The 56,082-nt window shown below is 60.5% G+C and carries 52 protein-coding genes and 1 pseudogene; 23 read left to right on the top strand and 30 right to left on the bottom strand.

Annotated features, from left to right (window positions below; all coding sequences use genetic code 11):
- Nucleotides 1-46: 46 nt before the first annotated feature.
- The 4 genes from ACWHXD_RS00265 to ACWHXD_RS00250 form a co-directional block, all read right to left on the bottom strand.
- Complete coding sequence (locus ACWHXD_RS00265) at nt 47-1,105, bottom strand: PA0069 family radical SAM protein (protein ID WP_032894331.1); 1,059 nt, start codon at nt 1,103-1,105, stop codon at nt 47-49.
- A gap of 82 nt (nt 1,106-1,187) precedes the next feature.
- Nucleotides 1,188-2,486, bottom strand: a complete 1,299-nt coding sequence (locus ACWHXD_RS00260) for a cytochrome c (protein WP_138762511.1) — start codon at nt 2,484-2,486, stop codon at nt 1,188-1,190.
- 12 nt (nt 2,487-2,498) lie between these two features.
- Nucleotides 2,499-4,283: a GMC family oxidoreductase gene (locus ACWHXD_RS00255; RefSeq protein ID WP_032894333.1), complete on the bottom strand. Its 1,785-nt coding sequence runs from the start codon at nt 4,281-4,283 to the stop codon at nt 2,499-2,501.
- 2 nt (nt 4,284-4,285) lie between these two features.
- A complete protein-coding gene (locus ACWHXD_RS00250) occupies nt 4,286-5,038 on the bottom strand; it encodes a gluconate 2-dehydrogenase subunit 3 family protein (protein WP_003187325.1) in 753 nt (250 codons plus the stop codon).
- Nucleotides 5,039-5,313: 275 nt separating this feature from the next.
- Between ACWHXD_RS00250 and ACWHXD_RS00245 the strand changes: the two genes are divergently transcribed.
- Nucleotides 5,314-5,964 carry a dual specificity protein phosphatase family protein gene (locus ACWHXD_RS00245; protein ID WP_138762512.1) on the top strand — a complete coding sequence of 217 codons (651 nt, stop codon included), beginning with the start codon at nt 5,314-5,316 and terminating at the stop codon, nt 5,962-5,964.
- A 110-nt stretch (nt 5,965-6,074) separates the two neighbouring features.
- On the opposite strand, the gene ACWHXD_RS00240 is transcribed toward ACWHXD_RS00245, so the two are convergent.
- Both ACWHXD_RS00240 and prlC read right to left on the bottom strand, forming a co-directional pair.
- Complete coding sequence (locus tag ACWHXD_RS00240) at nt 6,075-6,350, bottom strand: YheV family putative zinc ribbon protein (RefSeq protein WP_010207776.1); 276 nt, start codon at nt 6,348-6,350, stop codon at nt 6,075-6,077.
- A complete protein-coding gene (gene prlC / locus ACWHXD_RS00235) occupies nt 6,347-8,398 on the bottom strand; it encodes an oligopeptidase A (RefSeq protein ID WP_032894337.1) in 2,052 nt (683 codons plus the stop codon). Before prlC ends, ACWHXD_RS00240 begins: the two co-directional genes overlap by 4 nt.
- Nucleotides 8,399-8,498: 100 nt before the next feature.
- Here prlC and ACWHXD_RS00230 point away from each other — a divergent pair, with 100 nt between their 5' ends.
- Together ACWHXD_RS00230 and ACWHXD_RS00225 are read left to right on the top strand one after the other, a co-directional pair.
- Nucleotides 8,499-9,041 carry a gamma carbonic anhydrase family protein gene (locus ACWHXD_RS00230; RefSeq protein WP_138762513.1) on the top strand — a complete coding sequence of 181 codons (543 nt, stop codon included), beginning with the start codon at nt 8,499-8,501 and terminating at the stop codon, nt 9,039-9,041.
- Nucleotides 9,038-9,697, top strand: coding sequence for an HAD family hydrolase (locus ACWHXD_RS00225; protein ID WP_098949931.1), 660 nt, complete (start codon nt 9,038-9,040; stop codon nt 9,695-9,697). The genes ACWHXD_RS00230 and ACWHXD_RS00225 overlap by 4 nt, the downstream gene beginning before the upstream one ends.
- 95 nt (nt 9,698-9,792) lie before the next feature.
- On the opposite strand, the gene ACWHXD_RS00220 is transcribed toward ACWHXD_RS00225, so the two are convergent.
- Nucleotides 9,793-10,836 carry an aminopeptidase gene (locus tag ACWHXD_RS00220; RefSeq protein WP_098949932.1) on the bottom strand — a complete coding sequence of 348 codons (1,044 nt, stop codon included), beginning with the start codon at nt 10,834-10,836 and terminating at the stop codon, nt 9,793-9,795.
- 110 nt (nt 10,837-10,946) lie between these two features.
- Here ACWHXD_RS00220 and ACWHXD_RS00215 point away from each other — a divergent pair, with 110 nt between their 5' ends.
- The gene (locus ACWHXD_RS00215) at nt 10,947-11,369 is read left to right on the top strand and encodes a PA0061/PA0062 family lipoprotein (RefSeq protein ID WP_098949933.1); all 423 of its coding nucleotides are present in this window, start codon (nt 10,947-10,949) and stop codon (nt 11,367-11,369) included.
- A 1-nt stretch (nt 11,370) separates the two neighbouring features.
- Here ACWHXD_RS00215 and ACWHXD_RS00210 read toward each other — a convergent pair whose 3' ends face one another.
- Nucleotides 11,371-11,610 carry a DUF1161 domain-containing protein gene (locus ACWHXD_RS00210; protein WP_003187312.1) on the bottom strand — a complete coding sequence of 80 codons (240 nt, stop codon included), beginning with the start codon at nt 11,608-11,610 and terminating at the stop codon, nt 11,371-11,373.
- 211 nt (nt 11,611-11,821) lie between these two features.
- Complete coding sequence (locus ACWHXD_RS00205) at nt 11,822-12,253, bottom strand: OsmC family protein (protein WP_078822709.1); 432 nt, start codon at nt 12,251-12,253, stop codon at nt 11,822-11,824.
- Between the two features lie 220 nt (nt 12,254-12,473).
- On the opposite strand from ACWHXD_RS00205, the gene ACWHXD_RS00200 reads away from it, so the two are divergent.
- A complete protein-coding gene (locus ACWHXD_RS00200) occupies nt 12,474-13,475 on the top strand; it encodes an LLM class flavin-dependent oxidoreductase (RefSeq protein WP_138762514.1) in 1,002 nt (333 codons plus the stop codon).
- A 58-nt stretch (nt 13,476-13,533) separates the two neighbouring features.
- Here ACWHXD_RS00200 and ACWHXD_RS00195 read toward each other — a convergent pair whose 3' ends face one another.
- Entirely contained in the window at nt 13,534-13,761 is a 228-nt protein-coding gene (locus ACWHXD_RS00195) for a DUF1161 domain-containing protein (protein ID WP_032894345.1), read from the bottom strand.
- A gap of 116 nt (nt 13,762-13,877) precedes the next feature.
- The gene (locus ACWHXD_RS00190) at nt 13,878-14,093 is read right to left on the bottom strand and encodes a dodecin (protein WP_005783406.1); all 216 of its coding nucleotides are present in this window, start codon (nt 14,091-14,093) and stop codon (nt 13,878-13,880) included.
- 157 nt (nt 14,094-14,250) lie between these two features.
- Here ACWHXD_RS00190 and ACWHXD_RS00185 point away from each other — a divergent pair, with 157 nt between their 5' ends.
- Entirely contained in the window at nt 14,251-14,577 is a 327-nt protein-coding gene (locus tag ACWHXD_RS00185) for an ElaB/YgaM/YqjD family protein (RefSeq protein ID WP_003187304.1), read from the top strand.
- 8 nt (nt 14,578-14,585) lie between these two features.
- Here the strand turns inward: ACWHXD_RS00185 and ACWHXD_RS00180 are convergent, their stop codons facing one another.
- A complete protein-coding gene (locus tag ACWHXD_RS00180; RefSeq protein WP_138762515.1) occupies nt 14,586-15,482 on the bottom strand; it encodes a LysR family transcriptional regulator in 897 nt (298 codons plus the stop codon).
- 109 nt (nt 15,483-15,591) lie between these two features.
- Between ACWHXD_RS00180 and trpB the strand changes: the two genes are divergently transcribed.
- From trpB to ACWHXD_RS00165, 3 genes are all read left to right on the top strand, one after another.
- On the top strand, nt 15,592-16,818 hold the full coding sequence (gene trpB / locus ACWHXD_RS00175) for a tryptophan synthase subunit beta (protein ID WP_014716306.1): 1,227 nt from the start codon (nt 15,592-15,594) through the stop codon (nt 16,816-16,818).
- Nucleotides 16,818-17,627, top strand: a complete 810-nt coding sequence (gene trpA, locus ACWHXD_RS00170; protein WP_044270232.1) for a tryptophan synthase subunit alpha — start codon at nt 16,818-16,820, stop codon at nt 17,625-17,627. Before trpB ends, trpA begins: the two co-directional genes overlap by 1 nt.
- A 328-nt stretch (nt 17,628-17,955) precedes the next feature.
- Nucleotides 17,956-19,614, top strand: coding sequence for an FAD-binding oxidoreductase (locus ACWHXD_RS00165; RefSeq protein WP_138762516.1), 1,659 nt, complete (start codon nt 17,956-17,958; stop codon nt 19,612-19,614).
- Nucleotides 19,615-19,647: 33 nt separating this feature from the next.
- Here the strand turns inward: ACWHXD_RS00165 and ACWHXD_RS00160 are convergent, their stop codons facing one another.
- From ACWHXD_RS00160 to ACWHXD_RS00135, 6 genes are all read right to left on the bottom strand, one after another.
- Nucleotides 19,648-20,952 carry an MFS transporter gene (locus ACWHXD_RS00160; protein WP_032894350.1) on the bottom strand — a complete coding sequence of 435 codons (1,305 nt, stop codon included), beginning with the start codon at nt 20,950-20,952 and terminating at the stop codon, nt 19,648-19,650.
- Nucleotides 20,953-21,139: 187 nt separating this feature from the next.
- Nucleotides 21,140-22,288 (bottom strand): galactonate dehydratase, encoded by a 1,149-nt coding sequence (dgoD, locus tag ACWHXD_RS00155; RefSeq protein ID WP_003187297.1) that lies wholly within the window; start codon nt 22,286-22,288, stop codon nt 21,140-21,142.
- Between the two features lie 48 nt (nt 22,289-22,336).
- Complete coding sequence (locus ACWHXD_RS00150; RefSeq protein ID WP_003187296.1) at nt 22,337-22,957, bottom strand: 2-dehydro-3-deoxy-6-phosphogalactonate aldolase; 621 nt, start codon at nt 22,955-22,957, stop codon at nt 22,337-22,339.
- Nucleotide 22,958: 1 nt separating this feature from the next.
- The gene (locus tag ACWHXD_RS00145; protein WP_138762517.1) at nt 22,959-23,918 is read right to left on the bottom strand and encodes a 2-dehydro-3-deoxygalactonokinase; all 960 of its coding nucleotides are present in this window, start codon (nt 23,916-23,918) and stop codon (nt 22,959-22,961) included.
- A 176-nt stretch (nt 23,919-24,094) separates the two neighbouring features.
- Nucleotides 24,095-24,421: a DOPA 4,5-dioxygenase family protein gene (locus ACWHXD_RS00140; protein WP_032894353.1), complete on the bottom strand. Its 327-nt coding sequence runs from the start codon at nt 24,419-24,421 to the stop codon at nt 24,095-24,097.
- A 30-nt stretch (nt 24,422-24,451) separates the two neighbouring features.
- On the bottom strand, nt 24,452-25,402 hold the full coding sequence (locus ACWHXD_RS00135) for a choline sulfate utilization transcriptional regulator (protein WP_032894354.1): 951 nt from the start codon (nt 25,400-25,402) through the stop codon (nt 24,452-24,454).
- Nucleotides 25,403-25,505: 103 nt separating this feature from the next.
- On the opposite strand from ACWHXD_RS00135, the gene betC reads away from it, so the two are divergent.
- From betC to ACWHXD_RS00120, 3 genes are all read left to right on the top strand, one after another.
- Entirely contained in the window at nt 25,506-27,020 is a 1,515-nt protein-coding gene (gene betC / locus ACWHXD_RS00130) for a choline-sulfatase (protein WP_138762518.1), read from the top strand.
- Nucleotides 27,021-27,038: 18 nt separating this feature from the next.
- Nucleotides 27,039-27,953, top strand: a complete 915-nt coding sequence (gene choX / locus ACWHXD_RS00125; RefSeq protein ID WP_138762519.1) for a choline ABC transporter substrate-binding protein — start codon at nt 27,039-27,041, stop codon at nt 27,951-27,953.
- Between the two features lie 155 nt (nt 27,954-28,108).
- A complete protein-coding gene (locus ACWHXD_RS00120) occupies nt 28,109-29,677 on the top strand; it encodes a SulP family inorganic anion transporter (protein ID WP_138762521.1) in 1,569 nt (522 codons plus the stop codon).
- Between the two features lie 130 nt (nt 29,678-29,807).
- Here ACWHXD_RS00120 and aroE read toward each other — a convergent pair whose 3' ends face one another.
- Entirely contained in the window at nt 29,808-30,626 is an 819-nt protein-coding gene (gene aroE / locus ACWHXD_RS00115) for a shikimate dehydrogenase (RefSeq protein WP_032894361.1), read from the bottom strand.
- Nucleotides 30,626-31,558, bottom strand: coding sequence for an oxygen-dependent coproporphyrinogen oxidase (gene hemF / locus ACWHXD_RS00110; protein WP_003187281.1), 933 nt, complete (start codon nt 31,556-31,558; stop codon nt 30,626-30,628). Before hemF ends, aroE begins: the two co-directional genes overlap by 1 nt.
- Before the next feature lie 178 nt (nt 31,559-31,736).
- On the opposite strand from hemF, the gene ACWHXD_RS00105 reads away from it, so the two are divergent.
- The gene (locus tag ACWHXD_RS00105; protein ID WP_098949940.1) at nt 31,737-32,714 is read left to right on the top strand and encodes a quinone oxidoreductase family protein; all 978 of its coding nucleotides are present in this window, start codon (nt 31,737-31,739) and stop codon (nt 32,712-32,714) included.
- A 93-nt stretch (nt 32,715-32,807) separates the two neighbouring features.
- On the opposite strand, the gene tsaC is transcribed toward ACWHXD_RS00105, so the two are convergent.
- The 3 genes from tsaC to ACWHXD_RS00090 all read right to left on the bottom strand — a co-directional run bounded on the left by tsaC (nt 32,808) and on the right by ACWHXD_RS00090 (nt 35,383).
- Nucleotides 32,808-33,365: an L-threonylcarbamoyladenylate synthase type 1 TsaC gene (gene tsaC / locus ACWHXD_RS00100; RefSeq protein ID WP_003187278.1), complete on the bottom strand. Its 558-nt coding sequence runs from the start codon at nt 33,363-33,365 to the stop codon at nt 32,808-32,810.
- A gap of 74 nt (nt 33,366-33,439) precedes the next feature.
- Nucleotides 33,440-34,543 carry a DNA-processing protein DprA gene (gene dprA / locus ACWHXD_RS00095; protein WP_032894363.1) on the bottom strand — a complete coding sequence of 368 codons (1,104 nt, stop codon included), beginning with the start codon at nt 34,541-34,543 and terminating at the stop codon, nt 33,440-33,442.
- Between the two features lie 63 nt (nt 34,544-34,606).
- Entirely contained in the window at nt 34,607-35,383 is a 777-nt protein-coding gene (locus ACWHXD_RS00090; protein ID WP_138762522.1) for a peptidoglycan-binding protein, read from the bottom strand.
- 135 nt (nt 35,384-35,518) lie between these two features.
- On the opposite strand from ACWHXD_RS00090, the gene def reads away from it, so the two are divergent.
- From def to ACWHXD_RS00065, 5 genes are all read left to right on the top strand, one after another.
- Nucleotides 35,519-36,025: a peptide deformylase gene (gene def / locus ACWHXD_RS00085; protein ID WP_003187273.1), complete on the top strand. Its 507-nt coding sequence runs from the start codon at nt 35,519-35,521 to the stop codon at nt 36,023-36,025.
- 69 nt (nt 36,026-36,094) lie between these two features.
- On the top strand, nt 36,095-37,048 hold the full coding sequence (gene fmt, locus ACWHXD_RS00080) for a methionyl-tRNA formyltransferase (RefSeq protein WP_138762523.1): 954 nt from the start codon (nt 36,095-36,097) through the stop codon (nt 37,046-37,048).
- Nucleotides 37,045-38,355 (top strand): 16S rRNA (cytosine(967)-C(5))-methyltransferase RsmB, encoded by a 1,311-nt coding sequence (gene rsmB / locus ACWHXD_RS00075; protein WP_138762524.1) that lies wholly within the window; start codon nt 37,045-37,047, stop codon nt 38,353-38,355. The genes fmt and rsmB overlap by 4 nt, the downstream gene beginning before the upstream one ends.
- Nucleotides 38,356-38,377: 22 nt before the next feature.
- Entirely contained in the window at nt 38,378-39,751 is a 1,374-nt protein-coding gene (trkA, locus tag ACWHXD_RS00070; protein ID WP_003187270.1) for a Trk system potassium transporter TrkA, read from the top strand.
- Between the two features lie 15 nt (nt 39,752-39,766).
- A complete protein-coding gene (locus tag ACWHXD_RS00065) occupies nt 39,767-40,078 on the top strand; it encodes a tetratricopeptide repeat protein (protein ID WP_032894369.1) in 312 nt (103 codons plus the stop codon).
- A gap of 135 nt (nt 40,079-40,213) precedes the next feature.
- On the opposite strand, the gene ACWHXD_RS00060 is transcribed toward ACWHXD_RS00065, so the two are convergent.
- Complete coding sequence (locus ACWHXD_RS00060) at nt 40,214-41,101, bottom strand: lysophospholipid acyltransferase (protein WP_014716285.1); 888 nt, start codon at nt 41,099-41,101, stop codon at nt 40,214-40,216.
- Nucleotides 41,102-41,141: 40 nt separating this feature from the next.
- Nucleotides 41,142-41,699, bottom strand: a complete 558-nt coding sequence (locus tag ACWHXD_RS00055; protein WP_032894371.1) for a DNA-3-methyladenine glycosylase I — start codon at nt 41,697-41,699, stop codon at nt 41,142-41,144.
- Between the two features lie 81 nt (nt 41,700-41,780).
- Between ACWHXD_RS00055 and glyQ the strand changes: the two genes are divergently transcribed.
- From glyQ to ACWHXD_RS00035, 4 genes and pseudogenes are all read left to right on the top strand, one after another.
- Nucleotides 41,781-42,734 carry a glycine--tRNA ligase subunit alpha gene (gene glyQ / locus ACWHXD_RS00050; protein WP_003187265.1) on the top strand — a complete coding sequence of 318 codons (954 nt, stop codon included), beginning with the start codon at nt 41,781-41,783 and terminating at the stop codon, nt 42,732-42,734.
- Complete coding sequence (gene glyS / locus ACWHXD_RS00045) at nt 42,731-44,785, top strand: glycine--tRNA ligase subunit beta (protein ID WP_032894373.1); 2,055 nt, start codon at nt 42,731-42,733, stop codon at nt 44,783-44,785. Before glyQ ends, glyS begins: the two co-directional genes overlap by 4 nt.
- Nucleotides 44,755-45,324 (top strand): annotated as a pseudogene (gene gmhB / locus ACWHXD_RS00040) (D-glycero-beta-D-manno-heptose 1,7-bisphosphate 7-phosphatase); the annotation flags it as partial. The gene glyS and the pseudogene gmhB, both read left to right, overlap by 31 nt.
- Nucleotides 45,325-45,406: 82 nt before the next feature.
- Nucleotides 45,407-46,177 (top strand): lysophospholipid acyltransferase family protein, encoded by a 771-nt coding sequence (locus ACWHXD_RS00035; RefSeq protein ID WP_044270205.1) that lies wholly within the window; start codon nt 45,407-45,409, stop codon nt 46,175-46,177.
- Nucleotides 46,178-46,358: 181 nt separating this feature from the next.
- Here the strand turns inward: ACWHXD_RS00035 and ACWHXD_RS00030 are convergent, their stop codons facing one another.
- On the bottom strand, nt 46,359-48,638 hold the full coding sequence (locus ACWHXD_RS00030; RefSeq protein WP_138762562.1) for a CHASE2 domain-containing protein: 2,280 nt from the start codon (nt 48,636-48,638) through the stop codon (nt 46,359-46,361).
- A gap of 411 nt (nt 48,639-49,049) precedes the next feature.
- Between ACWHXD_RS00030 and ACWHXD_RS00025 the strand changes: the two genes are divergently transcribed.
- Entirely contained in the window at nt 49,050-49,772 is a 723-nt protein-coding gene (locus ACWHXD_RS00025) for a response regulator transcription factor (RefSeq protein WP_032894379.1), read from the top strand.
- 104 nt (nt 49,773-49,876) lie between these two features.
- On the opposite strand, the gene gyrB is transcribed toward ACWHXD_RS00025, so the two are convergent.
- From gyrB to dnaA, 4 genes are read right to left on the bottom strand one after another with little or no spacing between them, the layout of a single operon-like run.
- A complete protein-coding gene (gyrB, locus tag ACWHXD_RS00020; RefSeq protein WP_003187253.1) occupies nt 49,877-52,294 on the bottom strand; it encodes a DNA topoisomerase (ATP-hydrolyzing) subunit B in 2,418 nt (805 codons plus the stop codon).
- Between the two features lie 4 nt (nt 52,295-52,298).
- Nucleotides 52,299-53,402, bottom strand: a complete 1,104-nt coding sequence (gene recF / locus ACWHXD_RS00015; protein WP_138762525.1) for a DNA replication/repair protein RecF — start codon at nt 53,400-53,402, stop codon at nt 52,299-52,301.
- Nucleotides 53,403-53,422: 20 nt separating this feature from the next.
- Entirely contained in the window at nt 53,423-54,526 is a 1,104-nt protein-coding gene (gene dnaN / locus ACWHXD_RS00010) for a DNA polymerase III subunit beta (RefSeq protein WP_003187250.1), read from the bottom strand.
- 38 nt (nt 54,527-54,564) lie between these two features.
- Nucleotides 54,565-56,082, bottom strand: coding sequence for a chromosomal replication initiator protein DnaA (gene dnaA, locus ACWHXD_RS00005; RefSeq protein ID WP_032894380.1), 1,518 nt, complete (start codon nt 56,080-56,082; stop codon nt 54,565-54,567).

The following is a 56,082-nucleotide window of genomic DNA, read 5'->3' as shown; positions in this document are numbered from 1 at the left end:
AAAACGCGACTATTCCTACAGCAAAGGTGCACGTTTCCCCATCAGTCTACAACAAAGCCATCTGCCTGCCCGGTGGGCAAAACGCTGTGCAATCGAGATTGAACCCTTCCCGCCGGTTCAGCCCAAGGCGTTTGATTGCCTTGGTGAAACGCTGCGCCAGCAAATCGGCAAACGGCCCCTCACCGCGCATGCGCACGCCAAACCGGCTGTCATACACCTGCCCCCCGCGTACCTGGCGCACCAGACTCATCACATGGGCCGCACGCTGCGGGTAATGGGCCGCCAGCCACTCCTCGAACAACGGCGCCACCTCCAACGGCAGGCGCAGCATCATATACGCCGCGCTTTGTGCGCCGGCCGCGTGAGCTTCGGTAAGCAGGCTCTCCAGTTCACTGTCGTTGATCATCGGGATCATCGGCGAGCACAGCACGCCCACCGGAATGCCCGCGTCGCGCATCACCCGAATCGCCCGCAGCCGCGCCTTGGGCGCTGCCGTGCGCGGTTCCAGGATGCGCTTGAGCTCATCGTCCAGGCTGGTGAGGCTGATCATCACTGCCACCAGGCGCTGGCGGGCCAACTCGGTCAACAGGTCGAGGTCGCGCAGGATCAGCGAGCCCTTGGTGATGATGGTCACCGGGTGGCGGTAGCGCAGCAGTACTTCAAGGGTTTGCCGGGTAATCCGGTATTCACGCTCGATCGGCTGGTACGGATCGGTATTGGAGCCCAGGTTGATCGGCGCGCACACGTAGCCCGGCTTGGACAGCTGCTGTTCCAGCACATCGGCCGCGTTGCTCTTGGCAATCAATTTGGTTTCAAAGTCCAGCCCGGGCGACATGTCCCAATAGGCATGGCTGGGCCGCGCATAGCAGTAGATGCAACCATGCTCGCAACCGCGATACGGGTTGATGGACCGATCAAACGGCAAGTCCGGGGAGTTGTTGCGGGTGATGATGGTCTTGGCCGTTTCGATACGCACTTCGGTGCCTTGGGTCGGCGGCACTTCCTGGTACCAGCCGTCGTCCTCGGCCACGCTGACGGTGGGTGCAAAGCGATTGTGCAGGTTGGTGGCCGTACCCCGGCCACGGGGCGGCAGCGCAGTAGACATGAAAACGCCTCGATACTGTTTTTATATACAGTATCGAGGCGCGAGGTTTCTGACCAGTGCCGTTGGGCGGCCAGCGAACTTATCAGTGCTTTTGCGTCACCTGCCCCAGATCATCGCCCGAGGTGGTGTGCAGATCGTTTTTGCGCAGATCCGCCACATCGCTCGCCTTGACCGGCGTGCCCTGGTTGCCCCAGCTGCCACGGATAAAACTCACCACATCCGCCACTTCCTGGTCCGACAGACGCCAGGCGAACGCTGGCATGGTGAAGGTGGACGGCGCCGCATGGGTGGCCGGCAAGGTGCCGCCGTTCAACACAATGTTGATCAACGACGTGGCATCTGCCGTCTGCAACACCGGGTTGCCCGCCAGCGCCGGGAACACGCGCGTATAGCCATGGCCGTCGGTACGGTGGCAGGCCGCGCAGTTGTCGATATACACCGACGCACCCGGCTTGCTGTCATCGCCCTTCCACAGCGCTTGCGCTACCTGCTTGTCGTACTGGTGCGGCTGGTCCTTGGGATCCACCGCCGGCAGGCTCTTGAGGTAACGGGCGATAGCGGTCAGATCCTCTTGGGACATGTACTGCATGCTGTGCACCACCACATCACTCATGCCGCCGAACACCGCACTGCGGTCGCTGCGACCGGTCTTGAGGAACTGCACCAGTTGCTCCTCGCTCCAGCTGCCGAGGCCGTCCTTGTGGTCGCCGCGCAGGCTTTTGGCAATCCAGCCTTCCAACGGCGCACTGCCAGACAGGAAGTCGCTGCCGTCCGTAGCACTCAGGGCTTTTTCCTGCATGGTCAGGGCGCGCGGCGTATGGCAAGCGCCGCAATGTCCGAGACCTTCCACCAGGTAGGCACCGCGATCGATCACCGGGTCGGCGGCGGCTTGCGGCTGATGCGCCTCGACCGCCGGGGCAAACATCCAGCGCCAGGCCGCCAGCGGCCAACGCATGCTCAGGGGCCAGGGAATATCGCTGTCCTTGTTTTCTTGGGCGACCGGTTCGACCCCCTTCATGAAGTACGCATACAACGCTTGCATATCGCTGTCGCTGACGCGCGCGTAAGACGGGTAGGGCATCGCCGGGTAAAGCGTACTACCGTTCTTGGCGACGCCATGGCGCACGGCCTTGTCGAAATCCTCGAAGCTGTAGTCGCCCAGGCCGGTCTTGTCCGGGGTGATGTTGGTGGAATAGATCACGCCAATCGGGGTTTCCATCGGCAGGCCACCAGCGAAGGGCTTGCCACCCTTGGCGGTATGGCAGGCGACGCAGTCACCGGCACGCGCCAGGTACTCGCCCTGCTTGATCAAATCAGTTTCGGCGGCGCTGATCGAGCAGCTGCTGAACAGCGCCAGGGAGGCGATAACGAGTGCTTTCATGGTCATCGCTCCTTATGCCTGAACCAGTGGGCCGGGGTTTTTGAGGTACTGCTCGCGAATCGCTCGAGCCGACCAATAGGTCAACGCTGCCACCAGGCCGGTAGGGTTGTAGCCCAAGCCTTGTGGGAAAGCGGAAGCACCAGGGACAAACACGTTGTGCACATCCCAGCTCTGCAAGTAGCGGTTCAACGCGCTCGTTTTCGGGTCGGTACCCATGATCGCGCCACCGTTGAGGTGGGTGGTCTGGTAGGAGGCGGTATTGAAATGCTCACCGACCTTTTTACCCAGCACGGCGATGGCCTTGGGGTTCATGGCCTGGGCCACTTTGCCCATTTTTTCCATCATGAAGCGGTTCATCTTGATGTCGTTTTCTTGCCAGTCGAAGGTCATGCGCAGCAGCGGCAGGCCGTAGGCATCGCGGTAAACCGGGTCCAGATCCAGGTAGTTGCTGCGGTAGGACTGATGGGCTCCGTGGGAGTCCATGGAGACCTGATGGGTGTAGTAATCGGCGGTGGCGCGCTTCCAGGCGCTGCCCCAGGCCGGGGTGCCCGGTGGGTTGGACGTACCGGCAATCGGCCGGCTGCCCGCCTGGTTGACCCACATCGGCGAGCCACCCACGAAGCCGTGAGGGCCGTGGTCAAAGTTGTCGGCGTTGAAGTCGTCGATGGCCACGCCATTGCCGCCCGCGCCGATAAAGTTGTTGGTGTGGGTGTCCTTGTCGAAGAACGCCTTGATGGTGCCCATGTTCTGGTAGGCGAAGTTCCTGCCTACCACACCCTCGTTGGTAATCGGGTCGTAGGGTTTGCCGATGCCGGACAGCAGCATCAGACGCACGTTATGGAACTGGAAGGCGCCAAGAATCACCAGGTCCGCCGGCTGTTCACATTCGCGGCCCTGAGCGTCGATGTAGGTCACGCCGGTGGCTTTCTTCTTGGTGCTGTCGAGGTTGACCTTGAGCACGTGGGAATTGGGCCGCAGCTCGAAGTTCGGCACCTGGCGCAAGGCCGGTAGGATGTTCACGTTCGGCGAGGCCTTGGAGTACATGTAGCACACGTAGCCACTGCAAAAGCCGCAGAAGTTGCACGGGCCCATCTGCGCACCGTAGGGGTTGGTGTACGGTCCCGACGTGTTGGCCGACGGCAGGTTGTAAGGTTTGTAACCTACATCGGTCGCCGCTTTCTGAAATAGCTGGGCGGAGACGGTATTTTTCTGCGCTTCCAGCGGGAACGGGTTGGAACGATCTGGCGCGTAGGGGTTGCCGCCACGACCTTCGCCGACCAGTTGGCCCTTGACCGTCCAGGCTTGGCCGGAGGTGCCAAAGACTTTTTCCGCATAGTCGAAAAACGGCTCCAGCTCTTCATAGCTGACGCCGAAGTCCTGAATGGTCATGTCCTTGGGAATGAAGTTCTTGCCGTAGCGCTCTTCGTAATGGCTGCGCATGCGCAGCTCAATCGGGTCGACGCGAAAATGCACGCCCGACCAGTGCAGCCCCGCACCACCAACGCCATTACCCGGCAAGAAAGCGCCCAACTGACGATTGGGCAGGGCGACGTCATTTACGCTGTGGCGAATGGTCACCGTTTCTTTGGAGATGTCCTGGAACAGCTTCTTACGCACGCTGTAGGTCAATTCGTCGATGACCTGTGGATAGTTGCCGTCTGGGTAAGTGTCCTGCATCGGGCCGCGCTCCAGCGCTACCACGTTGAGGCCTGCTTCTGTCAGCTCTTTGGCCATGATCGCGCCCGTCCAGCCGAAGCCCACAATCACTGCATCCACTTTCTTCATGATGGTCGCCACGTTTATGCCCTCTCGCCGCGAATGGAAACAGCCGGGAAGGGGTATTGCTCGTTGCGTTCCACCCAATCCATGAAGTCGGCGCGGGCGCCGGGGAAGCCGATCATGGTCCAGCCGACCATGCCTTTATTGCCACCGTGGATAGGGTCGCAAAAGAAGCCTTCCTTGGTGTTTTGCAGCAAAAGGTTGAAGAACATCTTGGGCGGCACGGCATCGAAATGCGCCGCCACTTCGCTGCCGCCAGCTTCCAGACGCCTAAGCATATCGTCTCGGGTAGCGCTGTCTTGCGCAGCAAAAGCTTTACCGTTGAACGCCTTCGACCACGCATCCGTGGCAGCAATACCCAGGCGATAGATCTCCTTGGGCACCAATTTGCTCTGCCAGCCCATCTCCGGTGCCGCATCGGCGTTGAACGGGCCTTGCATGAACCACAGGGCGCCACTGGCGTAAGGGGTGTTCATCTGGCGGTCGATGTATTCCGGCGCGCCAGCCTCCAAGGCGCCTGGGCCCTGGGCGTCAGCGGGAATCAAGCGCTCGACGGCGGCGTTGATAAACGCCCATTCCTCGGCCGTGAAATAGCTTGGCTCGTAGGCTTTATCGCTGACCGCAGGCTTGGCCGGCTCGGCCTGGGCAGGCTCTGGCGTGGCCATCAACATCGAACCACCAAGGCCGGTGCTGGCAACCGTGACCACCGGGATCAAGGTCAAGGATTTGCGTAAAAAGTCACGCCGGGGGTTGTCTTGATCTTGATCAGACATAGGTACACCTCATCATGTGGTCACGGGTTTATCCGCCGCTTCTGGGAGCAGCGTGAAGGCTTTGCGGCTAATTGGATCCAAGCAGATACAGCACAATGGCAAACATTAGTTACAAATGATAGCAGGCTAAGAATTGAGAGGCGTCAATTCGGCGACAAAAACACCGGATCAGATCGCAAGTATCACGATTCTTTGACGCGGACCTCACGCCGTATTGACCCGCCTTGAGTGAGTCTGTGGCCCATCAACCACTTCCTCGCTCGGTCACAACGTTCATGTTCAACACACGCATACTGCTCGCTCTCGGCCTGGCGTTCATGAGCCTGCTCAACACCGCACACGCCGATGAGGCTGCGTCGATCCGCTCGCCGGAATGGGCCCAGCCGGTGGGTAACCAATACAACCTGCACCAAATGACACCCACGCTCTATCGCAGCGCATTGCCGGACGAGCGTGCGCTGCCCCTGTTGCAAACGCTCAAGATCGCTACGGTCATCAACTTCCTGCCGGAATCTGATGCGCAGTGGCTCCAATCATCTGATATCAAACAAGTGCAGTTGAGCTATCGCACCAACCACGTCGACGATTCCGACGTGCTGGCGGCGATCAGGGCGATTCAGGCAGCAGAGGCCGATGGCCCGGTGTTGATGCACTGCAAGCACGGCGCCGACCGCACCGGCCTGATGGCAGCGATGTATCGGGTGGTGGTTCAGGGGTGGAGCAAGGAGGATGCGCTGAACGAGATGACCTTGGGCGGCTTTGGCAGCAGCAATGGTTTCAAGGACGGCGTTCGCTACATGATGAGAGCCGATGTCGACAAGTTGCGCACAGCTTTGGCGAATGGGGATTGCAGCACCAGCGCGTTTGCGTTGTGCTCAATGAAAGACTGGATCACCACAACGGGCCAGGCACAGAAAAAACTGTAGGAGCGAGCTTGCTCACGAAAAACTCAACAGCGGCGCGCTTATCCAGGATAACGCGCGTTTTCGTTAACGTTTTTCTCGAGCAAGCTCGCTCCTACAGGGGGGGTGCGGGGTTAGTCTTTTTTCAGCTTCGGGTTCGGGAAGAACTGCACTGCCTGCACTTTAGGGTCCGCCGGGGCTTTCAACGCGGAGGTATTGACCCTTGTGCCCAATTCCTTGGGCACCGACAGGCCTTGATCATTCAGCGTATCGGTATACCCACAGGCCACGCACTCGCGGTGCGGCACGTTGTCTTCGGTCCACATCTTCAACTTGTCCGGCTCGCTGCACGCCGGGCAGACAGCCCCGGCGATAAATTGCTTTTTGGTGATCACAGGCCCTTCACTCATGCTGCTGCGTCCTCACTCAGGCCGCTGTGGCGCAAGAGTGCGTCAATCGACGGCGCGCGTCCGCGGAAGTCGACGAACAGCACCATCGGCGCCTGGGAACCACCACGCGCCAGGATGGCTTCACGGAACGCACGCCCGGTCTGGGCATTGAGCACGCCGTCTTCCTCGAACTTGGAGAACGCGTCCGCGGACAGCACTTCGGCCCACTTGTAGCTGTAGTAACCCGCCGCATAACCGCCGGCGAAGATGTGCGCGAAACTGTTGGGGAAGCGGTTGTAGGCCGGTGGGCGCATCACCGAGACTTCATCGCGCACCCCTTCCAGCACCTGGGCCACGCTGCGACCATCGCCATGGGTGGCGTGCAGTTCAAAGTCGAACAGCGAGAACTCCAGCTGACGCACCATCATCAGGCCGGACTGGAAATTTTTCGCCGCGAGCATTTTCTCCAGCAGGTCCTGGGGCAGGGGCTCGCCGCTTTCGTAGTGGCCGGAGATCAGCGCCAGGCCTTCAGGCTCCCAGCACCAGTTCTCCATGAATTGGCTCGGCAGTTCCACCGCGTCCCACGCCACACCGTTGATACCGGATACGCCGGCGTGTTCCACGCGGGTGAGCAGGTGATGCAGGCCGTGGCCGAACTCGTGGAACAGGGTGGTGACTTCATCGTGGGTCAGCAGGGCAGGCTTGCCGCTGTCGGCCGGGGTGAAGTTGCACACCAGGTTGGCGACGGGGCTTTGCAGCACGCCATCAACGGTACGGCGGCGGTCACGGGCGCCATCCATCCAGGCACCGCCACGCTTGTTGGCGCGGGCGTACAGGTCGAAGAAGAAACGCCCGACGTGCTCGCCGTTTTCCTTGATTTCGAACAAACGAACATCCGGGTGCCAGGTGTCGAAGCCTTTGAGCTCAGCGATCTCGATGCCGTACAGGCGCTGCACAATGGCAAACAGGCCGCCCAGCACTTTGTCGATGGGGAAGTAGGCGCGCAAGGCTTCCTGGGACACGCTGTAGCGCTGCTCACGCAGTTTTTCGCCGTAGAAACCGCTGTCCCAGCTTTGCAGATCAGGGCAGCCTTGCTCGGCGGCGTAGGCCTTGAGCTGTTGCAGGTCCTGGGCGGCAAACGGCTTGCTGCGCTTGGCCAGGTCACGCAGGAAGCTCAGCACCTGGTCGCTGGACTCGGCCATCTTGGTGGCCAGGCTCAGCTCGGAGAACGACGCATAACCCAACAATTGGGCCAGTTCCTGACGCAGGTCGAGGATCTGTTCCATCACCGGGCCGTTATCGTTCTGACCGGCATTCGGGCCTTGGTCCGACGCACGGGTGCAGTAGGCGGCGTACACCTCTTCACGCAGGGCACGGTCCTGGGCGTAGGTCATGACGGCGTAGTAGCTGGGGAATTCCAAGGTGATCAGCCAGCCGTCGAGGCCCTTGGCCTGGGCGGCGGCGGCCATTTGTGCCTTGGCCGAGTCGGTCAGGCCGGCAAGGGTGGCTTCATCGGTGACGTGCTTGGTCCAGGCCTGGGTGGCGTCCAGCAACTGGTTGGAGAACTTGCTGCCCAACTCAGACAGCTTGCTCTGCACCTCGGCGTAGCGCTTTTGCTGCTCCGGCGGCAAGTCGATGCCCGACAGGCGGAAATCACGCAGGGAGTGTTCCAGAATGGTTTTTTGCGCCACATCGAAACCGGCGGCTTCCGGGCTGTTGGCCAGGGCTTCGAAGGCCTGGAACAGCTCACGGTTCTGGCCCATTTCGGTGGAGTAGGCGCTCAAGGCCGGCAGGCATGCCTCGTAGGCTTCGCGCAGTTCGGCGCTGTTGCACACGGCATTGAGGTGGCTGACCGGGCTCCAGGCGGCGCCGAGGCGATCATTGAGTTCGTCCATGGCCAGGACCAGGCCGGCCCACGTCGGATTTTTACCCTGGCTTTGCAGGATCTCTGCGATTGCCACGCGGTTGTCGGCGAGGATCTGTTCGATGGCCGGCTGCACGTGTTCGGCACGGATCGCCGAGAACGGCGGCAGGTCGTAGGACTGCAAAAGAGGGTTGTTCGCGCTCACGGTGGGCACCTTGGCTGAAGAAACATGTAGAACAAAGATGGGGCCATCTTAATTACAATCAACACCCACCGCAGCTATCAGCAGAGAGAGAGAGGCTATCGTGACCCTTCGCACCTATCAGAACCACACGCCAACCCTCGGCACCGGGGCGTTTGTCGATATTTCGGCGGTGGTGATCGGCGATGTCGAAATCGGCACTGACAGCTCGGTTTGGCCGCTGACAGTGATTCGCGGCGACATGCACCGCATCCGCATCGGTGCGCGCACCAGCGTGCAAGACGGCTGCGTGCTGCACATTACCCATGCCGGGCCGTTCAATCCTGAGGGTTTCCCGTTGCTGATCGGCGACGATGTGACCATCGCCCATAAGGTCATGCTGCATGGCTGCACCGTGGGTAGCCGCGTCCTGATCGGCATGGGCAGTATCGTGATGGATGGCGCCGTGGTCGAAGACGACGTGATCATCGGCGCCGGCAGCCTGGTGCCGCCAGGCAAGAAACTCGAGAGTGGTTTTTTGTATGTGGGCAGCCCGGTTAAACAGGTTCGCGCATTGACTGACAAAGAGCGCGCCTTTTTCACCTACAGCGCGGCGAACTACGTGAAGCTCAAAGACCTGCACCTGGCCGAAGGATTCGATCAATGACCCTGCATCACCCCACCGTTCTGTTCGACCTGGACGGCACCCTCACCGACCCGCGCGAGGGCATTACCCGTTCGATCCAGTACGCGCTGGCCAAACTGGGCATTGATGAGCCCGACCTGACCAAGCTCGAACACTTCATCGGCCCGCCCTTGTTGCAGGCGTTCATGCAGTTTTACGCCTTCGACGAGGCCAAGGCATGGGAGGCGGTGAATTTCTACCGTGAGCGCTTCAAGGTTACCGGCCTGTACGAAAACCGCGTGTTCGACGGCGTCATGCCGCTATTGGAAGAGTTGAACAGCCAAGGGCGCCAGCTGTACGTCGCCACCTCCAAACCGTGGGAATTCGCCCGCGAGATTGCACGGCATTTCGACTTTGCCAAGCACTTCAAGGTGATCTACGGCAGCGAACTGGACGGTACGCGCACCAACAAGGTCGAATTGATCGCGCATTTGATGCGTGAGGAAAGACTGGACCCGGCCACCACCTTGATGATCGGTGATCGCAAGCATGACCTGATCGGGGCCCGCAGCAATGGGCTGGATTCGGCCGCTGTGGGGTATGGGTTTGGGAGTTTTGAAGAGCTGAATGCCGAGGCACCGACCTGGCATTTCGAGACGTTGGACCAGATGCATCAGGCGTTTTTGCAGCGGTCTTAAGAGCGCTTTCGCAGGCAAGCCAGCTCCCACAGTTGACCGCATCCTCATGTTGAAAATCGGTCAACTGTGGGAGCTGGCTTGCCTGCGATAAGGCCCTAACGGCCAACCCTCTCCAACTGCCTCAACGCCGCTTTCCGCTGCTCTACCGGCAATCCACCCAACCGCTCCACCGCAGTATAAAACTTCACCCAATCCCCACCTTCCTGCGCAAACAACGCCGCAAACGCCGGCACCCATTGGTCATACAACCCAAACGGCAACAGTCGGGCATTGTTCATCGGCTGGTTGATCCAGGCGTCATAACGCTTGTCACCCTCCCATTGGCTATCGCGCAGGTGCCGGTATTCGCTGCGCAACTGTTCGAATTGCGCCGCTTTGGCCCGGCGCATGGCGTCCGCTGCCAACGGCTGCGCGTACAACGCCTCCAGGCGTTTACGGGTATCGAGAATCAGCCGGATAAATTGGTCACGCTGCTTCAACGCCGCATCGCCGACAGGCGCCAGGCCCCGCGCCGCACGCCATTGTCGGGTGCCTTCCTGCTCGACAAAGCTGGCATAGGACTCGTTGAACTCGGTGTCATCCTTCACATAAAAGCGCTGGTGGGCCAGCTCATGGAAGATCAGCGTGGCGAGGCGCTCATCGCCCCAGCTCATCATCGAGCTCATGATCGGGTCGTTGAACCAGCCCAGCGTGGAGTAGGCCTCCACGCCACCGATCGACACATCCATGCCCTGTTGCCGCAACAGTGCCGCTTCGCCCCGCGCCGCACCTTGGTTGTAGTAGCCGCGATAGGCGACGCACCCGGCGATGGGAAAGCAATGGTTCTGTGGGGACAGAGAAAACTCCTGCGTGGCGAAGACATTCCAGACCACATAGGGTCGGCCGATATCGGCATATAGCCGGTAACTTTGGTTGTCAGGCAGATGCAGCTGTTCGCTGGCAAAGGCTCGGGCTTTCTGCGCTTGAGCCAGATGCTCGCGCAACACTGGCGGGCGAGCAGGGTCAGCGATGACCTCGGCTACCGGCTCCCGGGCCCGCAACAGCTGCCACTGGCCGCTCGCCAACTGGCCGTAATAACTGACACTGGAGCAGCCGCTGAGCAGCGCAACCATCAGCCCTGGAAGAAAACGCCTGATCATGCACTGACTGCTCCTGGGTGATTGGTTCGCCAGACTATCGCGCTTGCAGGGGATTTTTCCACGGCGTGGCGTGTTTATACTCAAGCCTCTCTTCGTGTTGAGTACCTGCCATGCGCCAGCTTGTGCTTCCCCTCGCCGCTGTATTCCTCAGCGCTTGCGCCTCTACCCCCATCCCCCCTGTGGACCCGCAGCAGGCCTGGGTCGATTTCACCACGCCGACACCGGGTTCCAAGTTGGTGATGGCTCAGCGCCTGGACGGAAAAAACCTCGACGACGGGCGCTTTTTTCAAATGCCTCCCGGCCCTCACGAGCTGATGGTGCGCTTTGACTTTGAAGTGCCCGCCGGCGGCGGTTTGGGTGGCCTCAGCCAGATGATGTATCGCACCTGCTTCATGACGCTGCAGTACGACCACTTTCAGGCCGGCCAGCGCTATGTGCTGGAAGGGCGCTCACTGGCGTTCACGCCCAACATCCGGCTGTACGACTCCGCCCGCCAGTTATTGGCCGAAGAGCGCAGCGTGAATTGCATCTGAGTCAGTCGTTGTTCTTTTGATAGATGATGCGCTTGGTGCCGTTTTCGCACGAACCGACAATCATGGCTTCGTCATGGTTCTTGGCTTCTTCGGCGGTGATGATTTCCAGGGTGTAGGACGGAATCGCCTTGGCCTGGATCTTCACTTCGATTTCTTTCCTGAGCTCTTCACAATCTTTTGGCGCGGCCACGGCCGAAGTGGCCAATACACCGCAGATGATTGCCAAGGCAAAACGTTTCATGTGTGGAGCTCCCTGAATGCGCTGCGCACGAGTGTGCGCCTAGGCTGCATGGGCTATTCGACCACATTTTGCAAACACGAGTTCTGATTTAACGCAGAACTAAAATGTGGGAGCGGGCTTGCTCGCGAATACGGCGTGTCATTCACCGAAGATATCGACTGACCCAGCGCATTCGCGAGCAAGCCCGCTCCCACATAAGATGACTGCCGTGTCAGTTGACCAGCGTGGCATCCAAGGTGATGGTCGCATTCAGCACCTTGGACACCGGGCACCCTTCCTTGGCTTTTTTGCTCAGTTCATCGAACTGCGCTTGGCTCGCGCCTGGGATTTTGGCCTTCAGGATCAGATGCACGGCTGTAATCGCAAAGCCGCCCTCGACCTGGTCCAGGGTCACTTCGGCCTGGGTGTCGATGCTGTCAGCCTTGAGCCCGGCCTCGCCAAGAATCATGGAAAACGCCATGGAGAAACAGCCGGCGTGAGCGGCGCCGATCAATTCTTCAGGGTTGGTACCCTTGCCGCCCTCGAAACGGGCCTTGAAGCCGTAGGGCGCTTCGCGCAGCACGCCGGTTTCCGTGGAAATGGAGCCCAGGCCAGTCTTCAGGTCGCCTTCCCAATGCGCGGATGCCTTTTTAACGATACTCATAGCTTTCTCCTCGAACGGTGGTTTTGCGTCGGTAAGGGTTCTGAGGATAGACGCCACGGCAAAGTTCATCTTGTCGGAAAAACCTAGCAATCCAGTAGGAAATTTCAGAACCACCTATTGAATCTCGGGTATATGCCCTCATTGCATAGAACATGCACATGCAGCGGCAGGTTTTGGCTCGTTTAAAAAAGCCTGTGCGCCCTATTGGAGAAGCAGGCTTATGAAATCGCTGTCCGACGTAAAATTTTCAACCCTCGACCTGGTGCCCGTACGCGCCAACGGCAGCCCGGCGCAGTCGCTGCGTAATTCCCTGGACCTGGCCCAGCATGTGGAGAAGTTCGGCTACCACCGTTTCTGGGTAGCCGAGCACCACAATATGGACGGGATCGCCAGTTCGGCCACCTCGGTACTGCTCGGCTACCTGGCAGGCGGCACCTCGACCATTCGCGTGGGTTCCGGCGGCGTGATGCTGCCTAACCACGCGCCACTGGTGATCGCCGAGCAGTTCGGCACCCTGGAAAGCCTCTACCCTGGCCGTATCGACCTGGGCCTGGGGCGCGCCCCCGGTTCCGACCAGATGACCGCCCGCGCCCTACGCCGTGAACGCTCCGGCAGTGCCGACGACTTCCCCGAAGATGTGGCCGAGTTGATGGCCTACCTGGGCCCGCGAACGCCCGACCAACGAGTTATCGCGGTACCCGGTACCGGCACCAATGTACCGGTGTGGCTGCTGGGTTCGAGCCTGTTCAGTGCGCAATTGGCCGGTGAGCGGGGCCTGCCTTACGCCTTCGCTTCGCATTTCGCACCGCGCTTGATGCATGAGGCGATTCGCGTGTATCGCAATCACTTCAAGCCTTCGGCGGTGCTGGATAAGCCCTACGTGATGCTCGGCATTCCGCTGGTGGCGGCCGACACCGATGAGCAGGCCGATTACCTGGCCACCTCGGTGTACCAGCGTATCCTCGCGTTGATGCGCGGCCAGAGCCTGGTGCAGCGCCCTCCAGTCAAAACCATGGACGGCCTGTGGTTGCCCCATGAAAAAGACGCGGTTGGCAGCTTCCTCGGCCTGGCCATGGTGGGCAGCCCGGCGAAGATTCGCGCCCAGCTGGAGGTGTTGATCGAGCAGACCGGCGCCGATGAGCTGATTTTTACCAGTGACCTGTATGAGCACGCCGATCGGATTCATTCCTACGAGCTGCTTGCACAAGTGATGAAGGGCTGAAATCCAGGCGAAAAAAACCGACGCACTTGCGTCGGTTTTTTATGTCCACAACACGAGATTAACCGCGCTTGTAGGCAATTTCCTTGGTGCCACCTTCGCAGGTGCCAACTACTGTGTGGTCACTTGGCGTAGCACCTTTGTCCACCACTTCCAGCGAATACCCCGAAGCACCCTTGGCGTCGATTTTCGCGGCAATTTCGCTTTTCAGCTCTTCACAAGGCTTGCCCGCCGCCATAGCGGTACCCGCAATGCTCAACAACCCTACCGCCAACAGAAACGTCTTCATCCGTTACTTTCCTTGCGCTGATCAAAAAGAGCGTGCCGACGCTCATCGCATCGGCACCCGTTGTTTGTAGCGCAGGTTATGGCAATCGGCCAGCGGGCAAAGTTCAACTCTGCCGATCAACTACTGGCAATGCGGAATCCCACTTTGAGCGTGACCTGGAAGTGCGCAGCCTTGCCATCCTTGATGTGACCACGGGTTTCGGTCACCTCAAACCACTCCAGATGCTTGATGCTTTTGTTGGCTTCGGCCAGGGCATTGTTGATCGCGTCTTCGATGCTGGTGGTGGAAGAGCCTACCAGTTCGACTTTCTTGTACGTGTGATGATCACTCATGGCGTTTCTCCTTTAGGTCGTCAATCAAGACTAGCAGCGAATGTGCGTACTGCTTCAGGCGACCGTTGGGAGGCGAAAGTTCAGAATTACTGCACTTTCTGAAACCGGCGCAGTCGGTATCTACACACGCCACTCAATCACTTCAGGAGATGTCCACATGGCCAACACTTCTTTACGCAAAGCGTCGCTGGAAAGCATGGAAGCCGAGATTTCGAGCCTGCTCAAATCTCTGGAGAGCCTCAAGGACGACGCGTCCGATGAGTCGCGCAAAACGCTGAAGGCCTTGAAAAGCAATGCCGAGAACGCGCTCAAGCACTCTCGTCACCTGATCAGCGACGCCTACGAAGAAAGCAAAGTCAAAATCCGTGAAACCAGCGCTGCCACCCGTGACTACGCTCAAGAGCATCCATGGACGACCGCTGGCGTCGCCGTTGGCGCACTGGGCCTGCTGGCGGCTTACCTGCTGTGCAAACGCGGTGACTGATTGACCGGTTACACCGGTTGGCGCAGCAGCTCAGCCTTGAGCCATTGCGCCAACTGCCCGGCGCGCCCATCTGCGGCGCGCTTGGGTAGCCACAACGCCAGGTGCGCAGGGGTTTCACTGAAGCCCCACGGCGCCACCAGGCGACCCGCTCGCAGGTCCTCTGCCACCAGCGGTTCTGGCGCAATCGCCACGCCCAACCCGGCAACCGCCGCTTCCAGCAAATAATACAAATGCTCAAACCCCTGGCCGAGTTTCAACGCGCCGGGCTCGATGCCGTGTTGCCGTGCCCAACTGGGCCAGGCCTGCGGCCTTGAAGTGGTGTGCAGCAAGGCTTGCTCAGCCAGTGCCGTCGCCGGAGCCTGGCGCAGCTGTTCAAAATCGGCGAAGCGTGGGCTCATAACCGGGCCGATACGCTCGCTGGCCAACTCATACACCTGCATATCCGCCGGCCACGGCGGCTCAGCGAACACCAGCAAGGCATCCAGCCCTGGGCGGCGCGGGTCCAGGTCGCCTTCGCCCGCCGACAGGTGCAGTCGCAAATCCGGCAAGTCGGCATTCAACCGTCCTAGCCGAGGGATAAACCAGCGCGCCAGCAAGCTGCCTGAACAGCCGAGTACGAAAGGTGCATCGGCGCCGCGCTGGGTCAATTCGGCGCACACCTCGCGCAAACGCTCGAAAGCTTCCGCGCTCGCGTCGCGAAGCCTTACACCCGCATCTGTGAGTTTAAGGCCGCGCCCGTCCTTGACGAACAGACTCACGCCCAAGTGCTCCTCCAGCACTTTCAACTGGCGGCTGACGGCGCCGTGGGTCACGTGCAATAGCTCCGCAGCCTGGCTGACGCTGTTCAGGCGGGCGGTGGCTTCAAAAGCGCGCAAGGCATTGAGGGGAGGAAGGTCGCGGCTCATCTGTGAGTTTTCCTGACAGGTTGCGGCGATCTTATCGGTTTTCAGGCCAAGGCGTCACGCGTAGAGTGACCGTCATTGCCTTTAAACACATTCTTTCCTGGAGCGTCCCATGACTCAGTCCCAGACCGATCTACGCAACGGCCCTGATGCCAACGGCCTGTTTGGTGCGTTCGGTGGCCGCTACGTCGCTGAAACCCTGATGCCGTTGATCCTCGACCTGGCCCGCGAATACGAAGCGGCCAAGGTAGATCCGGCGTTTAACGAAGAATTGGCCTACTTCCAGCGCGACTATGTCGGGCGCCCAAGCCCGCTGTACTTTGCCGAACGCCTCACCGAGTTCTGCGGCGGCGCCAAGATCTACCTCAAGCGCGAAGAGCTCAACCACACCGGCGCGCACAAGATCAACAACTGCATCGGCCAGATCCTGCTGGCCCGGCGCATGGGCAAAAAACGCATCATCGCCGAGACCGGCGCCGGCATGCACGGCGTGGCCACCGCCACCGTGGCGGCGCGCTTTGGCCTGCAATGCGTGATCTACATGGGCACCACCGACATCGAACGCCAGCAGGCCAACGTGTTCCGCATGAAGCTGCTGGGCGCCGAAGTCATCCCTGTGGTCGCCGGCACCGGCACCCTCAAAGACGCCATGAACGAAGCCCTGCGCGACTGGGTCACCAACGTCGACAGCACCTTCTACCTGATCGGTACCGTGGCCGGCCCACACCCGTACCCGGCGATGGTGCGCGACTTCCAGGCCGTGATCGGCAAGGAAACCCGTACCCAACTGCAAGCCCAGGAAGGCCGCCTGCCGGACAGCCTGGTGGCGTGCATCGGCGGTGGTTCCAACGCCATGGGCCTGTTCCACCCGTTCCTGGATGACACCAGCGTCGAAATTATCGGCGTTGAAGCAGCCGGCCATGGCATTGAAACCGGCAAGCACGCCGCCAGCCTCAACGGCGGCGTACCCGGCGTGCTGCACGGCAACCGCACCTTCCTGCTGCAGGACGACGACGGCCAGATCATCGACGCCCACTCGATTTCCGCAGGCCTGGACTACCCCGGCATCGGCCCGGAACACGCCTGGTTGCATGACATCGGCCGCGTCCAGTACACCTCGGTGACGGACGACGAAGCCCTGGAAGCCTTCCACAAATGCTGCCGCCTGGAAGGGATCATTCCTGCCCTGGAAAGCGCCCACGCCCTGGCTGAAGTATTCAAGCGCGCGCCAAACCTGCCCAAGGATCACCTGATGGTGGTCAACCTCTCGGGCCGTGGCGACAAAGACATGCAGACCGTGATGCACCATATGGAACAGTCCAAGCAGGAGAAACACTGATGAGCCGCCTGCAAACCCGCTTTGCGCAACTTAAAGAACAGAACCGTGCCGCCCTGGTGACCTTCGTCACCGCTGGCGACCCCGGCTATGACACTTCGCTGGCGATCCTCAAGGGCTTGCCGGCCGCCGGCGCCGACGTGATCGAGCTGGGCATGCCCTTCACCGACCCGATGGCCGACGGCCCGGCCATTCAACTGGCCAATATCCGCGCCCTGGGCGCCAAGCAGAACCTGTTGAAAACCCTGCAGATGGTTCGCGAGTTCCGCCAGGACAACAACGACACCCCGCTGGTGTTGATGGGCTATTTCAACCCGATTCACAAATATGGCGTGTCGCAGTTCATTGCCGATGCCAAGGCAGCCGGCGTCGACGGCCTGATCGTGGTGGACATGCCGCCAGAGCACAACGGCGAGCTGTGCGACCCGGCCCAGGCTGCAGGCATCGACTTTATCCGCCTGACCACGCCAACCACCGATGACGTGCGCCTGCCTACTGTGCTCAATGGCAGCTCCGGGTTTGTGTATTACGTGTCGGTCGCGGGAGTAACCGGTGCCGGCGCCGCCACCCTGGAACACGTCGAAGAAGCCGTGACCCGCCTGCGCCGCCATACCGACCTGCCAATCAGCATCGGCTTTGGTATCCGCACACCAGAGCAGGCAGCGGCCATCGCACGCCTGGCAGACGGGGTGGTAGTGGGTTCGGCGCTGATCGATCACATCGCCACGGCCAAGAACGACCAGCAAGCCATTGATGGCGTGCTGACGCTGTGCGCGGCGCTGTCGGAAGGTGTGCGCAACGCACGTAAGTAAGTGCCTGTTCGGTCGGTGATCAGACTGTCCAAATATCACCGACTTATACGCTAGGCTTCAGAAGGAGGCGGGCATCTCGCCTAATGTGTAGGAGCGAGCTTGCTCGCGAAAAACTTACAGGCGCCGCGTTCATTCAGCGAACACGCGTTATCGTTGACGTTTTTCGCGAGCAAGCTCGCTCCTAAACAAGGCTAGGCATCGCGTCTCTCCTTTTTAACCCACTTCGTGCCCTTTGCCGTCTAACCACCTTCGCAAGCCCTGCAGTCCTTGCCCCTCGGTCGTTAAGTTAGCCGCATCAGAAGTCATTCTTGGCTCTCAGGAGTACATCATGGCATTTGATCTCATCACTGTTTCAGACCGTCGTCACTCAAGCTTGCAAAAGGGCTTCAACCTGCGCTGGCCCTTGGGCAACCTGCAGGGTCAGTCCTCGCCCAATGGCGCCAACCTGGTTTACCTGTGCCGCAGCCCCCAAGACATCATGGACGCCGCCGCCCAGGCATTGGCCCTGCCCAATGGACGCATCACCGTACGCAGCGGCGGTCATTGCTATGAAGGGTTTGTCGCCAACAAGATGCCCGACAGCCCGGATGAGGTGCTGTCGATCCTGGATATCAGCGCGCTGAGCCAAGTGGTGTACGACGCCAGCGGGCAGATTGGCTCCGAACTGAGCCCGACGCAGCCCTTTCGCTACCGCTTTCGCCTGGAGGCCGGCGGCCAGATCTGGGACAGCTATAGCGCGTTGTACAAGCAGGCCAACAAGACCTTGCCCGGCGGCTCATGTTATTCAGTTGGCCTGGGCGGGCACATTTGCGGCGGCGGCTACGGGTTGCTGTCGCGCAAGTATGGACTGGTGTGTGACTGGCTCAGCGGGGTCGATATCCTGGTGCCTGACAGCCAAGGCAAAAGGCTCGAACCGCGCCATGTCAGCAGGGACAGCACCCAACAGGACGAATTGGACCTGTTCGCCGCGTGCTGCGGTGCTGGGGGTGGTCAATTCGGCATTATCACCAGCTATTACTTCAAGGACCTGCCACCGGCCCCCAAAGAAGTACTGTGGCTGGTATTGGAATGGGACTGGTCAGTACTGACCCAGGATGCACTAAACAACCTGCTGGTGGCTTACCAGCTATGGTTTGCCAGCCATCAGAACAACCCGGACACCTGGGGCCTGGCGACCAAACTGGAAATGCGCCACGAGCACACAGGCAATATCACTCTGGGCATCCATTATGTGGACAAGGAGGGTGAGCTGAACGACCGTGCGCCCTTCGATGATTTTGTCGACAAGATGCTCACGGCCATCGGCTTGCCTGCCACCGAGTCGCTGGTGCCGTTTCATGTGGTCCATTTGCCGCCTGGCACAGCTGACGGGCGCACCATCGACTCAGTGTCATCCGCCCAAGCTGCGACCCGGCGCCTGGATTGGCTGGTGTGCCAGCAAACCTTGAATGGCGCGGGAGATAACCAGCGCGGGCGCTATAAGTCGGCCTACCAGAAAGGGGAGTTCAGCCCTCAAGTGCTACAGGCCATCTGGACTACCCTGACCTGGCCAGACCCTGACAACCACCTGACACAAAGCCTGATCCAGATTCAATCCTTCGGCGGCCAGATCAACGCCGCCAGCGCGCACGTGCGCAAGGAGTCGTCGGCCGCCCAGCGTTCGTCCTTCCTCAAGTGGCAACCCCAGTGTTACTGGCACGGAGACAGCGCCGCTGCGGACCAGGCCCATGCTGACTGGATCCGAGGGCTGTACGTCAATGCGTTTGCCGATGCTCAAGGCGTGCCGTTCAACGATGCGTTCGAAGGCTGCTACATCAATTATCCCGACCTCGACATGACCTACGCTGGCGGTAATCCGGCCAATGGTAAAAACCCCCAGTGGTACAAGATCTTCTTTCCCGACCTGATGATCGAAATCCGCTTGCGGCGTACCAAGCAGCGCTGGGACCCGCACAATGTATTTCGTAACGAGATGTCGGTGCCGTAGAACGAAAAAGGGCGACCCGAAGGTCGCCCTTTTTTACAACTCGATCCGCTCGACTTTGCCTACCAGCAATATGTAGGAAAGCGCGCCGAGCAACGCCAAGACCGCGATATAGGTAATGGCCGGCGCAAAGGACGAACCACTGGCCAGAAAGCCAATCACGATAGGCGTGGCAATCGCCGCCAGGTTGCCGATAAAGTTGAACACCCCACCGGTCAGCCCCAACAGACGGGCAGGCGCCAAGGTCGACACCAACGACCAGGTGATCGACGCCAGGCCATTGCCGAAAAACGCCACCGCCAGAAACGCGATGACCCACCCCGTGGAGTCCACATAGTTGGCCCCGATGATCGCCGTGGAAATCAGCAGCCCGCTGATGATCGGCAACTTGCGCGCAAAGCCCACCGACGCCCCACGGCGAATCAGCCAATCGGAAAACACCCCCGAACACAGCACGCCCACAAACGCGGCGAGGAACGGCAAGGAGGCCAGCAAGCCAGACTGGATAAAGTCCATGCCGCGATATTTCACCAGGTACGTCGGGAACCAGGTCAGGAAGAACCACAGCGTGGAGTTCAGGCAAAACTGGCCCAGGTAGATGCCCCAGAGCTTGCGTTTGCTCAGCACAATGCCCAGGTCGGTCCAGCTAAAAGGTGCCTTGACGGTTTTAGCCTGCATGTCCACCAGCCCGCCACCGTCGCGGATCAGTTGGATTTCAGCTTCGTTGGCGCCTTTGAAGTCTTTGGGCTCGCGATACACCGCATACCAGATCGCGGCCCACAGGATGCCGACGCCACCGGTTACCACAAACACCATGTGCCAGCCGTACTGATGTTGCAGCCACGCCAGTACCGGGGTGAGGAACGCCAGGCCAACAAATTGCCCGGAGGTATAAACGCCAATGGCCGTGGCGCGCTCGCGCTCGGGAAACCAGGTGGTGACCACACGGCTGTTGATCGGATAGGCCGGTGCCTCCAACGCGCCCACAGCCATGCGCAGCACGAACAGCGCGATAAAGCTGGCGGCGAAACCGAGCATCACCGTGGCAATCGACCACAGCAGCAGGGCCGCTGTGTAGAGAATGCGCGGCGGCACCCGGTCTACCAACCAGCCACCCGGGATTTGCATGGCGGCGTAGGTCCAGCCGAAGGCAGAGAAAATCAGCCCGACTTGCACCGGGTCGATCCCCAGCTCGCTGGTCAGCGCGGGCGCAGCAATCGACAGGTTGCTGCGGTCGAGGTAGTTGATGACCACGGTGATGAACAGCAGCACCATGATGAAAAAGCGCTTTCTGCTAGGCGTGACTAAAGAAGCCTGCCCGGTGAGGGATTCAGGGTGCATGGGGGGGTGCCTCTTTTTATATGTTTGTTGAGGTCTGAAAATGAGCTGACTGAAGAAACCGGATCAAAAATGTGGGAGCGGGCTTGCTCGCGAATGCGGTGGTTCAGCCGCAGATGTGTTGAATGACACACAGCATTCGCGAGCAAGCCCGCTCCCACATGTTTTACCGCGTTCCGTCAGTCAGGCATCACCACTCGGCAAAACTGCCATCGGCATGGCGCCAGATCGGGTTGCGCCAGCGATGGCCGATGGCCGCGCGCTCAACCACATACTCCTCGTTGATCTCAATGCCCAAACCAGGGCCGTTGGGGATCTTCACAAAGCCCTGGTCATAGTCGAATACGCCCGGGTCTCGCACGTAGTCGAGCAAATCGTTGCTTTCATTGTAGTGAATGCCCAGGCTCTGCTCCTGGATAAACGCGTTGTAGCAAACCGCATCCAGTTGCAGGCACGCCGCCAAGGCAATCGGGCCCAGCGGGCAGTGCAGGGCCAGGGCCACGTCGTAGGCTTCGGCCATGTTGGCGATCTTGCGGGTTTCGGTGATACCGCCGGCGTGGGAAGCGTCCGGCTGGATGATGTCGACATAGCCTTCGCTGAGCACGCGCTTGAAATCCCAGCGCGAGAACAGGCGCTCGCCCAGGGCGATCGGCGTACTGGTCAGCGGTGCCAGTTCTTTCAGCGCTTCGTAGTTTTCGCTAAGCACCGGCTCTTCAATGAACATCAGCTTGTACGGGTCGAGCTCTTTCATCAGCACCTTGGCCATCGGCTTGTGCACCCGGCCATGGAAGTCGACGCCGATCCCCACGTTAGGGCCGACCGCATCGCGCACAGCAGCGACATTGGCCAGGGCCAGGTCGACTTTTTCGAAGCTGTCGACGAACTGCAATTCTTCGGTGCCGTTCATTTTTACCGCCGTGAAGCCACGGGCCACCGCCTCTTTGGCGGCACGGGCAGTGTCGGCGGGGCGGTCACCGCCGATCCACGAGTACACGCGGATTTTGTCACGCACCTGGCCGCCCAGCAGATCGCTGACCGACACACCGAGGGCCTTACCCTTGATGTCCCACAACGCCTGGTCGATGCCAGCGAGGGCACTCATGTGCACCGCGCCGCCTCGGTAGAAGCCGCCGCGATAGAGCACGGTCCAGATATCTTCGATGTTGCGTGGGTCTTTGCCGATCAGGTAGTCGGACAGTTCTTCGACGGCAGCGGCCACCGTGTGAGCGCGGCCCTCGACCACAGGCTCACCCCAACCGGTCACACCCTGGTCGGTTTCGACCTTGAGGAAGCACCAGCGCGGCGGAACGATAAAGGTCGTCAGTTTGGTGATTTTCATCTCTTGTCTCTCTTATAGATGCAGCGCCTGTGGGCGCGGAATATGCTCTCAGCCGAGGGCTTTCCAGGCGGCGACATACGCCTGGGCACGGCTCGCAACCTGATCCACTGTCATGCCCGGCTTGAACAGCCCGGAACCCAATCCGAAGCCCTTGGCGCCGGCGTCGGTAAACACCTGCATGTTGTCCGGGGTGATGCCGCCCACCGGCAGCAGCAACGTGCCCGCCGGCAATACCGCCAGCCACGCCTTGATCACTGAAGGGCCCATTTGCTCGGCCGGGAACAGCTTCAACACATCAGCGCCTTCGGCCAGCGCGGCAAAGGCTTCGGTGGGCGTGGCTACCCCAGGCGACAAGTACAGGCCCGCCGCTTTGGCCGCGCGCAACACCTTGGCATCGCTGTGGGGCATGACGATCACCTGGCCTCCGGCCGCCTTGACCTGTTCGACCTGCTCAGGGGTCAACACCGTGCCGGCACCGATCAGGCAATCGGCGGGCAAGCTGTCGCGCAGGGTGCGGATGCTGGTGTAAGGGTCTGGCGAGTTGAGCGGCACTTCGATCACGCGAAAACCCGCGTCGTACAGCACCTGGCCGACCGCCTGGGCTTCGTCGGGGCGTAGGCCGCGCAGGATGGCGATCAAACCGTTTTGTGCGAGTGCTTGCTTGAGCATGTCAGGCCTCCAGTAAAGGTCGAGTAAGCCCGGCGGCTTGCGCCAGTTGCCACAGGCCACGCTCGGTGGCTTCTTGCGCCAGGCTGACGTGGGCAAAGCCGCAAAGGGCGAGGGCGCGTTGATAGCGGGCGCAGAGTGGAGCGGCGCCGACCAGGATGATCGGCTGGTGCTTGGCGGAGTCTGGCAGGCCGGCGAGTTCATGGCCGATGAGCAGGCCAGACAGGTAGTCGGGTTGCTGGTCGGGCGCCAGTTGCGCAGTGAGCCCAAGGGTACGGGCACTGAACAGGGTCGAGAGCACGCCACGCTGGCCATCGTTGGACAGCGCCACGTGCACGCCTCGATCAAACGCCTCGGCCTGGAACTGCTCGCTGGCCTGTTGGGTACGCCCCAGAATGCTGTGCTTGCTCAACACCGCAAACACTTCGCCGGTCATGAAGGTATCGAAATGGGTAATGCGGCCTTCCACCACCTCGACCCATTTGGAATGGCTGCCGGGCAGGCCGATCAACACCTGGGGCCCAAGCCCTTGCAGCACGCCGAGCACTTGGGTTTCTTCGCCGCGCATCACATTGGGCAGCCCCACTTGCTCGATCACCCCCGGCACGATGTGCACCTGCACCCCGCGCAGGCTGCGTATGCCATGCAACGCCTGGCCAAGGCTGGCGACATCCACGGGCGTGCTGCGATAGGCCGCCTCGCTCCAACCCTGTGCGCTGCCGACCATGCCGCACGCGATCACCGGCAGCCCGGGCTGGGCGTCGAGCCAATCGCCGCAGGCACTATCGAACGCCAGTTCAAAGCCGTCGGTGCACAGCACACCGGCAATTTCCCGAGGCTCTGTGGGCAAATGCATGATGCCGGTAGCCAGCGAGCGCTGTTCCAGCACAACGCCCGCGGGGCCGAGTTTGTAAGCACGAAGGGAGCTGGTCCCCCAATCGAGCGCGATCAATTGCGCCTGCATCGCTTCACCTGAAATGAGTGGGTGCTGAAAAAAGCAGATGGGCGAATATAAACCTAGGGCGCAGGATATCTCAATATATAAATATCAATCCCATATAATGAGACGCGACAAGATAAATCCCACAACCCTTCCGGTTTTTACTTAGGGAAAGACGCGGGTTTATCGGGTAGGGATGGTTAAAAAATCGACAGGTCCAATTCGCGCATCGCACCCATCCAGATGGCGTAATCGGTGTGGTCCTTGAGGTCGTCACCGGTTTCCGGGTGCAGGAACACCACCAGACCATCACGGTGCAGCGCCAGCCACGGCAACACCACGCCGATATATTCCGGCTCGAACGCCAGTTGGCAACTCCAATCCGGGTGCGGGCCCACCGGCCGCTCATGCACGCGGCCCATGCGCAACGGGAACAGCCTGGCGGCGTCTTCACAGAGCGTGCGCGCCTGCTCGATCGTGCTGGCGTCGAAGTAGATATGGGCGTGGTAGCCCTTGATACGTTGCATGACGGACTCCGGTTCCACTGTGCGCCGATCCTAGACCGCAATCGACGGCAGGGCCAGCCCGGTCAACGACTGCGCACTGCTGGCCTGTTCCGCCACCAGCCACTCGACAAAGCGGTCCACCAACTGTCCACGGCGTTTGCGCTGGGGCTGCACCACGTAATAGCCAAATCGCGACGTCACCGTGGGGCTGATCGGTCGGCACAGCCAATTCTGCTCCAGCAGGTTATCCACCAGGTGGCGCCAGCCGATGGCGACACCCTGGCCGGCAATCGCGGCCTGGATCAGCAAGGTGTAGTTGTCGAAGCGCAATTGCCCAGGGGTCGGCGCAGCCGTGATACCCAGTTCGCGGAACACGCCGTTCCAGTCGAACCATTGGCTGTTGTTTTCCTGGCGCAGGTGCAGCAACGGGCAGTCTTGCAAGGTCTGCACCGTCAGGGGCGCAGCTTGTTCCTTGAGCCACTGCGGGCTGCACACCGGGAACACTTCCTCATTGAACAACCACAGGCTCTCGCCTTGCTTGAAACGGCCATCGCCAAACAGCACCGCCACATCAATATCGCTGCGCAGGGTGGCGTGATTGCGCTCACTGGTGACCAGGCTGACATCCACCTGCGGGTTGGCCTGGTGGAAGCGATGCAGGCGCGGCATCAGCCAATAGGCGGCAAAGGCGAAGTCAGTGGCGACTTGCAGCACTTCATGCTGGCTTTGTTGAGTGATGGCGCCCAGGCCCTGGTTGATGTTCTGCAGGCCGCCTTGCACATGCTCGAACAGCAGGGCGCCGGCGTCGGTCAGTTCGATGCCGCGATAAATGCGGTCAAACAGGCGGATCGCCAGTTGCTCTTCAAGGCGCTTGATCTGCTGGCTGACCGCCGGTTGGGTGGTGCCCAGTTCCATCGCGGCAGCGGTGAAACTGCGATGGCGTGCCGCTGCCTCAAAGGCGCGCAGCAAATCGAGAGAGAGGTCACCCAGCGCTTCATACATAAGCTCAACTTATCCTAGTCATTGCCGTGCATGGGCTTTACCCATGTATTTATGGACCGCATGCTCACTGGCATAAACACCGCCTATGGAATGCCGAGAAACCATGAAGCGCAAGAACATTCTTTTCATCATGGCCGATCAGATGGCAGCGCCGATGCTGCCGTTCTACGGGCCTTCCCCGATCAAGCTGCCCAATCTCAGCCGCCTGGCGGCGCAAGGTGTGGTGTTCGACGCCGCCTATTGCAACAGCCCGTTGTGCGCACCGTCGCGCTTCACCTTGGTGAGTGGCCAATTGCCGAGCAAGATCGGCGCCTACGACAACGCCGCCGATTTCCCCGCCGATGTACCGACCTACGCCCACTACCTGCGTCGCCTTGGCTACCGCACTGCGCTGTCGGGCAAGATGCACTTTTGCGGCCCCGACCAGTTGCACGGCTATGAGGAACGCCTGACCAGCGACATCTACCCCGCCGACTACGGCTGGGCGGTGAACTGGGATGAGCCAGACGTACGCCCTACCTGGTATCACAACATGTCCTCGGTGCTGCAAGCCGGCCCGTGTGTGCGCACCAACCAGCTGGATTTCGACGAAGAGGTGGTGTTCAAGGCCCAGCAATACCTGTTCGATCATATCCGCGAGGAGGGCAGCCAGCCGTTCTGCCTGACCGTGTCGATGACCCATCCCCACGACCCGTACACCATTCCCAAGCCGTTCTGGGACCTGTACGCCGACACCGAGATTCCAATGCCCGCGACGCCGCCCCAGGCCGACCTCGACCCGCATTCCCAGCGGCTGCTCAAGGTCTATGACTTGTGGGACAAACCGCTGCCGGTGGATAAGATCCGCGACGCCCGCCGCGCCTACTTCGGTGCCTGCAGCTACATCGACAGCAACGTCGGCAAGCTGCTGCAGACCCTGGAGGACACCGGCCTGGCCGACGACACCCTGATCATTTTCTCCGGCGACCACGGCGACATGCTTGGCGAGCGCGGCCTCTGGTACAAAATGCACTGGTTTGAAATGGCCGCCCGCGTGCCGCTGCTGGTCAGTGCGCCGGGGCAGTTCGCCGCTGGCCGCGTCACCCAGGCCGTATCGACCGCCGATCTGTTGCCGACCCTGGTGGAATTGGCCGGCGGCACGTTGGACCCGCACTTGCCGCTGGACGGCCGCTCACTGGTCCCGCACTTGCATGGGCAGGGCGGGCATGACGAAGTGTTTGGCGAATACATGGCCGAAGGCACCGTCAGCCCGTTGATGATGATTCGCCGGGGCGCCTACAAATTCATCTACAGCGAGGACGATCCTTGCCTATTGTTCGATGTGCACAACGACCCGAACGAGCAGGAAAACCTCAGCCAGTCAGCTGAACATCGGCCATTGTTCGAGGCGTTCTTGCGTGAAGCGCGGGCTAAATGGGATATCCCGGCGATCCATCAACAGGTGCTCGCCAGCCAACGCCGTCGCCGCCTGGTGTTTGAAGCGCTGACCCATGGCAAGCTCAAGAGCTGGGATCACCAGCCACTGGTAGACGCCAGTCAGCAGTACATGCGCAACCATATCGACCTTGATGACCTGGAGCGCAAAGCACGTTTTCCACAACCCTGCCAAAACCAATAACTAGACAGAGGGAAGGCCATGCAAAAGTTGACCGTGGTACTGAGTTTGGTGATGCTCAGCAGCGCCCAGGTGTACGCAGACACTCGCTGCGAAACGGTAAAGATGGCCGACCCAGGCTGGAGCGATATTGCCGCCACCAACGCTATCACCAGTTTCCTGCTGACGGGCATGGGCTATCAACCCAAGGTCGACACCCTGGCGGTGCCGATCATCTTCGGCGGGCTCAAGGACGGCCAGGTGGATGTCTTCCTCGGCAACTGGATGCCGGCGCAGCAAGGCTTCTACGACAAGTTCTTGGCCAACGGCGATGTGGTGCAACTGGCGAAGAACCTGGAGGGCACCGAGTTCACCCTCGCCGTGCCGGACTACGTGTGGGACGCCGGGGTGCATGACTTCGCCGACCTGAACAAGTTTGCCGACAAGTTCGACAAGAAGATCTACGGCATTGGCTCCGGCGCGCCGGCCAATATCTCGTTGCAAGAGATCATCAAGAAAAATGATTTCGACCTGGGGCAGTGGAAGCTGATCGAGTCCAGCGAACAAGCGATGCTCGCGGAAGTTTCGCGAGCCGTTAAGAAGCAGCGTTTCGTCACCTTCCTCGGCTGGACTCCACACCCGATGAACGTGCAACTGAAAATGCGTTACCTCAAAGGCGGCGAGCAATACTTTGGTGCCACCGGCAGCGTGTACACCTTGACCCGCAAGGGTTACGCACAAGCCTGCCCCAACGTCGGGAAACTGCTGACCAACCTGAGTTTCACCCAGGCCATGGAGAACAGCATCATGGCCGACGTGGCCAACAACAAGGTCAGCAATGCGCAGGCGGCGAAGGCATGGATCAAGGCTAACCCGGCGGTGCTGGACCAGTGGCTGGAGGGCGTGAAAACCCTGGATGGCCAGGAGGCGTTGCCGGTGGTAAAAGCCAAACTCTGACGCCTGCAGCTGCCCCCTGTGGGAGCTGGCTTGCCTGCGATAGCGTCACCCCGGTATGCCTGTCACACCGAGGCGCCAGCATCGCAGGCAAGCCAGCTCCCACAAGTACCCATGCATATTGATACTCTTGCCAAAACCCTTTACCCGAGCCTGCGATGCCCCGGCCCACCCGCCATACACTCTTGCCCTTCCTGCGCTGGCTGCCGCGCCAGACCCGCGCCAGCGTCGGCCGGGATGCCATCGTCGGCCTCAGCGGCGCGGTGCTTGCGCTGCCGCAGTCGATTGCCTACGCATTGATCGCAGGCCTCCCACCCGAATACGGGCTCTACGCCGCCATTATCCCGGTATTGATCGCGTGCCTGTGGGGCTCGTCCTGGCACCTGATCTGCGGGCCCACGGCCGCCATCTCCATCGTGCTTTACGCCAGCATCAGCCCATTGGCCGTGCCAGGCTCACAGGACTACATCACCCTCATCCTGTTGCTGACCTTCCTCGCCGGGGTGTTCCAATGGTTGCTTGGCCTGCTGCGCTTTGGCGCGTTGGTGAACTTTGTCTCCCATTCGGTGGTGCTGGGTTTCACCCTGGGCGCCGCTGTGGTGATTGCCCTGGGGCAACTGCCCAACCTGCTCGGGTTGGATTTGCCCAGCCAGGCCACGGCTATCAACAGCCTGCTGGCGTTGATCGATCATCGTGGCGAGTGGGATCAGGCATCCCTGGCCCTGGGGCTGGGGACGTTGCTGGCAGGTATGTTGCTCAAGAACCTGGTGCCACGCTGGCCGACACTGTTGATCGCCTTGGTGTTGGGCAGCCTGGTGGCATGGTTGTGGCCGGCGATGTTCGGGCATGTGGCACGGGTCAGTTCGTTCATCGGCAAACTGCCGCCGTTCAGCCCATTGCCGATGGACCTGGACCTAGTGTTGCGCCTGCTGCCCAGTGCCGTGGCGGTGGGGATGCTGGGGTTGGTGACCAGCCTGTCGATTGCCCGTTCGCTGTCGGCCCGCTCGCAACAACTGCTCGACGCCAACCAGGAAGTTCGCGCCCAGGGTTTATCCAACATCGTGGGCGGATTTTTTTCCGGCTACCTGTCAGCCGGATCATTCACCCGCTCGGGCCTCAGTTACGAGGCGGGCGCCTGTTCGCCGCTGGCGGGGGTGTTTTCCGCCCTGTGGGTGGCGCTATTTGCGTTATTTGGCGCAGCGTTGATCGCGCATATTCCGATCCCGAGCATGGCGGCGAGCATCCTGCTGATTTGCTGGGGGCTGGTGGACCACCGCGGCATTCGCGCGCTGTTCCGGGTCAGCCGCGCCGAATTCGTGGTGATGAGCCTGACCTGCGTCGCCACCTTGTTGTTGGAGCTGCAAACGGCGATCTATGCCGGGGTGCTGGCGTCGCTGTTTTTCTACCTAAAGCGCACGTCGCAGCCACGGGTTCAACACTGGCGCGACGGTGAGGCGGATGTGTTGCGGGTAGGCGGCTCGATCTTTTTTGGCGCCAGCCATTACCTGCAAGTTCGCTTGCAACGTTTGCAGGGTGAGCGGGTGGTGATCGAGGCGCAGCAGATCAACTTTATCGACTATTCCGGGGTGGAGATGCTGCATCAGGAGGCGCGGCGGTTGGCGGGGCTGGGCCGTAGCTTGACGTTGCGTGGGGCCAGGCCGCAGGTGGTTGAGGAGCTGAAAAAGCTCGACGGGCCCGATAACTGCCCCATCGACTTTGAAGACTGAACCCGATCAAAACTGTGGGAGCTGGCTTGCCTGCGATAGCGGTGGGTCAGCCAGCACATGGGTAACTGACCTATTGCTATCGCAGGCAAGCCAGCTCCCACATTAACGGTGCCCACATCAGCGCGTGGAATCAGGCCAATTGCCGGCGCAGTTCGGCCAGTACCGGCGCCGAATCCGGGCGCACACCACGCCACAGCAAAAAGGCTTCTGCCGCTTGTTCCACCAGCATGCCCAGGCCATCCATCGCCACCGCCGCGCCTTGCTCGCTCGCCCAGCGGCAGAACGCGGTGGGTTGCTTGGCGTACATCATGTCGTAGCAGAAGGTCTTGCCCGGCTCGATCAGGCTGCCGGCAATCGGCGGTACATCGCCTGACAGACTGGCCGACGTGGCATTGATGATCACGTCCACCGGCTCACGCAACCAGTCGAAACCACTGGCAGACACCGGGCCCAGGTCATCGAACAGCTCAGCCAGTAACTCGGCTTTTTCCACGGTGCGGTTGGCGATGATCAACGACGAGGGTTGCTGCGCCAGCAACGGCTCCAGCGCACCGCGCACCGCGCCACCGGCGCCCAATAACAGAATGCGTTTACCTTGCAGGGTCAGCCCGGCATTGACCGTCAAATCGCGCACCAGGCCCGCGCCGTCGGTGTTGTCGCCCAACAAGGTGCCGTCATCCAGTTTGCTCAAGGTGTTCACGGCACCGGCGCGCTGGGCTCGTTCGGTCAGGGTATTGGCCAGACGGTAGGCCTCCTCCTTGAACGGCACGGTCACGTTGGCGCCACGGCCCTGTTGGAAAAACTCACGGGCACAGGCGGTGAAGTCCTCCAACGGCGCGAGCATCGTGCTGTAGTCCAACTGCTCGCCGGTCTGGGCGGCGAACAGACGGTGAATCAGCGGCGATTTGCTGTGGCCGATGGGGTTGCCGAACACGACATAACGGTCCATCACACCGCCGCCTTGGGCGCGGCAACGCCGAGCCAGTCACGGTCTTGCAGGAAGTAGTCGGTAAGGCGCGCCTCTTCGCTGCCGGCTTCGGCCTTCCAGTCGTAGCTCCAGCGTACCTGGGGTGGCAGCGACATCAGGATCGACTCTGTACGCCCGCCCGATTGCAGGCCGAACAGGGTGCCACGGTCATAGACCAGGTTGAACTCAACGTAGCGGCCCCGGCGGAACTCCTGGAACTGGCGCTGTTGCTCGGTGTACGCCATGGCCTTGCGACGCTGCACAATCGGCAGGTAGGCGTCGATGTAGGCATCGCCGATGGCGCGGATGAAGGCGAAGCAGGTGTCAAAGCCCCACTCGTTCAAGTCATCGAAGAACAACCCACCGATGCCACGGGGTTCGTTGCGATGCTTGATGTGGAAGTAGGTGTCACACCAGGCCTTGTAGCGTGCGTACACATCCGGGCCAAACGGCGCACAGGCCTGCTCGGCCACTCGGTGCCAGTGAATGCAGTCTTCTTCATTGCCGTAATACGGGGTGAGATCGAAGCCACCGCCGAACCACCACACCGGTTCTTCGCCTTCTTTTTCAGCGATGAAAAACCGCACGTTGGCGTGGGAAGTCGGTACATGCGGGTTATGCGGATGGATCACCAGTGACACGCCAAGCGCTTCAAAGCCACGGCCGGCCAGCTCGGGGCGATGGGCACTGGCAGACGGTGGTAAACCGCTGCCGAACACGTGGGAAAAGTTGACGCCGCCTTTTTCGATCACCGAACCGTTTTCCATCACACGGGTGCGACCGCCACCGCCGGCTGGCCGGGTCCAGGCGTCTTCGATAAAGCGAGTGTCCGTCTCGAAGGTTTCCAGGGCGCTGCAAATGCGGTCTTGCAGGTCAAGCAGGTAGGCTTTAACGGCCTCGGTGCGGGTAGTCATGGCATCACCTTGAATCGGGCAAAGCTACGCGAGGCCCATGGGGCGTCGGCGGCAAATGGGCGCACAGGATACCACTGCGCTTAGATGCCACTGCACTTAGGTGCGCGGCAGTTGACGAAGATCAAGCTTAGGAGTCCGATAGGGGGCTACGCAGATTCGAACCCAAGGAGAAGTGCAGATGGCCAAACGTATCCAGTTCAGCGCCCATGGCGGGCCCGAAGTGCTTGAGTATGTGGACTACACGCCAGCGGAGCCTGGCCCACAGCAGGTACGGGTGCGCAACGAAGCTATCGGCCTGAACTTCATCGACACCTATTTCCGCAGTGGCCTCTATGCGCCGCCCGCCCTGCCATCGGGCCTGGGTGCGGAAGGCGCTGGCGTAGTCGATGCCGTTGGCAGTGAAGTCAGCCAATTCAAAGTCGGCGACCGTGTGGCCTACGGCAGCGGCCCGCTGGGTGCCTATAGCGAGTTGCACGTGTTGCCTGCCGCCAACCTGGTGCACCTGCCGGATGAGATCAGCTTTGAACAGGCCGCCGGTGCCATGCTCAAAGGCCTGACCGTACAGTACCTGCTGCGCCAGACCTATGAGCTCAAAGGCGGAGAGACCATTTTGTTCCACGCCGCCGCCGGTGGCGTCGGTTCCCTGGCCTGCCAATGGGCCAAGGCTTTGGGGGTGAAGTTGATCGGTACGGTAAGTTCGCCGGAAAAGGCGGCCTTGGCCAAATCGCTGGGCGCCTGGGAAACCATCGACTACAGCAAGGAAGATGTCGCACAACGCGTACTGGAATTGACTGACGGCAAGAAATGCCCGGTGGTGTACGACGGCGTCGGCAAGGACACCTGGCTGACTTCCCTGGACAGCGTGGCGCCGCGGGGCTTGTTGGTGAGCTTCGGCAACGCGTCGGGGGCGGTGGATGGGGTGAACCTGGGGATTCTGTCGGCGAAGGGTTCGCTGTACGTCACCCGGCCGACTTTGGCGACCTACGCGAACAACCCGGCGAACTTGCAGGCGATGGCGGACGATCTGTTTTCGATGATCAAGAGTGGCAAGGTGCGCATTGATATCAACCAGCGCTACTCGCTGGCGGAGGCGGCCAAAGCGCAGACGGAGTTATCGGGGCGGCGCACGACTGGGTCGACCATTCTGCTGCCTTAAGGGCCTCATCGCAGGCAAGCCAGCTCCCACATTTGACGGCGAACACTGATCAAATGTGGGAGCTGGCTTGCCTGCGATGGGTGCACTGCGGTGTCAGGACGGGCGCACCACATCACCCGTTACCAAATCCCGAATCAGGCTCGGGTTCTTGCGCCCACCCAGGGCACCGCCCAACACCAAGTCCACTTGCCCGCGAAAATACTGCTCCACGCGAATCCGCGTGCGGGCTGCCGGGCGCCCCTGGGGGTTGGCCGAGGTGGAAATCAACGGGCCGACCTCGGCGCACAAATCTCTCACCAACGGATGATCACTGACCCGCAACGCTACGGTGTCATGCACACCCGTGACCCACTCGGGCAGCAAGTCCTGATGGGGCACCAGCCAGGTATTCGGCCCTGGCCAGGTGCTGGCCATGCGTTCGACCCACGTGTCCGGGAAATCTTCAAACAGAAAGTCGAACTGACGAATATTGTCCGCCACCAGGATCAGGCCTTTGTCGACCGAGCGGTTCTTGATCGCCAACAGCCGATCCACTGCTTCTTCGTTCCACGGGTCGCAGCCCAGGCCCCAGACCGCTTCGGTCGGATAGGCGATCACCGCGCCTGCGCGAATTTCCCGTGCGGCTTCCAGCACACGCCACCTGTTGACCATTGTTAACTCTCCGGACTAAAGCTCTGGGCAGTTTACCGATCTTCGTTACAAAACCTAGCGCCAAAAACGGGCCACTACCAAAGCGGACACCGCGCCAGCCAGCGCCCGCTTTCGCAAATCACCTGGCCCTCCAACTCCAGCTCTGTAAGGGTGGCCAGTACTTGGGACAACGGCCGACCGCTGGCAATCGCCAAGGCTTCGCTGCTATGCGGTGCCGCGTGCAGCAGCGCCACCAGCGGATGGGTCACGGGCACCGGTGCCGCATGGGACAACCGCTGCCAACCACGCAGGCCTTCAAGTATGTGCTCGATGGTTTCCACTAACACCGCGCCATCACGGATCAGTTGATGACAGCCTTTGGCGGCGGGGTGGTGGATGGAGCCCGGAATCGCGTACACCTCACGCCCTTGCTCCGCGGCCAGGCGTGCGGTGATAAGCGAGCCGCTGGCGATACTGGCCTCCACCACCAGTACGCCTAACGACAACCCGCTGATGATTCGGTTGCGCCGTGGGAAATTACCGGCCTGGGGCGCGGCATCCAGCGGAAACTCGGAAACCACGGCGCTGCCTTGGGCAATCATCGCCGCAGCGAGCTTGCGATGGCGCTGTGGATAAAAATTTTCCAGGCCCGTGCCGAGCACGCCGATGGTATGGCCGCCCACGTCCAATGCCGCCTGGTGCGCCGCGCCATCAATGCCCACTGCCAGCCCGCTGGTGATGACAAAACCGGCGCTCGCCAGGCTGCGGGAAAAGGCCGCTGCCGTGTCCATGCCCGGGCGCGAGGCGCGCCGGCTACCGACCATGGCCAACTGTGGTTTTTCCAGAATACCGGGGTCGCCCGCAACGAATAACAACGGCGGTGCATCGTCGATCTGCGCGAGCAACGCCGGGTAATCCGGTTGGTCCCACATCAGCAAATGCTGGGCCGGGCGCGCCAGCCAGGCCAACGCCTCACTGGCACCGTCACGTACTTGGGGGCTACGTCGAGCCTCGGCACTGACGGCGGGCAAACCGAGGGAACGCCAGGCGCTGGCGGGAGCACTCAGGGCCTTGGAAGCGCAACCAAAGGCTTGGATCAATACGTGAAAACGCTTGGGCCCCAGTTCTGGCAGCCTGTGCAAGCGTAGCCGGGCTTCCAGCTCTGCCGGGGAAATATCGCTACTGTTTATCGGATTCATATGATCATCCTTGACCGGAACAAGCTGTGGATAACTCTGTTGGTAACTTATTTAGCAGGCTATTTATTGCGCTTGATCAGCCGTCTCGAAACGGTCTTGCACGGCCAACGACCGTGAAGCACTGAGCACCAGGGCATAGCTGAGTTTTTCATAGGTACGAAACACCAGCAGGGTGCCGGCTCGCTCATCCGGAAGGGGAGTGGGCATGCCGCCGAGGGCGTCTCGCACGGTGGCGCCAGCCTTGATCACTGTGAGCAGTTGGCCTTCCACCAAGCCATCGCGGCGGCCCTTGTTGAGGGTCACAGCGTCGAGCACGCCGATCTGCGTGACGCCCTTGGGGATGTCGATGATGTGCCCTGTAATCAAGGGTGCAGGTTTGCCGGCTTCCAGGCTGGCCAAAGCAACGGGAGGCTCGGCGCGCAACAAACGGTCACCTGGGCGAATCTCCTGGGTCACCCGCTGCACTGCCAGGGTGGTGAGGCTGTCGGCAAGCACAAAGCGCGCAGTGCCGATGTCGTCGGCATTGATGCCGAGTAATTCCTGGGTATCGGGGTCGGTGTAGGCCTTGCCCCGCCGAAATATCCCGTAGCTTGGCTGGGCCGGGTCCAGTTGACCGCGTGCAAACACACGCTCGTCGTTAGCGCCCAGCACGCGCCCGCCTTGCGCGGCAATAATGTAAGGGGCTTTGTCCAGGTCCTGGGGCGAGTCAAAAATACGGTTGTGCAGTAAGAAGTGCTGGATGGCCTGTTGCGCTGCCTGATCCAGCCGCTCAGTAGGTTGCGCAATCAACGCCGTGGCGAACGGGGCCCAAAGCAGCAAGACGAGTAGCGATTTCCTCATGGGGTGAATCTCCTTTATTATGTGCGTTCGCGTGAAATGCCATGGCCTTCGCGGCTTCCGAGCGTTTCACACCGGCCGTATGGGTCCATCCCACCGCCGATTTGTCTCTTCCTCACATGTGCAGCAATTACGCTTATGGCTATTTTGAACATCCTCGAATTTCCCGACTCGCGCCTGCGCACGATCGCCAAGCCGGTGGCCGTAGTGGACGACAAGGTTCGTCAGTTGGTCGATGACATGTTTGAAACAATGTATGAAGCCCCGGGCATCGGCCTCGCCGCGACCCAGGTCAACGTGCATCTGCGCGTCGTGGTCATGGACCTGTCGGAAGACCGCAGCGAACCTCGGGTGTACATCAACCCTGAGTTCGAACCGCTGACCGAAGAGATGGGCGAATACCAGGAAGGCTGCCTGTCGGTGCCGGAGTTCTACGAGAATGTGGAACGCCCGCTGCGCGTGAAGATCAAGGCGCTGGACCGTGACGGCAAGCCTTTCGAGCTGATTGCCGAAGGCCTGCTGGCGGTGTGCATCCAGCATGAATGCGACCACCTCAACGGCAAGCTGTTCGTCGATTACCTGTCCACGCTCAAGCGTGACCGCATCAAGAAGAAGCTGGAAAAAAAGCATCGCCAGCAAGCCTGATGCCCTTCTTCCAAAGGCTTGCTGCGGCAAGCCTTTTTCTTTTGTGACTGTTTTTAACCGAGAACTCCCATGACCGAGCCATTGCGCATTGTTTTTGCCGGCACTCCTGAATTTGCCGCCGAACACCTCAAGGCGCTGCTTGCCAGCCCTTATGACATCGTCGCGGTGTACACCCAGCCGGATCGCCCGGCCGGTCGCGGGCAAAAACTGATGCCCAGCCCAGTCAAGCAGTTGGCGGTGGAGCACAACATTCCCGTGTTGCAGCCGCCGACCCTGCGTAACGCCGAGGCCCAGGCCGAACTGGCCGCGCTGAAGCCGGACCTGCTGGTGGTGGTGGCCTACGGCTTGATCCTGCCCCAGGCGGTACTGGATATCCCGCGCCTGGGTTGCATCAACAGCCATGCTTCACTGCTGCCACGCTGGCGCGGTGCGGCGCCGATTCAACGCGCCGTTGAAGCCGGCGACAGCGAGAGCGGCGTGACCGTGATGCGCATGGAAGCCGGCCTGGATACCGGGCCGATGCTGCTCAAGGTCACCACGCCGATCACCGCCCAAGACACCGCCGGCAGCCTGCACGACCGCCTCGCTGAGCTGGGCCCGCCCGCCGTGATCCAGGCCATCGCCGGCCTCGCTGCCGGCACCCTGGAAGGTGAAATCCAAGACGACAGCCTGGCCACCTACGCCCACAAGCTGAACAAGGACGAAGCGCGCATTGACTGGAGCCGCCCGGCCGTGGAGCTGGAGCGCCTGGTACGTGCCTTCAACCCATGGCCGATCTGCCACAGCACCCTCAACGGCGAAGCCTTGAAAGTGTTGGCCGCGACCCTGGCCGATGGCACAGGCGCTCCCGGCGAGATCATCGGCGCCAGCAAAGACGGCCTGTTGGTAGCTTGCGGCGAACAGGCGCTGTGCCTGACGCGTCTGCAATTGCCCGGCGGCAAGGCGCTGAACTTCAGCGATTTGTTCAATAGCCGTCGTGAGAAATTCGCCCTGGGCACCACGCTTGGGGTGGTCACTCAATGAACCCACGTCTGGCCGCCGCCAAGGCTCTCGCCGCCGTCCTCAACGGCAAGGCTTCGCTGAACAGTTCATTGCCGACGCAACTGGATAAGGTCGAAGACCGGGATCGCGGTTTCACCCAGGACCTGGCCTTTGGCACCGCCCGTTGGCAGCCACGGTTGTCTGCGCTGGCCGCCAAGCTGCTGCAAAAACCGTTCAAAGCGGCAGACGCCGATGTCGAGGCGCTGTTGCTGGTGGGCCTCTACCAGTTGCTCTACACCCGCGTGCCCGCCCACGCCGCCATCGGTGAAACCGTCGGTTGCGCCGACAAGCTGAAAAAACCCTGGGCCAAGGCCCTGCTCAATGCCGTGCTGCGCCGCGCCCAGCGCGAAAGCGAAGCCCTGCTGGCCGAGCTGGAACATGATCCGGTGGTGCGCACCGCCCACCCGCGTTGGCTGCAAAAATCCCTGAAAGCCTTTTGGCCTGAGCAATGGGAAGCCATCTGCGCAGCCAACAACGCGCATCCGCCGATGATCCTGCGGGTCAATCGCCGTCACCACAGCCGTGACGCGTATTTGCAGTTACTGGCGGACGCTGGCACCAACGCCACGCCCTGTGTGTACAGCACGGACGGCATCGTGCTCGAAGCGGCTGCCGATGTGCGCAGCCTGCCAGGCTTTGCCGAAGGCTGGATCAGTGTGCAGGACGAAGCTGCGCAGTTGGCCGCCGACTTGCTCGACCTTGCCCCCGGCCAGCGCGTACTCGACGCCTGCTGTGCGCCCGGCGGTAAGACCTGCCACATCCTTGAAGTGGAAAAAGGCCTGGCCGGTGTCGTCGCGGTGGACCTTGAAGCCAAGCGCCTGGTGCGCGTGCGGGAAAACCTCGCACGCCTGGGCTTGAGCGCCGAGCTGATCGCCGCGGATGGCCGCGACACCGCCGCCTGGTGGGACGGCAAGCCCTTCCAGCGCATCCTGCTGGACGCCCCTTGCTCGGCCACCGGCGTGATCCGCCGTCATCCGGACATCAAGCTGACCCGCCAGCCCGACGACATCGCCGCCTTGGCGGTGCTGCAAGGCGAACTGCTCGACGCGCTGTGGCCCACCTTGGAAGTCGGCGGCATCCTGCTTTACGCCACCTGCTCCACTTTGCCCACCGAAAATACCGAGGTCATCCAAGCCTTCCTCGCCCGCACCAGCGGCGCGCGTGAGCTGGACCTCGCTACCACGGCCGGCATCAAGCAGCCCCACGGTCGCCAACTGCTTGCGCAAGAAGGCGGGCACGATGGCTTCTACTACGCCAAACTGATCAAGATCGCCGCCGCACGCGGCTGAATGGTTTTAAGGGAGTGACCGGATGAAAATCATCATCCTTGGAGCAGGGCAGGTCGGTGGCACGCTGGCCGAACATTTGGCCGGTGAAGCCAACGACATCACCGTGGTCGACACCGATTCCGAGCGTTTGCGCGACCTGGGCGACCGCCTGGACATCCGTACGGTGCAAGGCCGCGCGTCGTTTCCGACGGTGCTGCGCCAGGCCGGTGCCGACGATGCCGACATGCTGGTGGCCGTGACCAACAGCGACGAGACCAACATGGTCGCCTGCCAGGTCGCCCACACCCTGTTCCACACTCCGACCAAGATCGCTCGGGTGCGCGAAGCGGCGTACCTGACCCGCGCCGGTCTGTTCGATAACGACGCCATCCCGGTGGACGTACTGATCAGCCCGGAACAGGTGGTGACCCACTACATCAAGCGCCTGATCGAAATTCCAGGTGCGCTACAGGTCATCGACTTCGCCGAAGGCAAAGCGCAACTGGTGGCCGTGAAGGCCTATTACGGCGGGCCGCTGGTGGGCCAGCAACTGCGCCAGCTGCGCGAGCATATGCCGAACGTGGAAACCCGCGTGGCCGCGATTTTCCGCCGTGACCGGCCGATCCTGCCTCAGGGCGATACGGTGATCGAGGCCGACGACGAAGTGTTTTTCATCGCCGCCAAGGCGAATATTCGCGCAGTCATGAGCGAAATGCGCAGGCTCGACGAAAGCTACAAGCGCATCGTCATCGCCGGCGGTGGGCAGATCGGCGAGCGTTTGGCCGAAGCCATCGAAAGCCGCTACCAGGTGAAGATCATCGAGATGAGCCCGACGCGGTGCCGGCATTTGTCCGACACCCTCGACAGCACAGTCGTACTGCAAGGCAGCGCCTCGGACCGTGACCTGCTGATGGAAGAGAACATCGCCGACGCCGACATCTTCCTGGCCCTGACCAACGATGACGAAGCCAACATCATGTCGTCCTTGCTGGCCAAACGGCTGGGGGCGAAGAAGGTGATGACCATCATCAACAACCCGGCCTATGTGGACCTGATTCAGGGCGGCGATATCGACATTGCCATCAGCCCGCAGTTGGCAACCATCGGCACCTTGCTCGCCCACGTGCGCCGTGGCGACATTGTCAGCGTGCACTCGTTGCGCCGTGGGGCAGCGGAAGCCATCGAGGCGATTGCCCACGGTGACTCCAAGTCCAGCAAAGTGATTGGCAAGGCCATACGCGATATCGGCCTGCCGCCGGGCACCACCATTGGCGCGATCATTCGCGATGAAGAAGTGATCATTGCCCATGACGACACGGTGATCGCCACCGGTGACCATGTGATTTTGTTCCTTGTGGATAAAAAACATATCCGCGATGTGGAGAAGCTGTTCCACGTGGGGTTGAGCTTTTTCTGATCAAGGAGTGAACCGATGCTGGAGTCCCTGGAAAAAATGCTCGCCAAGGGCGTGGACAATTCGCTGCTGCGCTTTGGCCTGGGCAAGGGTTACCTGGACCTGAAGGACAACGCCAAGGCGGCCGAGCATTTGCAGCGATGCGTCGAGTTCGATCCGAAGTATTCGGCGGCGTGGAAGTTGTTGGGCAAGGCGCAGTTGGGGCAGGGTGATAACGCTGGGGCACGACACGCTTGGGAAAAAGGCATAGAAGCGGCGTTGGCCCATGGCGACAAACAGGCCGAGAAAGAGATGACAGTGTTTCTGAAGAAACTAGATCGCCAGGCCTGAATAAAGATCAAAAGGTGGGAGCGGGCTTGCTCGCGAATGCAGAGTGTCAGTCACTGAATAAGTAGCTGATACACCGCATTCGCGAGCAAGCCCGCTCCCACATTGGTTTCGCATAGACCTTGAGTCAGCGGTGAGTCAATACCACCGCGCCTCACCCGGCGGGCGTTTCTTGAAGCGTTTCATGCTCCACATGTACTGGCTTGGGTAAGCGCCGACATAACGCTCTACTACCTTGCTCATCGCCGCACAGGACGTCGCGGTGTCGGTGCTGTACATGTCCTCCGGTGCCGCCTCCAGAATCACCTTGTAACCCGAGCCGTCCGGCAGCCGCAGGGCATGCAGGAACACCCCCACCGCCTTGTGGCCCGCAAGCATGTTCGGCACGAACTTGCTGGTAAGCGCCTGGGTGGCAAAAAACGGTACGAAGATCCCGGCGGATTCAGCCGGCTCCGGGTCAGCAGGAATGCCCACCTGGCCGCCTTTGCGCACTTCCTTGATCACGCTGAGAATGCCTTCCTTGGTGGACGCCGCCACGCGGTTGCCCAACTGCACGCGCTGCTTGCGCAGCAACTCGTCCACCGCCTTGAGCTTGGGCGGGCGATAGAAAATGATCGGTTTGCACTGGCTGCAATAGAAGTGGTTCAACACTTCCCAGTTGCCCAGGTGGCTGGTGATGCCTACCACGCCTTTGCCAGAAGCCAGGGCCTCGTGCAGCACTTCCAGGCCTTCGACTTCGCGGACCAGGTCGATAGAGCGCTGCGCCGGCCAGATCCACGCACAGGCGCTTTCGGTGAGGGACTTGCCGATGTCCATCAGGCTGCGGCCCACGAGGCGCTCGCGCTCTGCCGGGTCCATGTCCGGGAAGCATTTGGAGAGGTTGATCCGCACCGTATCGCGGGAACGGTTGGGGGTTTTCCACATGATCCAGCCGATCCCCGTGCCGACGGCTTGTACGGCGCGCCAGGGCAGCAGGGCAAACAACCGAAGAGCGCCTACCAGCAAGGCGCCTTTAAACTTTTCCACAGGTCACTCCTGATCGTGTGTGGTGCGCAAAGCCGGCATTCTAACCGGCGTTGACCAAGTCCGCGTAACGGTCGCAGTCCTGGGTGTGGTCCATGACCATGCCCGAGGCCTGCATGAAGGCGTAGCAGATGGTCGGCCCGACGAAGGTGAAGCCGGCCTTTTTCAAGGCTTTGCTCATGGCTTCGGCTTCGGGCGTGATCGCCGGGACGTCGCTGCGATCCTTGAAGTGATTGACCTTGGGTTTACCGTCGACAAACGACCACAGCAACCCCACCGGATCCTCCAGCGCCAGCCAGGCCGCGGCGTTGCGCCGGGTAGCGTTGAGCTTCAAGCGATTGCGCACGATGCCCGGGTCCTGCATCAGCACCTCGATTTCTTCATCGCTCAACTGCGCCAGACGCTGCGCATCAAAGCCGAACAACACCTTTCGATAATGCTCGCGTTTGCGTAAAACGGTGATCCAGGACAGGCCTGCCTGGAACCCTTCGAGCAAAAGCAACTCGAACAAACCCTGCGCATCGCGCAGCGGCGTTCCCCACTCTTGATCGTGATAAGCCATGTACAGCGGATCTTCAGAACACCAAAAGCAGCGTGGCATAAGGCTCCAGGGAGTGGTGGCGGGGCCGAATCGGGTATACTCCCGCTCTTTAAATCGCAGCCCAAGTAACAGGTGAATTTCGTGAGCCAGCCTACGCCAGCCGTGCGTACCTTCCAAGACTTGATCCTCGCCCTCCAGCAATACTGGGCCGAGCAAGGTTGTGTGGTACTTCAGCCCTACGATATGGAAGTAGGCGCCGGCACTTTCCACACCGCTACATTCCTGCGGGCCATCGGCCCGGAAACCTGGAACGCCGCTTATGTGCAGCCCAGTCGCCGCCCGACTGACGGCCGCTACGGCGAAAACCCGAACCGTCTGCAGCACTACTACCAGTTCCAGGTGGTATTGAAGCCCAACCCGGATAACTTCCAGGAGCTGTACCTGGGCTCGCTGAAACATGTGGGCCTGGACCCACTGGTGCACGACATCCGTTTCGTCGAAGACAACTGGGAATCGCCAACCCTGGGCGCCTGGGGCCTGGGCTGGGAAGTCTGGCTCAATGGCATGGAAGTGACGCAGTTCACTTACTTCCAGCAAGCCGGCGGCATCGAGTGCTACCCGGTCACCGGCGAGATCACCTATGGCCTGGAACGCCTGGCCATGTACCTGCAAGGCGTGGACTCGGTCTACGACCTGGTGTGGGCTGACGGCCCGTTCGGCAAGGTGACCTACGGCGATGTGTTCCACCAGAACGAGGTGGAGCAGTCCACCTACAACTTCGAACACGCCAACGTCGACAAGCTGTTCGAACTGTTCGACTTCTATGAAAGCGAAGCCAAGCGCCTGATCGAGCTCGACCAGCCGCTGCCGTTGCCAAGCTATGAAATGGTGTTGAAGGCCTCCCATACCTTCAACCTGCTGGATGCCCGCCGTGCCATTTCGGTTACTGCGCGCCAGCAATACATCCTGCGTGTGCGCACCCTGGCGCGTTCCGTCGCCCAAGCCTACCTGCTGGCTCGCGCCAAGCTGGGCTTCCCGATGGCAACCCCGGACCTGCGTGATGAAGTGTTGGCTAAGCTGGAGGCTGCACAATGAGTGCTCAAGATTTCCTGGTTGAACTGGGCACCGAAGAGCTGCCACCCAAGGCCCTCAATACCCTGGCCGATGCATTCCTGGCCGGTATCGAAAAAGGCCTGCAGACTGCCGGCCTGAAGTTTGAAGCCAAAAAAGTCTACGCTGCGCCGCGCCGCCTGGCTGTGCTGCTGACCGCGCTGGAAACCCAGCAGCCGGACCGCAGCATCAACCTGGATGGCCCACCGCGCCAGGCGGCTTTCGACGCCGAAGGCAACCCGACCCAGGCCGCCCTTGGCTTTGCCAAGAAGTGTGGCGTGGAACTGAGCGAGATCGACCAAAGCGGCCCGAAACTGCGTTTCAGCCAGGTCATCACCGGCAAGCCGACCGCCAGCCTGTTGCCGACCATCGTTGAAGATTCCCTGAACGACCTGCCTATCCCCAAGCGCATGCGCTGGGGTGCGCGCAAGGAAGAGTTCGTGCGTCCAACCCAATGGTTGGTGATGCTGCTCGGTGACCAGGTCATCGATTGCACCCTCCTCGCCCAGAAGGCGGGTCGTGATTCCCGTGGTCACCGCTTCCATCATCCAGAAAGCGTGCGCATCACTTCGCCGGCCAACTACCTCAACGATCTGCGCGCCGCTTATGTGCTGGCCGACGCCAATGAGCGTCGCGAGCTGATCAGCAAGCGCACCGAAGAGCTGGCCCGTCTGCAGGAAGGCACTGCCATCGTGCCGCCAAGCCTGCTGGACGAAGTGACCGCCCTGGTGGAATGGCCGGTGCCGCTGGTGTGCTCGTTCGAAGAGCGTTTCCTCGACGTGCCGCAAGAAGCCTTGATCACCACCATGCAGGACAACCAGAAGTACTTCTGCCTGCTGGACGTGGACGGTAAGTTGTTGCCGCGTTTTATCACCGTGGCCAACATCGAAAGCAAAGACCCACAGCAGATCATCGCCGGTAACGAAAAAGTCGTGCGCCCGCGCCTGACCGACGCCGAGTTCTTCTTCAAGCAAGACAAGAAGCAGAAGCTGGAAGACTTCAACCTGCGCCTGCAAAACGTGGTGTTCCAGGAAAAACTCGGCAGCGTCTACGACAAAGCCGTGCGTGTTTCCAAGCTGGCGGCCTACATTGCCCCACGTATTGGCGGCGACGCAGCCTGGGCCGCCCGTGCCGGCTTGCTGTCCAAGTGCGACCTGGCCACCGAAATGGTCGGCGAGTTCCCAGAGATGCAAGGCGTGGCCGGTTACTACTACGCCCTCAACGACGGCGAGCCGGATGATGTCGCCCTGGCTCTGAACGAGCAGTACATGCCCCGCGGTGCCGGCGCAGAACTGCCGAGCACCCTGACCGGTGCGGCCGTGGCCATTGCCGACAAGCTGGACACCCTCGTGGGTATCTTCGGTATCGGCATGCTGCCCACCGGCAGCAAAGACCCGTATGCCCTGCGCCGTGCGGCCTTGGGCGTGCTGCGTATCCTGATCGACAAAAAGCTGGACCTCGACCTGACCCAGGCCGTGGTATTCGCCGTCGGCCAGTTCGGCACCAAGGTCAAGCAAGCCGGCCTGGCCGAGCAAGTGCTGGAGTTCGTGTTCGACCGCCTGCGTGCGCGTTACGAAGACGAAGGCGTGGACGTTTCCGTCTACCTGTCGGTACGTGCGCTGCAACCGGGCTCGGCGCTGGACTTCGACCAGCGTGTACAAGCCGTGCAAGCGTTCCGCAAGCTGCCGGAAGCCGATGCCCTGGCCGCCGTGAACAAGCGCGTGTCGAACCTGCTGAGCAAGGCCGACAACCTCGGCACTGCTGAAGTTGACCCGGGCCTGTTTGCCGATGCCAAGGAGTTCTCGCTGAACTCGGCCATCGCCAAGGCCGAGAACGCCGTGAAGCCGCTGATCGCCGAGCGTAACTACGCTGAAGCGTTGGCGCGCCTGGCGTCCTTGCGTGAGCCGGTGGATGCGTTCTTCGAAGCGGTGATGATCAATGCCGACGATGCTGGCGTGCGCAAAAATCGCTACGCCATGCTCGCGCGCCTGCGTGGCTTGTTCATCAATATCGCCGACATCTCCGTACTGGGCTGACCATGTTGAAACTGCTGATTCTCGATCGGGACGGGGTGATCAACTACGACTCCGACGCTTACATCAAGTCGGTGGAGGAGTGGATCCCACTGCCCGGTTCGATCGAGGCCATTGCGCAGTTGAGCAAAGCCGGCTGGACGGTGGCCATCGCCACCAACCAGTCCGGCATCGCCCGCGGGTACTACGACATCGCGACCCTGGAGGCCATGCACGCGCGTTTGCGCGCGTTAGTGGCCGAACAGGGCGGTGAGGTGGGGCTGGTGGTTTACTGCCCCCACGGGCCGGATGAGGGCTGCGATTGCCGCAAGCCCAAGCCTGGCATGTTGAAAATTATTGCAGAACATTACAAGGTGCCCTTGGCTGGGATATGGTTCGTCGGGGACAGCCTCGGTGACCTGGAGGCGGCCAAAGCCGTCGACTCTCAGCCAGTTTTGGTTAAAACCGGGAAAGGCGAAAAGACCCAGGCTAAAAACCTGCCGGTAGGCACCTTGATTTTTGACGATCTGGCGGCTGTTGCCGCAGAACTTATCAACAACTAGCCGCCCTCGACTTCCTGACCAAGGACTGTTCGGGAGTGCGCTTTTAACAGGCGGGCCGTGTCCCGCAACGGTAAATGCCGCCATGTCGATCTTGCAGGCCATCAGAACCTTTTTCTTTTACCTGCTGCTGGGCACCAGTTCGTTTCTCTGGTGCACCCTGAGCTTTTTTATTGCACCGTTCCTGCCCTTCAAGGCGCGCTATCGCTTCATCAACGTCTACTGGTGCCGCTGCGCGTTGTGGCTGAGCAAGGTGTTCCTGAATATTCGTTTCGAGATCAAAGGCGCTGAAAACGTCCCTGATCAACCGTGCGTGATTCTCTCCAACCATCAGAGCACCTGGGAGACGTTCTTCCTTTCGGCGTACTTCTCGCCATTGAGCCAGGTGCTCAAGCGCGAGTTGCTGTATGTGCCGTTCTTCGGCTGGGCCATGGCCATGTTGCGTCCGATCGCCATCGACCGTGACAACCCCAAGGCTGCGCTCAAGCATGTCGCCAAGAAGGGCGATGAGTTGCTCAAGGACGGCGTCTGGGTGCTGATCTTTCCCGAGGGCACGCGGGTGCCCTACGGCACCGTGGGCAAGTTCTCACGCGGTGGTACCGCCCTGGCGGTCAACGCCAACCTGCCTGTGCTGCCGATTGCGCATAACGCCGGCAAGTTCTGGCCCAAGACTGGCTGGGCCAAACGCCCGGGCACTATCACCGTGGTGATCGGCGAGCCGATGTATGCAGAAGGCGAAGGACCACGTGCCATCGCCGCTCTGAATGACCGTGCTGCGGCATGGAATGAAGCGCAGCAACGCGCCATGGGCTCCCTACCACCGGAACCCGTCGTGGTGGAAACGCCGGCAGTATGAGCATCTGTGGATAACCTGTGTACGCTTTGTTGGCGAATTGGCTTTTTTGCATCATAACAAGCTGATTTACTTACATATTTCTGAAGCTCATAAAATTCAGAAAAACGTGCATAAGTTTTTTCTTCATAAAAAAACCGGTCCTTGTGACCGGTTTTTTATGCACAGCAGAAAAGCCGCTTTTTCAGTCCTCCAATAACGGCAGCAGCAGGATAAACGTCGAGCCCTTGCCCAGCTCACTTTCACACACGATGCGCCCACCGTGCCGTTCTATTACCGCCTTGACCATGGTCAGGCCCAACCCAAGACCTTCGCTGCCCTGGGCCGAATCGAAACGTCGGTATTGGTTGAACAACTCCGGCAGATCCTCAGGCGCAATCCCCGGTCCCTGGTCACTTATCCTGCACTCCAACCAACCTTGCGCACTGCCATGCTTCAACCTGACGGTGGTACCGGATTGGGAATATTTGATCGCGTTCTCCAGCACATTAAACAACGCCCGGGTGAGCAGTGATTGGTCGGCGTAGACCATGGCCTCGTCCGCCTCATCCAGGTCGTGAACCAAATGGATGCCCTTCAACTGCGCAATCACCGCCACCTGATCAAAGGCATCCATCACCAGCATGGCAAACAGGGTGGGCTGGAACTGGTAACCGTCCGCTTCAGCCTTGGCCAATTGCACAAAGGACTCGGTCAGGCTCAAGGCGCGCCGTACCTGCTGTTCGATTTGGGCAAACACAGGGGACTCTCCGTTGTGCACGTCCAGCAGGGCGAGGATCGCTGAATGCGGTGCACGCAGGTCATGGGACAGGAAACGCAGCATCGTCTCGCGGTGCTGCTGGGCTTCACGCTCCTTGCTCAGGTCCGTGAGGCTCAACAACCAGCCGAGGGCGAAATCCCCTTCGGCAGGCAGCAAGGGTGCCAATTCCATGCGCAAACTGCGTTGGTGGATATCGCGAAACTCGACCAGTTCCAGCGCCGACAGGGTAGGGCGTACACCATTGTGCAGCGGGGGATAGCCCAGATCAGCAAGCTGTTCGACGAGGTTTTCGCCGACTAGGTCATTGCCGAATACTTCACGGGCCACGCGGTTGGCCAACAGGATGCTGCCCTGAGGGTCGGTGATCAGGGTTGCTACCGGCAGGCACTCCAAGCCGTCCGCCATAAAGCGCCGCGTATCGCGGGTACGGCTGACGGCTTGTTCAAGGGCAAAGATGCGCCCTTGCAACACATCGCCCTTGCTGGCGGGCGCGCGACGCCGTTCCGGAAGGACCTTAGGTTCGTTATCCAGGCGTGCCAGTTCCCAGCCAAAGTAGGCGAGGATTACGCTCAGGCGCCGCCAATTCCAGATCAGGTAACTGAGCAGCAAACCGATCAGGCACGCTGCGGGGCTCCACCAGTGGCCCAGGCGCAATAGGGCCCATGAGCCCAGCAACGCCGCGGCCATGCCTGCCAAGGTCATCCACAGGGCGTAGCGGGGGCGCACAAGCAGAAGGCCCAGCAGCAGGGCCACCAGGGACGTTGCCAGCAACGCCGCCAGCCAGCCGGGCAGATCGACGATGCTGCGGCCCTGCAATAAACCATTCAGTACGTCCGCCTGGATCTCAACCCCCGCTGTGGTACCTACGGTGGAAGAGAGCGGCGTCACGAAACGATCGGCCATGCCATAGGCTGAGGCGCCGATCAGAATCAGGCGACCCCGCAGCGACTCGGGAGGTACCTCGCCACGTAATACGCTGACGTAGGACACGCTGGGAAAAGGGTCTGGTTCCGAAGTGAACGGCACACGAATCTCATGTTCCTGGTGCCAGTGCCCTCCAGTAGGCTCTTGCGGCAGGCCCGGCATCGTCTCGGCATGCTCGCTCATGGCGAATGCCAGCCACGCCAACTGAGGGAGTGTGCTTCCCGCAGGGCCCTCACGTAGATACACGCTACGCACCACACCGTCTTTATCCGCTTCGACGTTGATGTGCCCGACGCCCTTGGCGCACTTGAGCAGTGGCGACAACGGCGTTACCTGGGCCTTGGGGCTGACGCTGCTATCCCCGGCGATGGGCAGCAATACATTGCCGGCTTTGCATACGGCATCGGCCAGGCGCTGGTCGTCATTGCTGTTGCCGCTCTCACTGAAGATCACATCAAACAAAATACCCGCCGGCTGGGCAGCGTTCAGGCGTTCAATCAGGTCGGCATGTACGCTACGCGGCCAAGGCCACGGGCCAAGTGCTTCCAGGCTCGGCGCATCGATAGTCACCAGAACGATGCGTGGGTCCACCGGTAAGGGCGTGAGGCGGCGCAGGCTGTCATAGAGCGGATTGTTAAGCGCCAGGCCAGCGCTCAAGGATAAGTAGGCGGTAAAGGGCAGGAGTACCAGACCGATCAGCAGCCATTCACGAACCAACCCATGGAACAAAAGCTGGGCCTGGGTAGGTTGGCGTTTCTCGGCTTTGCGCCATAGGTTCACAGGGCTACCGCCACGAGCGTGCCAAGGCATTGATGGTCAATAAGTAAACGTGTCATAAGCCCAGGATCCCTCTCCATGGGGTTGCGATGAAGTGCATGCGGTGTTCTGAAACCAGTGAAGCTTATTTCGGTCTCATTGAAGGACTTCCCACGGCCGCACGATGAACGATACCGCACATTGGAGCAGGCATGACGCACGGGCGAGGCGATCGGCGCCGAGCCTTTTCCAGACCAACAGGAGCCGATATCTTCTTCGAAGATCACAGAGAATTGAGTTTACGGCGCTTTCAGCGTATCGAGAGATCGAAGCACTGTAGAATCCGTCCATAATTATTCAGATTCAGAGGCCGGCATTTGTACACCATGTGCCCCCCATTCAAGCTCTCGTATTTTTGTAGGAAGGACCCCGCCTATGCGTGTCGCAATACTGGATGACGAACCCGCGGAGTTGCGACGGGTGGAACAGACACTGCGACAGATTCCCGGACCGGCTGAACAGCCCTGGTCCCTGCATTTCTTTGAGCGCGGTGAAGACCTGCTGCGCCAGCTGCGTCGGGAAACCTTTGACCTGCTGATCCTCGACTGGCAACTGCCGGACATCTCCGGGATAGCGTTATTGCGCTGGACTCGCGAGCACATGGAATCGCCTCCCGCCGTCATCATGCTCACCAGCCGCGATGCCGAGAGCGACATCGTGACAGCGTTGAATAGCGGGGCGGACGATTATGTCAGCAAGCCGTTTCGGCCCAACGAACTCAAAGCACGCGTCAGTGCCGTCCTGCGGCGCCACGGGTTGCAGAAGTCGGCTAGCCAGGAAGTGCAGAGCTTTAACGACCTGACGTTCGACGATGCCGAACTAACTGTGACCCGCGCAGGCAAACCCATCAACCTGACAGAACGGGAATACCGTCTAGCCAGCTGTTTGTTTGCCAACTTGGCCCGCCCGTTGTCTCGCGAGTACCTGTATGAGCGGTTCTGGAGTCACGAAGAAATGGTCTCGTCGCGGCCGTTGGACACGCATATCTACCGCCTGCGTAACAAGCTAGGGCTGACGGCGGATCGCGGCTGGCAGCTGTTGACGATCTACGGCTACGGGTATCGATTGGAGAGCGTGACACCCGCCGTGGAAAGTTAAATAGGCTGATGTTCCACGTGGAGCATTTAAAAATGCGCGACTGCGAACCAACAAAAAAGGCCAACGCTAAGCGTTGGCCTTTTGTTTTCAGCAGATGTACCTGATCAGAAGTCCAGGTTAGACACCGCCAAAGCATTGCTCTCGATGAAGTCACGACGAGGCTCGACCGCATCACCCATCAGGGTGTTGAAGATCTGGTCTGCGCCAATGGCGTCTTCGATGGTCACGCGCAGCATGCGACGCTGAGCAGGGTCCATGGTGGTTTCCCAGAGCTGATCCGGGTTCATCTCGCCCAGACCTTTATAGCGCTGGATGGTATGACGCTTGGTGCTTTCCGCCATCAACCAGTCCAAGGCTTCCTTGAACTCCTTGACCTGCTTCTTGCGTTCGCCACGCTGAATGTAGGCACCGTCGTCCAGCAGGGTGCTCAGTTGCGCGCCGAGGGTGACGACGGTCTTGTAGTCGTTGCTGCCGAAGAAGTCGCGGTTGAAGGTGACGTAGTTGGACAGGCCATGGGAGATCAGTTCGACCTCTGGCAGCCATACGTTACGTTCGCGGTCTTCACGCAGGCTGGCTTTGTACACCAGGCCAGACTTCTCCACAGTACGCAGGCGCACTTCGTATTGGGCCAGCCAATCCTGCATGGCGGCGTGATCGCCCAACTGCTCCAGGCTTACGGCCGGCAGGTAGATGAAGTGCTCGGTCAGCTCCTGTGGGTACAGGCGCGACAAACGCTTGAGCGTCTTCATGACCATGCGGAAGTCGTTGACCAGTCGCTCCAGCGACTCACCGGAGATACCCGGCGCTTCGTCATTCAAGTGTAGGCTGGCATCTTCCAGAGCCGACTGCGTCATGTACTCTTCCATGGCGTCGTCGTCTTTGATGTATTGCTCTTGCTTGCCCTTTTTCACTTTGTACAACGGCGGCTGAGCGATGTAGATATAGCCACGCTCGATCAGCTCCGGCAACTGACGGAAGAAGAAGGTCAGCAGCAGGGTACGGATGTGCGAACCGTCGACGTCAGCATCGGTCATGATGATGATGTTGTGGTAGCGCAGCTTGTCGATGTTGTACTCGTCGCGGCCGATACCGCAGCCCAACGCTGTGATCAAGGTGCCGACTTCCTGGGAGGAAATCATCTTGTCGAAGCGGGCCTTCTCAACGTTAAGGATCTTACCCTTCAACGGCAGGATGGCCTGGGTGCGACGGTTACGACCCTGCTTGGCGGAACCGCCAGCAGAGTCACCTTCCACCAGGTACAGTTCGGAGAGGGCAGGGTCCTTCTCTTGGCAGTCAGCGAGTTTGCCTGGCAGGCCGGCGATATCCAGCGCGCCTTTACGGCGGGTCATCTCACGGGCCTTACGCGCGGCTTCACGGGCGCGGGCAGCATCGATCATCTTGCCGACGACCAGCTTGGCTTCGTTCGGGTTTTCCAACAGGAAGTCGGAGAAGTACTTACCCATTTCCTGTTCAACTGCGGTCTTCACTTCGGAAGACACCAGCTTGTCTTTGGTCTGGGAGCTGAACTTCGGATCCGGTACCTTGACCGAGATGATCGCCGTCAGGCCTTCACGGGCATCGTCACCGGTGGTGGCGACTTTATGTTTCTTCGCCAAGCCTTCCGCTTCGATGTAGGTGTTCAGGTTACGCGTCAGCGCGGAACGGAAACCCACCAGGTGAGTACCGCCATCGCGTTGTGGAATGTTGTTGGTGAAGCACAACAGGTTCTCGTTGAAGCTGTCGTTCCACTGCAGGGCGATTTCCACGCCGATGCCGTCTTCACGCTGGATGTTGAAGTGGAACACCTGGTTGACCGCAGTCTTGTTGGTGTTCAGGTATTCAACGAACGCACGCAGGCCACCTTCGTACTTGAACAGCTCTTCCTTGCCGCTGCGTTCATCCTTGAGGACGATGCCGACACCGGAGTTAAGGAAAGACAGTTCGCGAATCCGCTTGGCCAGGATATCCCAGCTGAAGTGGATGTTCTTGAAGGTTTCTTCCGAGGGTTTGAAGTGGATCTGGGTACCGGTGGTTTCACTGTCACCGACGATTTTCATCGGCTCCTGTGGCACGCCGTGGACGTAGGTCTGCTCCCAAATCTTGCCGCTACGGCGGACAGTCAGGATCAGCTCTTCGGACAGGGCGTTCACTACCGACACACCTACACCGTGCAAACCGCCGGATACTTTATAGGAGTTGTCGTCGAACTTACCGCCAGCGTGGAGCACGGTCATGATGACCTCTGCCGCCGAAACGCCTTCTTCTTTGTGCACGTCTACCGGGATGCCACGACCGTTGTCACGCACGGTGATGGATTCATCCGGGTGGATGATAATGCTGATGTCGTCGCAGTGACCGGCCAGAGCTTCGTCGATGGAGTTATCGACCACCTCGAACACCATGTGGTGCAGACCGCTACCATCATCGGTGTCGCCAATGTACATACCGGGACGTTTGCGTACGGCATCCAAACCTTTCAGCACTTTAATGCTGGTCGAGTCGTACGTGTTTTCTTCGCTCATGCCTTCACTCCCGATGGTCGTGGGTCTGGGTGATACGGCCCTGTTCCACGTGGAACAAAGCGACTGGCGTTTCCGTCTGCCAGCCTTCCCTCAATAATTCGTGGTCTACACAGGTGATAAACACCTGGCAGCGTAAGTCTTCCAACAAGCGGCATAGCGAGCGGCGGTGCTGCTCGTCGAGCTCCGACGGCAAGTCATCCACCAAATAAATACACTGACCGCGTCGAGCTTGGCTAACCAAATGGCCCTGCGCGATACGCAACGCACAGACCACCAACTTCTGCTGGCCGCGGGACAAGATATCCGCAGCATTGTGTGCACCTAATCTAAGGCGCAAATCAGCGCGTTGGGGTCCGGCCTGGGTGTGGCCGATTTGCTGATCCCGTTGCAAGGACGTTGCGAGCACTGCACTCAGCTCACGTTCTTTGTCCCAACCCCGGTAATAACTCAGCGTCAGCCCCTCGAGCTCCAACAACTCGCTCAAGGTCTGCTCAAAGACTGGTTTCAAGGCTTTGATATAGGCGCGGCGGTATTCATCTATTTCGTCGCTGGCCAGGCACAGTTCACGGTCCCAGGCTGCTTGCGAAGCGGCGTCAAGTGTACCATGCCGCAGCCATGAGTTCCGCTGCCGCAGGGCCTTCTGCAGGCGCTGCCAAGTGGCCATAAAGCGTGGTTCCACGTGGAACACGCCCCAGTCGAGGAATTGCCGACGGATTTTCGGGGCACCTTCCAACAATCGAAAGCTGTCGGGGTTGATCAGCTGCAACGGCAGGATCTCTGCCAACTGCGCTGCGCTGCGCGCATTTTGCCCGTCGATTCTGATCTGAAATTCCCCACCGCGATCACGCGATATCCCCAGGCTGCTATGACCGCCCTCAGCCAGTTCCACTTGGCCAAATACGGTGCAGGCCAATTGTTCGTACTGGATCACGGGTAACAGGCGGGCACTGCGGAAAGAACGCGCAAGCCCCAGCAGGTGGATGGCTTCCAGCACGCTGGTTTTGCCACTGCCGTTGGCGCCATGGAGGATATTGATGCGGGGGGAAGGGGAGAAGGTCACCGGGTGCAGATTGCGCACCGCGGTGACCGAGACGCGACTAAGGGACATCTAGCTTCTGCTGAGCATGGTTACAGGCGCATCGGCATGACAACGTAAGCCGAATCGTCGTTGTCGGATTCTTGTACCAGGGCGCTGCTGTTGGAGTCCGACAGGATCAGACGAACCTGTTCGGTGGTCATCACCCCCAGCACGTCCAACAGGTAGCTCACGTTAAAGCCGATTTCCAGCGAAGCGCCGTTGTAGTCGACACCCACTTCTTCTTCCGCCTCTTCCTGTTCCGGGTTGTTGGCCTGGATTTTCAGTTGGCCGTTGGCCAGCTGCAGGCGAATACCACGGTACTTTTCGTTCGACAGAATCGCCGTACGGCTGAAGGCTTCACGCAGAGCCTGACGATCACCGACCACCAGCTTATCGCCGCCTTTAGGCAACACACGCTCGTAGTCCGGGAACTTGCCGTCGACCAGCTTGGAAGTGAAGGTGAACTCGCCGGTGGTCGCGCGAATGTGGTGCTGGCCCAACACGATGCTGACATTGCCGTCCGGCTCGGTGAGCAAGCGCGCCAGTTCAAGGATACCTTTGCGCGGAACGATCACCTGGTGGCGATCCGGCTGACCGATATCGGCACGCATCGAGCACATCGCCAGGCGGTGACCGTCGGTGGCTACCGCACGAATGATGCCTTCAGAGACTTCCAGCAGCATACCGTTGAGGTAGTAACGCACGTCCTGCTGGGCCATGGCGAAACTGGTGCGCTCGATCAGGCGACGCAGCTTGCTTTGCTCCAGACTGCACGTCAGCGAGCCTGGGCCTTCTTCCACGGTTGGGAAGTCATTGGCCGGCAAGGTCGACAGGGTGAAACGGCTGCGGCCAGCCTTGACCACCAACTTCTGCTCATCCACCTTGATGTCGATCAGCGCATCGTTAGGCAGGCTTTTGCAGATATCCATCAGCTTGCGCGCCGGCACGGTGATCTCGCCAGGTTCGGCGGGCTCTTCGAGCTGGACGCGACCCACCAGTTCGACTTCCAGGTCGGTACCGGTCAAGGACAACTGTTGGCCCTCGACCACCAGTAATACGTTGGAAAGCACCGGCAAGGTCTGTCGGCGCTCAACAACGCCTGCGACCAGTTGCAGGGGTTTCAACAGGGCTTCGCGTTGAATGGTGAAATGCATGGTCTAGTCCCTTGCCTTAATAAGCTGCGCTGGTGTCATCACGTAGTCAGTGTACGCAGCAGGTTCTTGTAGTCCTCGCGAATATCCGCGTCGGATTCCTTAAGTTCATTGATCTTGCGGCATGCGTGCAAGACCGTGGTGTGGTCGCGCCCGCCAAACACATCACCGATTTCCGGCAGGCTGTGGTTGGTCAACTCCTTGGAGAGGGCCATGGCAACCTGGCGTGGACGTGCGACCGAGCGCGAACGGCGCTTGGACAGCAAATCGGAAATCTTGATCTTGTAGTACTCGGCCACGGTGCGCTGGATGTTATCCACACTCACCAGCTTGTCCTGCAAGGCCAACAAGTCTTTCAAGGACTCGCGAATCAGCTCGATGGTGATATCGCGGCCCATGAAGTGCGAGTGAGCGATGACCCGCTTGAGCGCGCCTTCCAGCTCACGCACGTTGGAACGGATGCGTTGGGCGATGAAGAATGCAGCGTCGTGCGGCAGATCGACTTTAGCCTGGTCGGCCTTCTTCATCAGGATCGCTACACGGGTTTCCAACTCCGGAGGCTCGACTGCAACGGTCAGGCCCCAGCCGAAACGCGACTTCAGACGCTCTTCCAGGCCTTCGATTTCCTTCGGGTAACGGTCACTGGTCAAGATGACCTGCTGGCCACCTTCGAGCAGGGCGTTGAAGGTGTGGAAGAACTCTTCCTGGGAACGTTCTTTGCGTGCGAAGAACTGAATGTCATCGATCAGCAAGGCATCAACGGAGCGGTAGAAACGCTTGAACTCGTTGATGGCGTTGAGCTGCAAGGCCTTGACCATGTCGGCCACGAAGCGCTCCGAATGCAGGTAAACCACCTTGGCATTCGGGTTCTTCTTTAATAGGTGGTTACCGACGGCGTGCATCAAGTGCGTCTTACCCAAACCTACGCCGCCATAAAGGAAGAGCGGGTTGTAACCATGCTTGGGGTTATCGGCGACCTGCCAGGCGGCCGCTCGGGCCAGCTGGTTGGATTTACCTTCGACGAAGTTTTCGAAGGTAAACGTGCGGTTCAGGTAACTGGTGTGCTTGAGCGCGCCTTCTACCTGCACAGTGCGTTGCTCGGAGCGCACAGGCGCCTGCTGGGAGCTGGCACCGGCCATCGGGTCGAAGCTGTCGCGGGACGGCTCCTCATTCTCCGGCGCATTTTTGCGCGACGAAGGTTTGGACGGCGCAGCTGTCGGTGCAGGTGCTGCGGCGACAGGCGCCACTGCAGCTTGGGCTTGCGACGCGGCGGCGGCCAGTGGCGCATTCGGCGCGGCGCGGGGAGCTGAGCTGCGCTTGCTGCCTATTAATAAGGAGAGAGCAGGCGCCAGACCGTTGCCATGTTCGTCGAGCAATTCGAGAACGCGGCCCAGGTACTTCTCGTTGACCCAGTCGAGGACAAAACGATTGGGCGCATAGACACGCAACTCGTCGCCTTCGGCTTCGACCTGTAGCGGACGGATCCAGGTGTTGAATTGCTGGGCAGGCAGCTCATCGCGCAAAAGCTCCACGCACTGCTGCCAAAGTTCCACTGACAC

Source organism: Pseudomonas fjordensis (genome assembly GCF_976987115.1).
The sequence above is the reverse complement of the archived record's forward strand: the minus strand, read 5'-3'. Positions and strand labels throughout refer to the sequence as shown.

Excerpts from the sequence above, each read along its gene's own strand:
- ACWHXD_RS00265 (WP_032894331.1), bottom strand. The coding sequence starts at position 1,105 with ATGTCTACTGCGCTGCCGCCCCGTGGCCGGGGTACGGCCACCAACCTG.
- ACWHXD_RS00260 (WP_138762511.1), bottom strand. The coding sequence starts at position 2,486 with ATGAAAGCACTCGTTATCGCCTCCCTGGCGCTGTTCAGCAGCTGCTCG.
- ACWHXD_RS00250 (WP_003187325.1), bottom strand. The coding sequence starts at position 5,038 with ATGTCTGATCAAGATCAAGACAACCCCCGGCGTGACTTTTTACGCAAA.
- ACWHXD_RS00245 (WP_138762512.1), top strand. The coding sequence starts at position 5,314 with ATGTTCAACACACGCATACTGCTCGCTCTCGGCCTGGCGTTCATGAGC.
- ACWHXD_RS00240 (WP_010207776.1), bottom strand. The coding sequence starts at position 6,350 with ATGAGTGAAGGGCCTGTGATCACCAAAAAGCAATTTATCGCCGGGGCT.
- ACWHXD_RS00225 (WP_098949931.1), top strand. The coding sequence starts at position 9,038 with ATGACCCTGCATCACCCCACCGTTCTGTTCGACCTGGACGGCACCCTC.
- ACWHXD_RS00220 (WP_098949932.1), bottom strand. The coding sequence starts at position 10,836 with ATGATCAGGCGTTTTCTTCCAGGGCTGATGGTTGCGCTGCTCAGCGGC.
- ACWHXD_RS00215 (WP_098949933.1), top strand. The coding sequence starts at position 10,947 with ATGCGCCAGCTTGTGCTTCCCCTCGCCGCTGTATTCCTCAGCGCTTGC.
- ACWHXD_RS00210 (WP_003187312.1), bottom strand. The coding sequence starts at position 11,610 with ATGAAACGTTTTGCCTTGGCAATCATCTGCGGTGTATTGGCCACTTCG.
- ACWHXD_RS00205 (WP_078822709.1), bottom strand. The coding sequence starts at position 12,253 with ATGAGTATCGTTAAAAAGGCATCCGCGCATTGGGAAGGCGACCTGAAG.
- ACWHXD_RS00200 (WP_138762514.1), top strand. The coding sequence starts at position 12,474 with ATGAAATCGCTGTCCGACGTAAAATTTTCAACCCTCGACCTGGTGCCC.
- ACWHXD_RS00195 (WP_032894345.1), bottom strand. The coding sequence starts at position 13,761 with ATGAAGACGTTTCTGTTGGCGGTAGGGTTGTTGAGCATTGCGGGTACC.
- ACWHXD_RS00190 (WP_005783406.1), bottom strand. The coding sequence starts at position 14,093 with ATGAGTGATCATCACACGTACAAGAAAGTCGAACTGGTAGGCTCTTCC.
- ACWHXD_RS00185 (WP_003187304.1), top strand. The coding sequence starts at position 14,251 with ATGGCCAACACTTCTTTACGCAAAGCGTCGCTGGAAAGCATGGAAGCC.
- ACWHXD_RS00180 (WP_138762515.1), bottom strand. The coding sequence starts at position 15,482 with ATGAGCCGCGACCTTCCTCCCCTCAATGCCTTGCGCGCTTTTGAAGCC.
- trpB (WP_014716306.1), top strand. The coding sequence starts at position 15,592 with ATGACTCAGTCCCAGACCGATCTACGCAACGGCCCTGATGCCAACGGC.
- trpA (WP_044270232.1), top strand. The coding sequence starts at position 16,818 with ATGAGCCGCCTGCAAACCCGCTTTGCGCAACTTAAAGAACAGAACCGT.
- ACWHXD_RS00165 (WP_138762516.1), top strand. The coding sequence starts at position 17,956 with ATGGCATTTGATCTCATCACTGTTTCAGACCGTCGTCACTCAAGCTTG.
- ACWHXD_RS00160 (WP_032894350.1), bottom strand. The coding sequence starts at position 20,952 with ATGCACCCTGAATCCCTCACCGGGCAGGCTTCTTTAGTCACGCCTAGC.
- dgoD (WP_003187297.1), bottom strand. The coding sequence starts at position 22,288 with ATGAAAATCACCAAACTGACGACCTTTATCGTTCCGCCGCGCTGGTGC.
- ACWHXD_RS00150 (WP_003187296.1), bottom strand. The coding sequence starts at position 22,957 with ATGCTCAAGCAAGCACTCGCACAAAACGGTTTGATCGCCATCCTGCGC.
- ACWHXD_RS00145 (WP_138762517.1), bottom strand. The coding sequence starts at position 23,918 with ATGCAGGCGCAATTGATCGCGCTCGATTGGGGGACCAGCTCCCTTCGT.
- ACWHXD_RS00140 (WP_032894353.1), bottom strand. The coding sequence starts at position 24,421 with ATGCAACGTATCAAGGGCTACCACGCCCATATCTACTTCGACGCCAGC.
- ACWHXD_RS00135 (WP_032894354.1), bottom strand. The coding sequence starts at position 25,402 with ATGTATGAAGCGCTGGGTGACCTCTCTCTCGATTTGCTGCGCGCCTTT.
- betC (WP_138762518.1), top strand. The coding sequence starts at position 25,506 with ATGAAGCGCAAGAACATTCTTTTCATCATGGCCGATCAGATGGCAGCG.
- choX (WP_138762519.1), top strand. The coding sequence starts at position 27,039 with ATGCAAAAGTTGACCGTGGTACTGAGTTTGGTGATGCTCAGCAGCGCC.
- ACWHXD_RS00120 (WP_138762521.1), top strand. The coding sequence starts at position 28,109 with ATGCCCCGGCCCACCCGCCATACACTCTTGCCCTTCCTGCGCTGGCTG.
- aroE (WP_032894361.1), bottom strand. The coding sequence starts at position 30,626 with ATGGACCGTTATGTCGTGTTCGGCAACCCCATCGGCCACAGCAAATCG.
- hemF (WP_003187281.1), bottom strand. The coding sequence starts at position 31,558 with ATGACTACCCGCACCGAGGCCGTTAAAGCCTACCTGCTTGACCTGCAA.
- ACWHXD_RS00105 (WP_098949940.1), top strand. The coding sequence starts at position 31,737 with ATGGCCAAACGTATCCAGTTCAGCGCCCATGGCGGGCCCGAAGTGCTT.
- tsaC (WP_003187278.1), bottom strand. The coding sequence starts at position 33,365 with ATGGTCAACAGGTGGCGTGTGCTGGAAGCCGCACGGGAAATTCGCGCA.
- dprA (WP_032894363.1), bottom strand. The coding sequence starts at position 34,543 with ATGAATCCGATAAACAGTAGCGATATTTCCCCGGCAGAGCTGGAAGCC.
- ACWHXD_RS00090 (WP_138762522.1), bottom strand. The coding sequence starts at position 35,383 with ATGAGGAAATCGCTACTCGTCTTGCTGCTTTGGGCCCCGTTCGCCACG.
- def (WP_003187273.1), top strand. The coding sequence starts at position 35,519 with ATGGCTATTTTGAACATCCTCGAATTTCCCGACTCGCGCCTGCGCACG.
- fmt (WP_138762523.1), top strand. The coding sequence starts at position 36,095 with ATGACCGAGCCATTGCGCATTGTTTTTGCCGGCACTCCTGAATTTGCC.
- rsmB (WP_138762524.1), top strand. The coding sequence starts at position 37,045 with ATGAACCCACGTCTGGCCGCCGCCAAGGCTCTCGCCGCCGTCCTCAAC.
- trkA (WP_003187270.1), top strand. The coding sequence starts at position 38,378 with ATGAAAATCATCATCCTTGGAGCAGGGCAGGTCGGTGGCACGCTGGCC.
- ACWHXD_RS00065 (WP_032894369.1), top strand. The coding sequence starts at position 39,767 with ATGCTGGAGTCCCTGGAAAAAATGCTCGCCAAGGGCGTGGACAATTCG.
- ACWHXD_RS00055 (WP_032894371.1), bottom strand. The coding sequence starts at position 41,699 with ATGCCACGCTGCTTTTGGTGTTCTGAAGATCCGCTGTACATGGCTTAT.
- glyS (WP_032894373.1), top strand. The coding sequence starts at position 42,731 with ATGAGTGCTCAAGATTTCCTGGTTGAACTGGGCACCGAAGAGCTGCCA.
- ACWHXD_RS00035 (WP_044270205.1), top strand. The coding sequence starts at position 45,407 with ATGTCGATCTTGCAGGCCATCAGAACCTTTTTCTTTTACCTGCTGCTG.
- ACWHXD_RS00025 (WP_032894379.1), top strand. The coding sequence starts at position 49,050 with ATGCGTGTCGCAATACTGGATGACGAACCCGCGGAGTTGCGACGGGTG.
- gyrB (WP_003187253.1), bottom strand. The coding sequence starts at position 52,294 with ATGAGCGAAGAAAACACGTACGACTCGACCAGCATTAAAGTGCTGAAA.
- recF (WP_138762525.1), bottom strand. The coding sequence starts at position 53,402 with ATGTCCCTTAGTCGCGTCTCGGTCACCGCGGTGCGCAATCTGCACCCG.
- dnaN (WP_003187250.1), bottom strand. The coding sequence starts at position 54,526 with ATGCATTTCACCATTCAACGCGAAGCCCTGTTGAAACCCCTGCAACTG.